General features: G+C 54.3%; 44 protein-coding genes. 32 read left to right on the top strand and 12 right to left on the bottom strand.

The annotated features are described in order from the left end of the window. Positions 1-191 precede the first annotated feature (191 nt). Positions 192-449, top strand: coding sequence for a hypothetical protein (locus ACFPQ4_RS13345; protein WP_378112360.1), 258 nt, complete (start codon positions 192-194; stop codon positions 447-449). Positions 450-533: 84 nt separating this feature from the next. Here ACFPQ4_RS13345 and ACFPQ4_RS13340 read toward each other — a convergent pair whose 3' ends face one another. Genes ACFPQ4_RS13340 through ACFPQ4_RS13330 form a run of 3 tightly spaced genes read right to left on the bottom strand, consistent with a single transcriptional unit; the run spans position 534 to position 2,298 of the window. After that, on the bottom strand, positions 534-1,724 hold the full coding sequence (locus tag ACFPQ4_RS13340; RefSeq protein WP_378112359.1) for a hypothetical protein: 1,191 nt from the start codon (positions 1,722-1,724) through the stop codon (positions 534-536). A gap of 17 nt (positions 1,725-1,741) precedes the next feature. Next, complete coding sequence (locus ACFPQ4_RS13335) at positions 1,742-1,975, bottom strand: hypothetical protein (RefSeq protein ID WP_378112358.1); 234 nt, start codon at positions 1,973-1,975, stop codon at positions 1,742-1,744. Further along, entirely contained in the window at positions 1,972-2,298 is a 327-nt protein-coding gene (locus tag ACFPQ4_RS13330; protein WP_378112357.1) for a YbjQ family protein, read from the bottom strand. Before ACFPQ4_RS13330 ends, ACFPQ4_RS13335 begins: the two co-directional genes overlap by 4 nt. 197 nt (positions 2,299-2,495) lie before the next feature. Between ACFPQ4_RS13330 and ACFPQ4_RS13325 the strand changes: the two genes are divergently transcribed. Next, the gene (locus ACFPQ4_RS13325) at positions 2,496-2,774 is read left to right on the top strand and encodes an SHOCT domain-containing protein (RefSeq protein WP_378112356.1); all 279 of its coding nucleotides are present in this window, start codon (positions 2,496-2,498) and stop codon (positions 2,772-2,774) included. A gap of 76 nt (positions 2,775-2,850) precedes the next feature. On the opposite strand, the gene ACFPQ4_RS13320 is transcribed toward ACFPQ4_RS13325, so the two are convergent. Continuing rightward, a complete protein-coding gene (locus ACFPQ4_RS13320) occupies positions 2,851-3,933 on the bottom strand; it encodes a glycosyl hydrolase family 18 protein (RefSeq protein WP_378112355.1) in 1,083 nt (360 codons plus the stop codon). Positions 3,934-4,146: 213 nt separating this feature from the next. Here ACFPQ4_RS13320 and ACFPQ4_RS13315 point away from each other — a divergent pair, with 213 nt between their 5' ends. From ACFPQ4_RS13315 to ACFPQ4_RS13270, 10 genes are all read left to right on the top strand, one after another. Continuing rightward, on the top strand, positions 4,147-4,242 hold the full coding sequence (locus tag ACFPQ4_RS13315) for a sporulation protein YjcZ (RefSeq protein WP_378112354.1): 96 nt from the start codon (positions 4,147-4,149) through the stop codon (positions 4,240-4,242). A 160-nt stretch (positions 4,243-4,402) separates the two neighbouring features. Beyond that, entirely contained in the window at positions 4,403-6,073 is a 1,671-nt protein-coding gene (locus ACFPQ4_RS13310; RefSeq protein ID WP_378112353.1) for a methyl-accepting chemotaxis protein, read from the top strand. A 585-nt stretch (positions 6,074-6,658) separates the two neighbouring features. Then, a complete protein-coding gene (locus tag ACFPQ4_RS13305) occupies positions 6,659-7,714 on the top strand; it encodes a LacI family DNA-binding transcriptional regulator (protein WP_378112352.1) in 1,056 nt (351 codons plus the stop codon). Then, positions 7,711-8,433, top strand: coding sequence for a ThuA domain-containing protein (locus tag ACFPQ4_RS13300; RefSeq protein WP_378112351.1), 723 nt, complete (start codon positions 7,711-7,713; stop codon positions 8,431-8,433). The genes ACFPQ4_RS13305 and ACFPQ4_RS13300 overlap by 4 nt, the downstream gene beginning before the upstream one ends. A 23-nt stretch (positions 8,434-8,456) precedes the next feature. Continuing rightward, a complete protein-coding gene (locus ACFPQ4_RS13295) occupies positions 8,457-9,557 on the top strand; it encodes a Gfo/Idh/MocA family protein (RefSeq protein WP_378112350.1) in 1,101 nt (366 codons plus the stop codon). Between the two features lie 502 nt (positions 9,558-10,059). Then, on the top strand, positions 10,060-10,959 hold the full coding sequence (locus tag ACFPQ4_RS13290; protein ID WP_378112349.1) for a DMT family transporter: 900 nt from the start codon (positions 10,060-10,062) through the stop codon (positions 10,957-10,959). Positions 10,960-11,651: 692 nt separating this feature from the next. Beyond that, entirely contained in the window at positions 11,652-12,998 is a 1,347-nt protein-coding gene (locus ACFPQ4_RS13285) for a phenylacetate--CoA ligase family protein (protein WP_378112348.1), read from the top strand. 29 nt (positions 12,999-13,027) lie between these two features. Beyond that, the gene (locus ACFPQ4_RS13280; protein WP_378112347.1) at positions 13,028-14,776 is read left to right on the top strand and encodes an AMP-binding protein; all 1,749 of its coding nucleotides are present in this window, start codon (positions 13,028-13,030) and stop codon (positions 14,774-14,776) included. 3 nt (positions 14,777-14,779) lie between these two features. After that, the gene (locus ACFPQ4_RS13275) at positions 14,780-16,321 is read left to right on the top strand and encodes a class I adenylate-forming enzyme family protein (protein WP_378112346.1); all 1,542 of its coding nucleotides are present in this window, start codon (positions 14,780-14,782) and stop codon (positions 16,319-16,321) included. Positions 16,322-16,323: 2 nt separating this feature from the next. Further along, positions 16,324-16,911 carry a 4-hydroxybenzoate synthetase gene (locus tag ACFPQ4_RS13270; RefSeq protein ID WP_378112345.1) on the top strand — a complete coding sequence of 196 codons (588 nt, stop codon included), beginning with the start codon at positions 16,324-16,326 and terminating at the stop codon, positions 16,909-16,911. 60 nt (positions 16,912-16,971) lie between these two features. Here the strand turns inward: ACFPQ4_RS13270 and ACFPQ4_RS13265 are convergent, their stop codons facing one another. Genes ACFPQ4_RS13265 through ACFPQ4_RS13250 form a run of 4 tightly spaced genes read right to left on the bottom strand, consistent with a single transcriptional unit; the run spans position 16,972 to position 18,830 of the window. Beyond that, positions 16,972-17,268 carry a hypothetical protein gene (locus ACFPQ4_RS13265; RefSeq protein WP_378112344.1) on the bottom strand — a complete coding sequence of 99 codons (297 nt, stop codon included), beginning with the start codon at positions 17,266-17,268 and terminating at the stop codon, positions 16,972-16,974. Between the two features lie 30 nt (positions 17,269-17,298). After that, entirely contained in the window at positions 17,299-18,033 is a 735-nt protein-coding gene (locus tag ACFPQ4_RS13260; protein WP_378112343.1) for a tetratricopeptide repeat protein, read from the bottom strand. A 10-nt stretch (positions 18,034-18,043) separates the two neighbouring features. Then, a complete protein-coding gene (locus ACFPQ4_RS13255; protein ID WP_378112342.1) occupies positions 18,044-18,283 on the bottom strand; it encodes a hypothetical protein in 240 nt (79 codons plus the stop codon). Continuing rightward, positions 18,249-18,830 carry a hypothetical protein gene (locus ACFPQ4_RS13250; protein WP_378112341.1) on the bottom strand — a complete coding sequence of 194 codons (582 nt, stop codon included), beginning with the start codon at positions 18,828-18,830 and terminating at the stop codon, positions 18,249-18,251. Before ACFPQ4_RS13250 ends, ACFPQ4_RS13255 begins: the two co-directional genes overlap by 35 nt. Positions 18,831-19,070: 240 nt before the next feature. Between ACFPQ4_RS13250 and ACFPQ4_RS13245 the strand changes: the two genes are divergently transcribed. Then, a complete protein-coding gene (locus ACFPQ4_RS13245) occupies positions 19,071-20,690 on the top strand; it encodes a hypothetical protein (protein WP_378112340.1) in 1,620 nt (539 codons plus the stop codon). 62 nt (positions 20,691-20,752) lie between these two features. On the opposite strand, the gene ACFPQ4_RS13240 is transcribed toward ACFPQ4_RS13245, so the two are convergent. Further along, positions 20,753-21,307 carry a PadR family transcriptional regulator gene (locus tag ACFPQ4_RS13240; RefSeq protein WP_378112339.1) on the bottom strand — a complete coding sequence of 185 codons (555 nt, stop codon included), beginning with the start codon at positions 21,305-21,307 and terminating at the stop codon, positions 20,753-20,755. A 123-nt stretch (positions 21,308-21,430) separates the two neighbouring features. Between ACFPQ4_RS13240 and ACFPQ4_RS13235 the strand changes: the two genes are divergently transcribed. The 6 genes from ACFPQ4_RS13235 to ACFPQ4_RS13210 all read left to right on the top strand — a co-directional run bounded on the left by ACFPQ4_RS13235 (position 21,431) and on the right by ACFPQ4_RS13210 (position 28,085). Beyond that, positions 21,431-22,888, top strand: coding sequence for a DHA2 family efflux MFS transporter permease subunit (locus tag ACFPQ4_RS13235; RefSeq protein WP_378112338.1), 1,458 nt, complete (start codon positions 21,431-21,433; stop codon positions 22,886-22,888). A 102-nt stretch (positions 22,889-22,990) separates the two neighbouring features. Next, positions 22,991-24,220 carry an MFS transporter gene (locus ACFPQ4_RS13230; RefSeq protein WP_378112337.1) on the top strand — a complete coding sequence of 410 codons (1,230 nt, stop codon included), beginning with the start codon at positions 22,991-22,993 and terminating at the stop codon, positions 24,218-24,220. A gap of 156 nt (positions 24,221-24,376) precedes the next feature. Continuing rightward, entirely contained in the window at positions 24,377-26,206 is a 1,830-nt protein-coding gene (locus tag ACFPQ4_RS13225; protein WP_378112336.1) for a glycoside hydrolase family 9 protein, read from the top strand. Positions 26,207-26,315: 109 nt separating this feature from the next. Further along, on the top strand, positions 26,316-26,759 hold the full coding sequence (locus tag ACFPQ4_RS13220) for a chemotaxis protein CheX (RefSeq protein ID WP_378112335.1): 444 nt from the start codon (positions 26,316-26,318) through the stop codon (positions 26,757-26,759). A gap of 15 nt (positions 26,760-26,774) precedes the next feature. Then, positions 26,775-27,134: a response regulator gene (locus tag ACFPQ4_RS13215; RefSeq protein ID WP_378112334.1), complete on the top strand. Its 360-nt coding sequence runs from the start codon at positions 26,775-26,777 to the stop codon at positions 27,132-27,134. 117 nt (positions 27,135-27,251) lie between these two features. Further along, positions 27,252-28,085, top strand: a complete 834-nt coding sequence (locus ACFPQ4_RS13210; RefSeq protein WP_378112333.1) for a hypothetical protein — start codon at positions 27,252-27,254, stop codon at positions 28,083-28,085. A gap of 442 nt (positions 28,086-28,527) precedes the next feature. Here the strand turns inward: ACFPQ4_RS13210 and ACFPQ4_RS13205 are convergent, their stop codons facing one another. Beyond that, positions 28,528-28,848 carry an ArsR/SmtB family transcription factor gene (locus tag ACFPQ4_RS13205; protein WP_378112332.1) on the bottom strand — a complete coding sequence of 107 codons (321 nt, stop codon included), beginning with the start codon at positions 28,846-28,848 and terminating at the stop codon, positions 28,528-28,530. 453 nt (positions 28,849-29,301) lie between these two features. Beyond that, positions 29,302-30,462, bottom strand: a complete 1,161-nt coding sequence (locus ACFPQ4_RS13200) for an ROK family protein (protein ID WP_378112331.1) — start codon at positions 30,460-30,462, stop codon at positions 29,302-29,304. Between the two features lie 152 nt (positions 30,463-30,614). On the opposite strand from ACFPQ4_RS13200, the gene xylA reads away from it, so the two are divergent. The 5 genes from xylA to ACFPQ4_RS13175 all read left to right on the top strand — a co-directional run bounded on the left by xylA (position 30,615) and on the right by ACFPQ4_RS13175 (position 35,820). Next, the gene (gene xylA, locus ACFPQ4_RS13195; RefSeq protein WP_378112330.1) at positions 30,615-31,931 is read left to right on the top strand and encodes a xylose isomerase; all 1,317 of its coding nucleotides are present in this window, start codon (positions 30,615-30,617) and stop codon (positions 31,929-31,931) included. Between the two features lie 95 nt (positions 31,932-32,026). Next, positions 32,027-33,523 (top strand): xylulokinase, encoded by a 1,497-nt coding sequence (gene xylB, locus ACFPQ4_RS13190; RefSeq protein ID WP_378112329.1) that lies wholly within the window; start codon positions 32,027-32,029, stop codon positions 33,521-33,523. 119 nt (positions 33,524-33,642) lie between these two features. Continuing rightward, positions 33,643-34,503 (top strand): SDR family oxidoreductase, encoded by an 861-nt coding sequence (locus tag ACFPQ4_RS13185; protein WP_378112328.1) that lies wholly within the window; start codon positions 33,643-33,645, stop codon positions 34,501-34,503. Then, complete coding sequence (locus ACFPQ4_RS13180) at positions 34,500-35,363, top strand: DUF1835 domain-containing protein (RefSeq protein ID WP_378112327.1); 864 nt, start codon at positions 34,500-34,502, stop codon at positions 35,361-35,363. Before ACFPQ4_RS13185 ends, ACFPQ4_RS13180 begins: the two co-directional genes overlap by 4 nt. A gap of 82 nt (positions 35,364-35,445) precedes the next feature. Beyond that, positions 35,446-35,820 (top strand): hypothetical protein, encoded by a 375-nt coding sequence (locus tag ACFPQ4_RS13175; RefSeq protein ID WP_378112326.1) that lies wholly within the window; start codon positions 35,446-35,448, stop codon positions 35,818-35,820. Positions 35,821-35,886: 66 nt separating this feature from the next. Here ACFPQ4_RS13175 and ACFPQ4_RS13170 read toward each other — a convergent pair whose 3' ends face one another. Beyond that, positions 35,887-37,161, bottom strand: coding sequence for a BaiN/RdsA family NAD(P)/FAD-dependent oxidoreductase (locus ACFPQ4_RS13170; protein WP_378112325.1), 1,275 nt, complete (start codon positions 37,159-37,161; stop codon positions 35,887-35,889). 176 nt (positions 37,162-37,337) lie between these two features. On the opposite strand from ACFPQ4_RS13170, the gene ACFPQ4_RS13165 reads away from it, so the two are divergent. From ACFPQ4_RS13165 to mutY, 8 genes are all read left to right on the top strand, one after another. Next, positions 37,338-38,996, top strand: coding sequence for an ATP-binding protein (locus ACFPQ4_RS13165; RefSeq protein WP_378112324.1), 1,659 nt, complete (start codon positions 37,338-37,340; stop codon positions 38,994-38,996). A gap of 78 nt (positions 38,997-39,074) precedes the next feature. Further along, positions 39,075-39,200, top strand: a complete 126-nt coding sequence (locus ACFPQ4_RS13160) for a spore protein (RefSeq protein WP_378112323.1) — start codon at positions 39,075-39,077, stop codon at positions 39,198-39,200. Between the two features lie 21 nt (positions 39,201-39,221). After that, on the top strand, positions 39,222-39,638 hold the full coding sequence (locus tag ACFPQ4_RS13155; protein WP_378112322.1) for a DUF3905 domain-containing protein: 417 nt from the start codon (positions 39,222-39,224) through the stop codon (positions 39,636-39,638). Positions 39,639-39,794: 156 nt separating this feature from the next. Continuing rightward, complete coding sequence (locus ACFPQ4_RS13150; RefSeq protein WP_378112321.1) at positions 39,795-40,229, top strand: BrxA/BrxB family bacilliredoxin; 435 nt, start codon at positions 39,795-39,797, stop codon at positions 40,227-40,229. 96 nt (positions 40,230-40,325) lie between these two features. Beyond that, positions 40,326-41,141 carry an ammonia-dependent NAD(+) synthetase gene (gene nadE, locus ACFPQ4_RS13145; protein WP_378112320.1) on the top strand — a complete coding sequence of 272 codons (816 nt, stop codon included), beginning with the start codon at positions 40,326-40,328 and terminating at the stop codon, positions 41,139-41,141. Position 41,142: 1 nt separating this feature from the next. Continuing rightward, positions 41,143-41,547: a holo-ACP synthase gene (acpS, locus tag ACFPQ4_RS13140; RefSeq protein WP_378112319.1), complete on the top strand. Its 405-nt coding sequence runs from the start codon at positions 41,143-41,145 to the stop codon at positions 41,545-41,547. A 116-nt stretch (positions 41,548-41,663) separates the two neighbouring features. After that, positions 41,664-42,536, top strand: a complete 873-nt coding sequence (locus tag ACFPQ4_RS13135; protein ID WP_378112318.1) for an AraC family transcriptional regulator — start codon at positions 41,664-41,666, stop codon at positions 42,534-42,536. Further along, positions 42,533-43,633 carry an A/G-specific adenine glycosylase gene (mutY, locus tag ACFPQ4_RS13130; protein ID WP_378112317.1) on the top strand — a complete coding sequence of 367 codons (1,101 nt, stop codon included), beginning with the start codon at positions 42,533-42,535 and terminating at the stop codon, positions 43,631-43,633. Before ACFPQ4_RS13135 ends, mutY begins: the two co-directional genes overlap by 4 nt. The last annotated feature ends 959 nt before the right edge of the window (positions 43,634-44,592 follow it).

The raw sequence follows: 44,592 nt of genomic DNA, 5'->3' as shown, positions 1-44,592 counted from the left end.
TACCAAGGAGTCTTTTTGTTTTTCAAACTCGATATTTCTTCATTATAGGAATGCTGCCCGTTACTTCAATAAATGATTTTAGACTTTTTTTACATTCTATTTAGAAGCGCTTTAGATCCGGCTCCACACCCTCTCAGGGAAAATGAATTTCCCTGAGAGGGTGTGGAGCGAATGGGTGAACATGAGGGGCATTGGTTTCCAGTATTCGGATCGTCTTTTTCTCGCTTCTGATCGTCTTCCTGATCGTACGGATCTTCATGCTCAGGCGGTATGGGCCTTCATGCGGACTCGGACCGTACGCCGGTTACCGGAACGGGTGGATTAAGACGTCAGAGGGAAATTTCTATGCCGAGTTGATTTTGAAAAAACGGCTGGCAAGCGGAGAGATCGGAATCGAGGAGTCTAAGCAGTTACTGGATCTGATCCGGCTAAAGGAACCGAAGAGCTGACAGGAGCGGTTAATTGAAATGAAAGAGAAGAAGCGGCATTCCGCGCGGGAGGGACAGCCGCTTCTTTGACGGATTAACTTGGTGTTACTCCGCGTCCGGTTCTATTCCAATAAATATAGGCAAACTCAAACCCAGTTGGCCTTCAGAAGCTTCTCGCGGAGTGAATGCGATATAAAGAGTGGACTTGCCCACGCTTCTACCTGTTAACGTTAACTGAAACGAAGTCTCCGATCGATAGAGCTGTTCCAAATATGTTTTCATGATGCCAAGCCGGGCCGCCGTCTCCGGATATAGGTCCAGCATGTGCCCGCCCGGGAAGGTGATTTCCGAAAATCGATAGCGATAACCGTTGAACTCAGCCCCCGCTGATACCAATTCGACCGTCTGCGGATCGCCGCTCCATTCTTCCCGAGCATGGAAATCGTGCGAAACGCTGATCAGCTTACCCTGACTAGGTTCGATCAATCGCTCGTCGAGAGCCGGCCCCCACAACAGCACGTCAAGTCCAGTGAAAGCTGCTCCTTGATTGGTAAGTCCGAATTGAATCGTCGACGGGAAGCCGACATCCCCTGCCGCATGGGCGGCCCAACTTGTGAATGATAGCTTGGGCACGTCACTGTGCACTATGTAATCGGATAAGCGGATCTTGCTGCGAAAATGGAGAACTTTCACCTGACCGTCCATTATCGTCTCTTTACTAAATTCCGGTTCAATCTCATAGCCTCGCATCGCCGCTTCGACGGGAATTTTCAGCAATTCAGCCGCAACAGCCAACGCTTCTTCCGCGAACACCGTTTCTTTCTCCCAGATCGCCTTTAGTTCCGTAGGATTCACGCCAGGCGCACAAACTTCGGCCCATTTCGAAGGCAGCCCGTTCCTTTTGCGGGAACTTCCCTCGAACATTTCGTTGAAAATGTCCAAGTCGTTGATGATCGTATCGGCCGTCCTGCCGTTCCGATATAGGCGCAGCAAGAGCAGGTCGCTATCGTGTACGACGGACCCGACGGTAGGGACGCCGGCACGAGCCGAGATGACTGCGCCAAGCCTGTCCATTGCGTCGATATCCTGTTCATCGAGTTTTTGGTCGTAGACGGAAATCCATCGGTCAGAGGAAAGCTGCACAAGGATAGATCTGTCGGCTGACGCGGGGTCATCTGTTTCCTCGTATTCCGACTCTACTAAGCTGTCTCTTAGGGTAAGCGCCAGTTCCTCTAGCAACTTAATTCTATCGTGTTCGGCGGCGAACACTTGGATATTCGAAAGAAACGTACCCAATGAGAGCACTCCTTACGTTATTTGATCTCTTGACGAATATAGATTCTTTCGCCCGTACCCGGGTTGTAATAAACGCGCTGCATTTCCTGCGTAACGGGATCTACGTTAACTTCTTCCGTGCGTACAAACCCTTTGGGAACAACCCCGGACTTCCTTTGTTTGTAGCGCTTATCATAGAAAAGAACAGATACGATTATGAGTACGACAACGATAATGATCTGAACGCCATAGTATCCGACAATCCATTTCATTCTCCGGCTTTTTCAACCACGACGGCAGTGCCGTAGGCTACGATTTCGCCCATCGTTTTGCCGATTTCACCGGAATCGAAGCGAACCATCACAATGGCGTTTGCACCCATGGCCTGAGCGTTTTGTACTAAGCGGTCCATGGATTCTTTCCGGAGATCCTCCAGCAACGAAGTGAACTGCTTGATTTCGCCTCCGACCAATCCTTTGAATGCTGCTTTGATGTCAGCGCCGATTCCGCGGCTCCTAACAATAAGTCCAAAGCACAACCCCTTAACTTCTTTGACTTTGTAGCCCGGAATGTTTTCGGTAGTAACGACGATCATATGTATTCGCACCTTTGCTGATTTTTCCTATATTTTAACACATTTGCTGGATATATAGCCGCGAAGCAAGTACAACACGGCTTTATCGTTCCGCTAATGATTTTAGACTTTTTTTACATTCTAGTTAGAAGCGGTTTAGATCCGGCGGATACAATGAAAGCAGGGAAAATGAATTTCCCTGAGAGGGTGTGGAGCGAATGCATGAGCATGGTGGGCACTGGTTTCCGGTATTCCCGATCGTATTCTTCTCGCTTCTGATCGTCTTCCTGATCGTACGGATCGTCATGTTCAGGCGGTATGGACGCTCTTGCGGATTCGGACCGTACGCCGGTTACCGGAACGGGTGGGCTAAGATGTCAGAGGGGAATTTCGATGCCGAGTTGATTTTGAAAAAACGGCTGGCAAGCGGAGAGATCGGAGTCGAGGAGTATAAGCAGCTATTGGAGCTGATCCGGCTGAAGGATCCGAATCACTGACCAGTGCGGCGGATGGAACGGGAAAAGAAGAAGCGGCATTCTGCATGGGCGGGACAGCCGCTTCTTTGCGGTGTTATCAGAATGAGCTAATGACTTGCCATATCTCGGGTGTCTCTTGGCCGATCCACCAAGCTGCCGCACCTTTTAATTTATATTTGTTGATGATATCCATCCGCAGCTTCACTGAATTTTCATCTTCAAGCCAAATTTGATGCCTCTCGATTCCTTTAATGTACTCCACATAATTTTGTTTTGTTGTGGGATCCCATTTCTTAATTAATCCATAATTAGCGATTATCTTATCGACATCCACTAATCCCAATTCGGTTCCGTAAGCTTTGCCGCTGTTTAGATCAGTAACCCATTCTCTTGTGTAAAAAGGGATGGCCAGCAACACCTTGTTTGCAGGAACATCCTTCAGCAGCAACTGGATGCCCTGCTCGACCCAAGGCAAGGAAGCAACCGAGCCGATATGGCCGCCTCCTCCTAAATCTTCGTTATATCCCATCATAACAATAAAGTCTGCGACTTTGCCCAACCCGCGACGGTCGTAGCAGCCAGACCAATTGGGATCGGGATTTTCCCGGGTCACATCCACAGTAACTTGCATGCCATAGGGCTGGAGCGCAGCTTTAAGCAGCCGAATGAAATTGACGAAATGCGCTTTATTTTTCACGTCCATATTTTCGAAATCAACGTTAACGCCGTCGATCTCATACTTAACCATAATATCGCGTAACTGATTTATCGTTTTTTGGCTCTTGATCGGGTTACTTATAATGAAGTCCGTCATCTTCGTATCAAAGGAGTTGCCAAATAAAGGCCACACTTGCTTACCCGAATTATGCGCCCACTTTACAAATCGGGCGTCAGCCTCAGAAATGACTAAATGCTTGTAGTTGTAGTCTAATTTAAACCATCTTGGGGAAACGACGTTAAGGGTTTTGGAGACGCTGCTTTGTTTGATATAAGTTTCCGTTGTACCGAAAGCGTTCCATCCCATCACAATGCGATTTGTTATTTTGGGTATCAGCTTCGGTTTCGCCGTGGATTCCTGTTTCAGGCGGGATGTGTCCGCAGGCGGACGTTGAGCCGGGGAGCCGCAGGATAAGAGCAAGGCAAAAGTAACAATCGATAATATAATCATCGAGTATTTCATTTTTCATCCACCATATCGTCTTTTTCCAAATAATATGTTGTCCTGGCCCTCCTCTTATGCACAGTCCAATACATTACTGCGATCTTCTCAGATCAATGGGACAAGCGCTAATGAAATTAGACAATTCAATGATGGCAACTTGTACAGTCCGCACTCCTACAACATGGATATAAATATAGAGAATCACTAATAAAAAAACCGGAGGTGTTTGCTATGTCTGGTGAAGTAGGTTACGGAGGTATGGGAGCCGCTGCTTTTGTACTCGTCCTTTTCATCCTGCTCGTTATCATTTTGCGTGCCGGTTATTAAAAAAATAAGGTGAGATTTACTTTTCCTAGTTATAAGCGCGAAGTAGTCATCATTTTAGCGTAATGGGTCACAAACCGAGCAGAGCGTCTAGCGAAGCTTCCCGTACAATGGACACAAGCCGTTCTCGGCTTGAAGTTCGACGTGCGGGAGGCTTTTTAACATGAAAAAACTAACGATCGTCCGCAAGCTACTATTAATGTTGTTCGCGCTTCTGTTGATCAGCGTATTGACGGGATTGGCGATTCTTCGCTCGAACGAACAGGTGAAGAAGCACACGAGCGAAGCGGAAGCGTTCAATCGGACGACCCAGGACTACGAAAGCTTGATGAATTTGTATCAAGAGTTGAATACGATCTCTTACAGGTTCCTGAGCGAAGGGTACGAGAAGAAGCAGGCGGAAGCCTATACGGCCAAGCTGTCGCAAATGTCGGAAGTGACGGGGCGGTTAAAGCTCGTATTCGATCAGGACGAGGACTTGCGCTCTTACTTGTCTTGGTTTGATAAAATCAATCTGGCCTATAAGGACTTATTCGATACGCACTTCGCGGGTGCGTTCTTACCCGAGTCGCTAAACGGCGTCGTCATTCGACAAGTACTAACGTCGCAAATGGGCGATACGCTTCGGGTCGACGGTGAGCTTAAGGAGCTTTTCGCGGCGCAACGTGAGGATAGCGGGAACCAGCTAAGAAGCACGATTTCCGGAAGCTCGCGGGACGTTATTCTGCTCACGGCGTTCATGGTCGTCGTAATGTTGGGGGTAGCGTATTTATTTGGGCGGTCCATCGACCAAGGCGTTAAGTTGTTACTACGGCGCATTCAGGCATATCGCAACGGCGAGCTTGGTTACGTGTCGGCGGCGCGCGGCGACGAGTTCGGTACCGTCGATGCGTATTTGGCTCAGATGGGTGAGCAACTGCGTATCATGCTGGAGTCCAATCGCCAGACGGGAGCCGAAGTCGTCGAATGGACGGGCAACATTCTCGAGAAGTCTACGGAGAACCGGCAAGCCGCTTCCTCCATTCTGTCTTTGTCGGAGCGCTGTCAAGCGCGGATCGAGCTGCAGCATGACGCGACGGCATCGATCTCGGCGGTCATCGAGCAAGCGTCCGCCGGCTCCGAGCATATGCTGCATGCATCCGGCTCGCTCAGGGACTCGGTATGGCGCACGAACGGCTATGCGCAAGAAGGCAAAGCGCTCGTGACGGCTTTATCCGCTTCCTTCGACGAGACGAGCGGCGAGATGCTTCGGCTTGGCGGACAAGTGAAGTCGATGAAGGAACGGATGAAGGACGTGCACCGGTTCATGCTCGGCATTAGCGAGATTGCGTACCAGACGAATCTGTTGTCATTGAACGCTTCAATAGAAGCATCGCGAGCAGGCGTGCATGGCAGCGGGTTCTCGGTTATCGCCCACGAGATTCGCCGATTGGCCGGGCAGACAGAAGGGTTTGCCGGCAACGTTCGGAGCGCGATGCAAGCCATTCAGGCTGATATCGGATCGATGGCCGCCGGCTTTGACGGCTTCGCCAAGCATTTGGACGCGACGAGAGGCCGCTCGGAGCAAGCGGTCGCCTCCTTCGGCGACATCGCACTCGAAAGCGACCGTCTGGCGGCGCAGACGGAGGAATGGACGCAGTCTGTAACGGAAGTCGCAGCCGGGTTGAACGAGATCGTCGCTTCGATCGAGCGACTCGTAGAGTCTTCGTCCGATATCCGGGACAGCATGCAGCAAGTGTCCGGGCTCGCCGCTTCGCAATCGGACGTGTCGGGTTACCTTCAGCAAGCCGTCGATAAATTGGCGCATACGACGAAGTCGCTTCGGGTGGAATAGCGCGATAATATCGAGTAACTGGGGCCTGTAAGGGCCCTTTCTTGTGCCATAGCTCGAAATATACCGGGTTACTGGGCTCGGAAGGGACTTTGTTTGCGTTATAACACGATAATATCGAGTTACTGAGCTTGGATGGGGCTTCGCGGGGGCAATAGCACGATAATATCGAGTTACTGAGGTTGGAGGAGACTTTGCGTACGCAATAGCACGATAATATCGAGTTACTTAGCTTGGATGGGACTTTGTTTGCGCAATAGCACGATAATATCGAGTTACTTAGCTTGGAGGCGGCTTTGCGTACGCAATAGCACGATAAAATCGAGTTACTGCACTTGGATGGGGCTTCGCGGGGGCAATAGCGCGATTATGTCGTGTTACTGAGTTTAGATGGGACTTTTTGCGCGTAATAACACGATAATATCGAGTTACTGAACTTGGATGGACTTCGTGAGCGCAATAGCACGATAATATCGAGTTACTGAGGTTGGAGGCGGCTTCGGGGTTGAGGTATCGTCTTGTTGACGATGTCTCTTTTCCGTGCCATAATGTACACGCGTACATTAATGGAGATGACTTCAGAACAGGATGGCGGTATCCGTGTCCAACCGCAAGAAAGTCGCAGAGCTGGCAGGCGTATCCGAGGCGACCGTCTCCCGCGTATTGAACGGGATCGGACCGATGAAGGAGACGACAAGGCAGCGCGTATTGGCAGCGGCCAAGCAGCTTAATTACGAGCTGAATGCCATTGCCTCGAGCTTCGCCCGCGGAAGAAGCGGGAACCTCGGCGTCGTGTTGCCGCACGTCCCTAAAGTTCATCTGTTCTCTACGTATTATTTTTCCGAGATCCTTAGCGGGATAGGGGAAGAAGTGCGATCCAAAGGCTACGGCTTGCTGCTCTTATTCAGGGATCCGAACGAAGTGTTCGATTACGCGTCGTTGTTCCGCACGCAGCGCATCGATGCCTGCATCGTTCTCGGCGCAAGCGCTATCGCTTCCGAGCGGGAGGGAATCGCGCGAATGGCGGGACAGAGGTTGCCTTTTTGCGTGATGGACCAACGGTTCGATGGGTTGGACGTGAGTGCCGTAGCGACGGATCACGAGCAAGGCAGCTACGAAGCGGTGAAGCATTTGATCGCGCAAGGCTGCCGGCGAATCGGGTTTCTTAACGGCGCGCCGCACTATTCCAACAGCGTCGATCGGATGTCGGGTTACTTAAGGGCGTTACGCGAAGCGGGTATCGAGGTAGACGAGTCGATCATCTACCGGGGCAATTACAGCCGCAAGAGCGGGACGCAGGCGGCGGAAGCCGTGCATGCTGATCTCGGCAAGCTGGACGCGCTTTTCGTGGCGAATGACCGGATGGCGATCGGGCTTATGCAAGGATTGAGAGAGCTCGGCCTCTCGTTCCCGGAACATTTGCCGATCGTCGGCTATGACGATTCGGATGTCGCGAGCATGACGGAGCCTCCGCTTACGACGGTTAAGGTGCCTTTTTACGAAATGGGGCGACTGGCCGCGGAGCGATTGCTGGATCGGCTGTCCGATCCGGACAACGAATCGTTCGCTTTCAACGAGATTTTGCAGACCGAATTAATCGTTAGAAAATCATGCGGCACGCATAGGAGTGGAGAGTCCAGATGACGAAAAAAGCGCTAATCGTATGGGGTGGCTGGGATGGTCACCAACCGAAGCAGGTAGCGGAAATTTTCCGTGGCCAGCTCGTTAAGGAAGGGTTTGAAGTCGAGGTGTCGGATACGCTCGAGGCGTTCGCCGACGGCGAGAAATTGAAAGCGCTCGACCTGATCGTACCGGTATGGACGATGGGCAAAATCGACGGAGCTTGGGTGAACAACGTATCCGCGGCCGTACAGAGCGGCGTCGGCTTGGCGGGTTGCCATGGCGGCATGTGCGACGCGTTCCGCGATAATACGGACTGGCAGTTCATGACCGGCGGCCAATGGATCGCGCATCCGGGTAACGACGGCACGACGTACGACGTCAATATCAAGCATAGCTCCAGCCCGCTAGTCGATGGGATCGCGGACTTTACCGTGAGCACGGAGCAATATTATTTGCATACCGACCCGGCGAACGAAGTACTGGCGACTACGCGTTTCCCGCTCGCTGACGGTCCGCATGCGACGAACAAATCGGTAGATATGCCGGTCATCTGGACGAAGCGCTGGGGACAAGGCCGCGTCTATTATAACTCGCTTGGTCACCAAGCGAACATCATGGAAATTCCGGTTGTTCAAGAACTGATGCGCAGAGGTTTCAACTGGGCTGCGGAAGGCAAGACGCTCGCGAACGCGGACGTGAAGCAAGAAGCTTATACAGGTATGCAAGACAACCAACTTTAAGATTCCGGAGATGAGAAGCGATCATGGATAAAATCAAAGTCGGCATTATAGGCACGGGTAACATTAGCGGCATTTATTTTCAAAATGGACGTAAATTCGATTCGATGGAAGTCGTAGCTTGCGCGGACCTTGACGTAGAGCGCGCGAAAGCGAAAGCGGCTGAGCACGGCATTCGCGGTTGTTCCGTCGAAGAATTGCTCGCCGATCCTGATGTAGAAATGATCATCAACCTTACGATTCCGCTGGCTCACGGCTCGGTTAACTTGCAAGCGCTCGAAGCGGGCAAGCACGTGTACGTGGAGAAGCCTTTCACCGTAACGCGCGAGGAAGGCCAGCAAGTACTGGAGCTGGCGCGTCGCAAAAGGTTGCTCGTCGGCAGTGCGCCGGACACGTTCCTCGGCGGCGGCATTCAGACGTCGATCAAGCTCGTCGAAGACGGCTGGATCGGCACGCCGATCGGCGCGACCGCGTTCATGCTGGGCGGCGGCCACGAGAGCTGGCATCCGTCGCCGGAGTTCTACTACCAGAAGGGCGGCGGCCCGATGTTCGATATGGGGCCGTACTATTTGACGGCGCTCGTCTCGTTGCTCGGTCCGATTGCCAGAGTCACGGGTTCGACGCGCATTACGTTCCCTGAGCGCACGATCACGAGCCAACCGAAATACGGCCAGAAGGTCACGGTAGAGACGCCGACACACGTTGCCGGAATTATGGAGTTCGAGGCGGGACCGATCGCCACGATCCTGACGAGCTTCGACGTGAAGGGTGGTACGATGCTCCCTTGCATCGAGTTGTACGGCAGCCACGGAACGATCCAAGTTCCGGATCCTAACGGCTTCGGCGGCACGATTCGCGTCCGTCGCTCGGGCGCAGGCAACTGGTCCGAGATTCCGCTCACGCACGGCTACGCCGAGAACGCGCGCGGAGTAGGCGCGGCCGACATGGCGCGCGCGATTCAGACCGGACGCAAGCACCGCGCGAACGGCGATCTCGCGTTCCACGTGCTTGAAGCAATGCATGGCTTCCACGACGCTGCCGAGCAAGGCAAGCACTACGTCATGAAGAGCACGTGCGAGCGCCCGGCTTCGATGCCGTTGGGCTTGGCGGATTTCACGCTGGACTAACTGCTTAGGGAATAAGTAGACCGGGGCGACGTCGTCGCTCCGGTTTTTGCGTTATCACGCGGTGTTGCGGCTACGTAATATTGATCGCGCTCGCACGCACACTCTAACGTTGCCTCGCGAGGTTACAGCGCCGAAACTCCGAGAGCGCACGTTCTAACGTTGTCTCACGAGGTTACAGCGCCGAAACTCCGAGAGCGCACACTCTAACGTTGCCTCGCGAGGTTACAGCGCCGAAACTCCGAGAGCGCACGCTCTAACGTTGTCTCGCGAGGTTACAACGCCGAAACTCCGAGAGCGCACGTTCTAACGTTGCCTCGCGAGGTTACAGCGCCGAAACTCCGAGAGCGCACGCTCTAACGTTGTCTCGCGAGGTTACAACGCCGATATTCCGAGAGCGCACGTTCTAACGTTGTCTTTTACCGCTAATTTTATATTGCATTAACTTACAGCCTCCTGCACAATGTTCAAGTGCGTACATAAGCAGAACGGAGTTTAGCCAACCATGAAATCAAACAACTGGATTTACTATATTGCGCTCGTGCTGGTAGCGGCGATCTGGGGTGCAAACTTCGGCGTATCCCGATCGGCGATGGAGACTTTCGACCCCGTGCTCTTTTCGTTCATTCGATTCGGAGGCGCGGTGCCGTTCTTCTTCTTGATTTTGAAGCTCAAGGAGGGAAATGTCGGCGTTTCAAGGCGCGATATGCTCGCGTTGGCGGGAATCGGGTTAGTCGGCGTTACCGGACTCGAGATCGCGGTCATGTATTCGATTAAATACACGACGCTCGCCAACGCATCGCTACTTAACGTGGCGCCTTGGCCGATCTTCGCAGCGTTGTTCGCGCCGCTATTCGTAAAGGAACGGTTCACTCGCAGGCTCGCTATCGGCGGTGCGGTTTCCATGGTCGGCGTATCGTTCGTCATTCTCGGCGGCGAAGAGGGACTCAGCTTGTCCTCGGATAATATGGTAGGCAATATGTTAGCGTTCGGCGTAAGTATTATAGGCGCGTTATTCAATCTGTCTTGCATGCCGCTAATGAAACGGTATTCGCCGCTTAGGGTAAGCACGTGGTTTATCTTTTTCGGCACGTTGTTCATGTTCCCGATTACGCTGGGCTCGTGGGGCAAAGTGGATTGGGGCAGCTTGACCGCGGAGCACTATACGGCGATCGGCTTTAACATTCTGATCTGTACCGTATTCTCATTCGTTGCGTGGAACGGGAGCATGCTGAAGGTGGGCGCCGCGCGCGCGAATTTCTTCCGGTATGTCGTACCGGCAGCTGCGGTGGCGGCCGGCTATTTGTTCTTCGACGAGCAAGTGACGGGTTTGCAGCTCGCCGGAACCGCGTTCATGGCGGCAGGTCTCGTCTGGATCGGGATGGAGCGGCAGAGTAAGGGATAGGCGTCACCTAGGTAAACAAAGAACACAGTGCGAAACCCGCAGGGGACATCTCCCGGCGGGTTTTTGTTGTGCGCTGCAATAGCGCGGAAATTTCGGGTTACTGAAGAGAAACAGGCTCGGCAGCACGCAATAGCGCGGAATTATCGGGTTAAAGAAGATAAACACGCACGACAGCACGCAATAGCGCGGATACACCGAGTTACTGAAGAGAAACAGGCATGACAGCACGCAATAGCGCGGATACACCGAGTTACTGAAGAGAAACAGGCATGACAGCACGCAATAGAGCGGATACACCGAGTTACTGAAAAGAAACAGGCTCGGCAGCACGCAATAGCGCTGAAATATCGGGCTACTTAACTGAATTACCCTGCCAGCACGCAATAGCGCTGAAATTTCGGGTTACTGCGTAGAATTACCCCCGTCCACCCCCGCCGATACCCAACAGCGCGGAATTATCGAATTACCGATGAGAAATAGGCTCGGTGGCATGCAACAGCGCGAACCACTCGAGTCTCAAGCCTGCCTTGTACACTCCGCGAATCGCATCGCAAACCTTGCCGCTCTAAGGCTGTACCCATTTTGTACGCGCCTGCGCGTATTTGGGTAATCGTCGATTGTTACGCACCAAGCGATCCCTTATCATAAATCGCGAACGCGCATTGAATGATGCTTTGACCAGGAGGGTATTCATGAAAACCCAATCTCACAAAATGACCGTCTCTATCGATGAGCATACGTCGCATCTGGAGCCTTTAAGGGCTTTTTACCAAGCATTGGACGCGGAAGGTGTCACGATCGAGAAGCTGCCGAGCGAACGTCGGGAGCACTATCAGCTGCAGGCGATCAATTTGACCCTGGAGCACATCTGGAACCATAACGACTACTATCGCGCCGCGCTCATGGAGGCCGGCATAACTTCGCCGAGTATCGCGTCTCTAGCGCAACTGGACACGATCCCCCTGCTGCGCAAAGACGTCATTCGCGGCGACAAAATGAAGCTGCTCTGCGTGGAACCGAAGCAAATCGGGCAAGTCCATCTGACGAGCGGCACGTCGGGCAAGCCGATCTATACGTCTTATACGCTGGCCGATCAATACGTGTACGATCTCATGCCTAAATATTTGGAGCTGTTTCCCGATTCGGACAGCGACGTCGTAGCGATCGCGCTGCCTTACGAATTCGCGCTGCCTGGGCTCGGTTTCCAGCGTCTGTTTCAATTCGCCTTCGGGACGGCGGTTCTCTCGCTGGGCAAAGGCGGATATATGGCGCCGGTGGACAAGTCGCTAGAGTTGATGAAGGAGTACCAAGCGACGATTTTGACCACGACGCCGTCCTATGCCGCGTTGCTTGCGGAGGAAAGCGAGAAGTACGGCATTAAACCCGGCGTCGATATTAAGCTGCGCCGAATTATCCTGACCGGCGAAGGTTGTTCTTACACGTTCCGTAAAAGGCTGGAGCAATGGTGGAACTGCGAGGTGTCTTTCTTCTACGGTTCTACCGAATGCGGCGTCGTCGCGATCGAATGCAAGGAACACGCGGGTTATCACGTTGCCGAAGGACATGTGTTCATGGAAATCGTCGATCCGGATACCGGCGCTGCCCTGGGATACGACAAGACTGGCGAGATCGTCTTGACCACGCTGCTGCGGGAAGGGATGCCCATGGTGCGTTACCGCAGCGGAGATATCGGCTATATGCAACGATCGAAGTGCGCATGCGGAACTACGATGGATGTCCTTCACCTAAGAGGGCGCATGGAAAATATGATCCGGTTGGAGGGCGACGACTACTCTCCGTTTATGCTGGAGCAATTTTTGCTTGAAGTGCCCGACGTCAGCTTCTGGTATCACTTCATCGTGGAACAAGGCAAGCTGACGATCGAAGTCGAGCCGTTCCGTACCGCCCTGACCGATGAGAAGCTGGCGAAAAAAGTACGGCGCAAAATGGCGGACGCCATAGGCATCGACTGCAAAGTCGTCGTTAGGCGCGACATCCCTCGTACGTTCGGAAAAGCGACTCGCGTCATCATTAGATAATCTCGTATTCGTGTAAAAGGAGAATCGCCATGTCCAACAGCTTAGAAGAGCGGGACCGTAAGCTGCGGAATTTGCTCGCTCGCATCACGAAGTCCCCGTTGTATCAAGAGAAGTTGAACGGCTACGATACGACGGATATCGGGCTTGCGGATATCGGCACGCTTCCGCTGACGACGAAGGAGGATCTGCGCGGTGCGGGGGCGTTCGGCCATCTGGCCGTCGCAAGCCAGGAAGTCGCGCAATATCATGAATCTTTCGGAACGACGGGCGAGCCGTCCGCTTCCTGGTTCACGCAAGAAGACTTGGCGATCGGCGGCAGGCAACTGAAGGAATGCGGCGTCAACCTCGCCTCGGAGGATCTGGTTCTCATCCGTTTTCCGTATGCGATGTCTTTGCCGGCCTTTCTCATGCAACAGGCATGTTGGCAGACAGGCGCGGGCATCGTGCCCGCGAGCAGCCGTACGGCGGTGACCCCCTATCCGCGCGTGCTTGATCTCATGAGGCGCCTTGGCGTGACGGTGCTCGCCGGATTGCCGCGGGAGATGGAGCTGTTAGCCGAAACCTCCAGGCTGCTCGGACAGCAGGCATGCTGGGATTTTCCCGCGCTGCGGGCGATCTGCGTCGCAGGCGAGCTGATGAGCGATAGCCGCAGACGTCATATCGAACAGCTGTGGGGCGTGCCCGTATTCAACATGTACGGCTCAACGGAAACAGGTAATATCGCGGTCATGTGCGAGCATGGCGTGCTTCACGTAACGGAGCGGGACTTCTTGGTCGAGGTGCTTAAGGAAGACCGCGCGACGCCTGCCGACGAAGGATTCAGAGGCTTCGCGGCAATTACGACGCTCTCCCATCATGCATCCCCGCTGTTGCGTTACTTCAATGAAGATATTGTTTCGCTCGCGCCGCACAAATGCCCTTGCGGTCGCTCCGGCTCCGCGCTCACGCATTACGGCCGGAGCAAAGATCGGTTGACCTTCGGGACGACTACGCTGGACGCCAAAGACGTCCAAGATGCCGTCTATTCGCTCGTTCCGGCGCCGGAAGCATGGCGCGTCATCGAACAAGAGAGAGGGTTGCATATGCTGCTCGACTCTCATAGAGCTTCCGAATGGAAGATCGATGCGATTAAAGCGCAACTGGCAAGACAGCTGCGCGTGCCCGTAACCGTGGAAATCGTATCCGAAGGAGTGTTACTCGATCGCGGGGAGCTGATCTTGAACGTGCCATCCAAGAAACCGGTTTATATACAACGTCTGGAACGAGACATCGATCCTGTCCGCGAGCTTCTAGATCGAGGGCGAGACAGTTTTATCCACCATGCATACGGCGAAGCCAAGACGGCATTCGAAGAAGCGGTCGCGATTAACGATCGCAACGCGGAAGCGCACGCTTGGCTGGCGGCGGCCTACGGCCGCTTGATCGAAGCGGGTAACATGCTGGAGAAAATCAAACTGCTCCCGATCTTTGAGAACGAAGTCAAGGCGGCGCTCGATATCGATCCGCTGCTTCCTTTTGCCCGGAGAATGAACGGAGCGAGGCTGCTCAACACGCCGGAGACGCTCGGGGGCAACCCGGCTCTGGCTGCCCTGGAGTTTCAATATTGCGTGGATCACGGGCTAGAGGATGCCGACATCTATGTCTCTCTCGGGCAATGTTATTTGAAGCTTAATGACGAAGAGAAAGCGATGGAGATGTTGCGGGTCGCCTTGCAAAGCGATCCCTCGCATGAGAAGGCGCAACGGTTAATGCAGGATTTGCAAAAGGAAGACGATTAACCGATGAACGACGTTGCGAGGTCGGTTGCGAAGTGGGCCAAAATCGAACCTGGGCGTCTTGCGGTCGTCGACGAAGCTGCGGCGATAACCTATGGAGAGCTGGACGAGCGAGCCAACCGTTGGGTCGCATGGTTAGTTCGGTGCGGCGCGGCACCGGGCGACGGCGTCCTATTATTGCTGCCGAATCGCTTCGAATGGATCGAGCTACTCGTTGCGGTCAATCGGGCGAACGTCCTGCCTTACGTGCTCAGCACGCAGCTCGCGAGCATAGAAGTGGCGCGAATAGCGACCGAGACGAACGCTAAAGTGGTTATAACGGCGCGTTCATTGAACGTTGGCGACCAGATCGGCGACTTGGTGGCGAATATGCCGCTCGCCCAGCTGTTCGTCGAGGATTTCGCCGACGCGGCGCGCAGCATCGAGCCGGTCAAACTTAAATTAACGGATACAAGCAGCAAAATGATCGTGCTCTTTACATCGGGAACGACGGGAAAGCCCAAAGGGGTTATCGTACCTCAATCCGTATTCGACCTTTCGTTGTGCGATACCGACCACATCAGGAACCCGCAGACGCATCTGTTATGCAGGCCTTTGTTCTTCCGTGCCCATCTTGCGGCTGCATGCAGCGCGATCCAAGAGGGCAATACGGTCGCGTTGTCCAGGCACCCGAGCGCGGGTCATTGGTCTGCTTTGATCGAACGATTGAATATTTCTCTCATTAGTTTAGGGCCTGGCGATTTGCTGATATGGTTACAGGAACTGGAGCGGGAAGGCTCCGGTTTTCCTATATCGCTCACGCAAATATTGACCACTGGAGCACCGTTGACGCCTATGATTCGAGCACGGTTGAAGCCGTTGATCCAGGGCGTTCGCGCAACGGATTTTTACGGGACCAGCGAGGCGGGCGGCATAGCGATGATCGACGATAGCGAATGGGAGAGCAAGCAGGGCTCGTGCGGAAAGCCGATGTTCTTCGCCAAAGTAACGATTTTAGATGAACAGGATCGGCCGCTGGAGGCAGGACTGCGCGGTGAAATTTGCGTGGGAACGCACCACCTGTTCACGGAGTACTACCGGGATCCGGAGTCGACTAGCGCGGCATGCGCAGGCGAATACAGGCGTACGGGCGATATAGGGTATTTTGACGAGGAAGGGTATTTGTATGTTACGGGGAGAAAACACGACGTCATCCATTGCGGCGGATATTGCTTGCATCCTCAAGAGGTGGAGAGCGTACTGAGGGAATCGGATGAAGTCGAGGAGGCGGTCGTCGTAGGCAGGGATGGATTCGCGGGTTCGCAGGAACCGATCGCTTTCGTCCTGCTTAGGGACCGCTATCGCCAAGACGAGAACGCGACAGCCGGAACCAAACAGGCGTTGCTGACGCTATGCGAATCGCGATTAGCCGCGTACAAAGTGCCCGCGGACATGATCTTCGTCGCGGAGCTTCCGCGCAATGCGGCGGGCAAAGCGGATAGCCGCGAGTTATTAAGGAGGTTGTCGCAAGAGCAAGGCGCATTGACGCCGAAGGGGGGATGTTCATAGGTATGGTGGACATGAACTCGGGAATAGAGCAATTAATGTTCTATCAATTGCACCGATTGTTGTTCGATATTTTAATGACCACCGATGGTCGTACGACGGATATGTTGGAAACTATGTTAGGCGAGAAAATGACGGTTCATGTGCTGCGGCAACATCAGATCGATGCGGCCGATTTCGACAACGTGGCTGAGCTGTCCGGAAGCCCTTATTATTTGCGGGAGTCGATCTTGATAAGCGATCGGTCGCGCTTCGTCGTGTCGCACAATATCGCTCTCGTATGCTCCCAATACGTGCCTCCCGTCATGTTCGAGGCGCTTTCGGCCAAGCAAGAGGGCATCGGCAAGACGATTAACGATTTGGGGCTGCAGACGTCGCGCAAGCTGTCGGATTGCGGTTGGAGAGCCTTGCCGGAAGTCGTCGATCTATTCGGCAAGCCGATCGAGCTGCGCTTCTCGGCATCGCTAGGGAACGAGCGCACGCCTTACAAACGATATGCCATCTATTTCGAAGGCGAGGCTGGCATCCATCTGCTCGAATATTTCAATCCGGATATCGTAAGGCACCGTTTGCTAAGGGACGGGGGCTGGTAAAAGGAACAAGAAGGCTCACAGCGGAAATCTACGCTGTGAGCCTTCTTGTTAGGGCTTCGGTTATTCGGGATCTTTAGTTTCGGGATCTTTAGTTTTTGCTGCTTTAAGCGCTTGTACGAATTCTAAGCCCGCGGCCATAATTTGTTCGCTGGCGACGGCTGCGCCGCCTTGCAGGGCGGCTTTGAGTTTGTCGGTAATGATAGAAGATTGAGGCAAGAGTTCTTCTGCCGATTCTCTCAAGTTCGAGCTAATGGATTGCGCCCCGCCGATTGCGGCGGTTCTGCATTTCTCGGCAAAGATGATGGCTTCTTCTCTGACAAGGCCGGACAGCGCGGCGAGATCTTCTTTAATAGACATGGCTTCACCTCCTCCCGTAACAAGAAGAAGTTATTTGCGTAGCGCGAAGCCCATCAAGGAAGCGCCGACCAGACCTACTGCGAGGCTGGCAAAGTCACGGGCCTTGAGGGGTTGGTTTCCTTTAGGAGCGCTTGCGGCTTTAACCGTCTGTTGCTTCTCGTTAACTTGATCCAAAAGTCGCGAATCGTTCGTTAGCTTCTGCAGCTTGTTCCAGCATACCTGTGCTTGCTTAGGACGTTCGGTACGTTGATAAGCGTCCCCGAGCTCGTAGATGAGCGTCTCGTATGTCTTTTGCTCAAGGGTGCCGGGTTTTCGCATTTCGCTATGGATGAGCATAACGTAATCCTCTATCGCGGTTTCCGTGCGGTGGAAAAAAGGCTCGGGCAGGCGATAGGAGATTTTGCCGCGAAGCATGCGAAACGTAAGATTGGACGGTTCATCGGTTACCGCTTCGTCTAGCAGTTCTAGCCCTTGCTTGGCCAAGTCCAGTCGATCGAAGGGATTGGACTCATCGCGGGCCATCAAGGCAAGTACGCTGCCGGAATAGGCTTTAACGGTAAGATTTTTCGGATATTGCGAGCGCAACGACTGGAAGAGCGCATGCGCTCTTGCAACCGCATCCTTGCTGCCCGCCACGCCTTCGTTATGCGCCAAGATGGCGGTATTAAGTTTGTCGTCTATCGGGTCCGTATCTAGGTACGGTTTGTTCGGGCGTTCCTTGTTCAGGTGTTCCTTGTTCGGATGTTTCTTTTTGTTATTGGCCACGATGTCCTGATCACTCCTTCTTCGGTGGTTTGCTCGAGCCGGTCGCCTCGATGAGACGCTGTTTTTTGCTATCGGTAGAAGGTTTAACTTCAGTCGTGCTCAACTCGAGAGAGTCATCGGCTGGCTCATTGGTTTTGAACGCGGCTAAAATAATGGCGAGCGCGGACAGCAAGAGCATGAGGAAACCAAGCACGAGACTGACGACAAATAACGCTTTACTTGCTTTTCCGAACCTTTGGTTTTTTTCCATCCTTGCTCGCTCCCTTCCCGCGTTGTATCGCATCGTCCGGAGGCTGCGTAAGCCGCTGCCTGGTCGTTCTTGCTTCGGTTAGTTTCCCTGTGTTCTCGTAAGCGGTCGCCAGTCCCTGAATGACTTGTTTGTATTGAATAGGGGTCAGAAGATCGGGCTGCCTCTGGTGTCTGGCTAGCAAATCGTTGAAGTCGTCGATCGCGGTCTGCGTCCGCCCGAAGAAGTTCTCGGGTAGCCGCAAGCAAACGTTGGCGCGAATGAGCCGAATAACGGCGTTGCCCGGGGCCAACGAGATCGCGCGATCCAGCGAAGCTAAACCTTGTTGCGATTTGTCCGCTTTGTCCAACAATTTGTCCGCGTCGCGCGCCATCAAGGTCAGCGTGCTTCCATAATAGGCTTCAAGCAAAGCATGGTTAGAATCGATCGCTCGAAGCTCGGATAATTGAGCGAATGCGTCCTTAACAGCCGTTCGATCTCCTTGCATGCCTTTGTTATGGCGGCTAATGGCCGCATCCAGACGTACTTTAAAGGCGTTATCTCCTGCCATCGTCTAACCTCCAGACACTAATTACATTTCACGGTATGGCGGTTCGATAGAATTAGTGTTGGGTGCATGTAGTTACGAGATAGACAAGTGTACGCAGTTGTTCAAAAATAGGCGGACCGATAATCGGCGCGATGCGAAAGAAAATATGCATCGGCATATTCCGCATGTGCACCCGTCTACATAAAGATAGTAAAGGAGCGTTTTTACTATGATTTCAGACAGCAATAGGGAGGCAATAGCGTGAGCGAGTTATTAGACGAATCGTCGGATCGTCAGGAGAACGAGGAATCGACAAGCATAGAGGCGACGGAAGCGAACGAAGCGGTGCCGACGCCTGAAGCGACGGAAGCGAAGAAGCGGGGACGCAAGCGCAAGGAGTCACCGGAGGGCGCGGAGCCGGCTCCGGTTACGAGGCAGCAGACGAGAAAGAAAAAGACGGCAGTAGCGGAAGCGACAGCGACGGAAGAGGAACCGGTGGCGGAAGAAGTGCCAGCGGCACAAGAAGAGGAACTGGTGGCGGAAGAAGCGTCAGAAGCGGAGGAAGCACCGGGAACGTCGCAAGTAGAAGAAGCGCCGGCGGCGGAACTATCCGCGCAAGAGAAGGAATTGGAGAGAAGCGAGGCGGAACAGCTTCATTCTTCGGCGGAAGAAGAAGCTAACCAGGCAGCGGCAGCGGAAGTTAGAGCAGTCGAGTTGGCTAGGTCGGAGGAAGAGGCGGCACGCTCGGAAGCGGAAGCGCAGGCCGATCTTAAAGAGGATGAAGGAATATCCGAGGTAGCTGCCATTCACGCCATCTCTGAGTCGTCTTCCGAGTCGGAAAACGACGAACCTATCTCTGAGCTCCCGGATGCAAGCGACGTAATCGAAGACGTAATCGAAGACGATGTCGAAGAGGTTGCTGTCCTCGAGACAGCCGATGTAGTTGACGAAGAAGACAGCGAATGGCTCAATCTGATTCAGCAAGAAGTAAAAAATAAGAACATTGCGCCGATCGAGAGCTCGGAGGAGACGATCCGGGGAACGCCGCTGGAGCATGTGACGATCGTGAAACCTCCGGCTCCGCCGCCCATGCCGAGCAAGCTCCGTCCGAGCGAGAATAATTCGAGCATCGACCAGGCGAAGCGCAGAATCATCGAGGAGACGGAGAGGAGACTACGGCGGACTAAAGAAGAGTCGCCGGAAGAGCGCCGGTCGAGGTCATCTTCCGACGAAGTTCGCAAGACGCGCAAGACGGTCTCGGAAGGCGATGAGCAATCGAAATATCGAATCGAGCCGATATCGACGCGAGGATCGAAGAGAGAAGGGTCTGCGCCGACTACGCCGATCCATCCCGCCCAAGCGCAATCGACGATCTTCATTCCGAAGCCGACTGCCGAACCGGTTGCTACGAAATCGCCCGAGGCGTCCTTCGAACCGATAGCTTCGACGCCTACCGCGGATGTGCCGATCGTCAATACGCAAGAGGTTCCCGCTGCGATTGAGCAGTCAACCCAACATGTTCCGCAACCGGAGGTTACCCATCTGCCCGCATTCCAGCCGCAGTACGCGGGTTCCGTCCCACCTGTTCCGATTCCGCCGGCAACGCCGCCTAAGACAACCGCGAAAACTTCGCCGATCTGGCACAAAGGATTAGCGAAGAAAAGAAGGAAGAGCAGAACGCGCCTCACCAAAACCAAAGCAAGAGCAAAAGCTAAGCCGAAATCGAAACTGAAGCTAATACCAAGAGCGAAGTCGGCAACGAAGGCAGGAGTACCCGTCAAAAAGACAGCCTCCAAAAAACTAGGCGCGAGCACAACGAGGCCCTATGCAGGAAAAACGATTAGAAGCATCCGCTCGGCACGACGTAAGATCGTCAGATGAATCCGTATCAACGAAAAACGCGCGCGGTCACCTAGTAGGGTGACCGCGCGCGCAAGCTTTAGCTATTCAGGTAACGGCAACAAACTCAGCGCCCATTCGGTCCATTCTATATTCGACCGCGTCGTCCGGAGCGCTTTTTCAACCAAAATATAGGAACCGAACCGTATCGATTCGAAAGGCGGAGCCTCTCCGTTCATCGGGAATTCCCCTCGCTCCCGCAATAAAGCAGCCTTGTCTTCATGTTGGCGCAGTCTCTTGCGATAATATTCCAAGCGTGCGGAGAACAGTCGTCTCGCGCCCTCGGGGTCCGTATTGGACAAGCAGTACGCTTTAAGCATAAGCTCGTCTCGGGTAACGGGCTCTGCCGCGGGCTCGGACAGCCAATCGCGAAGCGCCTGTTTGCCTTTGTCGGTCAAGGAATACACTTTCTTATCCGGTTTGTCGCTTTGGGCCACATGTTCGTAGCTGACGTATTCCTCTTTCTCCAGGCTCGCAAGTAGCGGGTAGATTTGGCTATGCTTAGCAGGCCAAAAAGGCTGCAGCCGCAACATCAGATCGTAACCGGAGAAAGACGATTGAGCGAGTATGCTTAACAATCCGTAAGATAAAGTGTTCATTGCCCATCCTCCAGCGCGTGAGTAGTCTTTGACAGATCCACTATCCCATAGTAATATAAAATGCACTCTGATTATATGTAAAAAGAGACATAAGTTCAACCAAAGGGAAGTGGAGTAGAAATCATGAGTAACGAGACCCAACTTAAAGTACGTTTTTGGCCGATAATGGTTGCTATTTTTATCGGCTCTTTTTTATGCATTCTGGCATCGAGCACGATTACTCTTGCGCTGGAAATTCTCGGAGCGCATTTTCACGCGTCGCTTGACTCCGTAACATGGACGATGACCGGCTTCATGCTCGCGATGGGCACGACCGCTCCTGTCGTAGGTTATTTGGGCGAACGGTTCAGCTACAAAAGAGTGTATTTGTTCTCGCTCATCGGGTTTACGTTGGCGTCAGGATTGTGCGCGGTCGCTTGGAACGAAGGCGCTTTGATCGCTTTCCGCGTCATTCAAGGGGTATTCAGCGGCTTGATTTTGCCCGCGACGATGACGATCATCTATCAAGTCATACCGCGCGATAAACAACCGATGGCTATCGCTCTATGGGCGCTGGCTTCGATGATGGCTCCGGCATTCGGACCGACGCTCGCGGGATGGATATTGCAAAATTACGATTGGCAATGGTTGTTCCTCATGAACATTCCGATCGGCCTGATCGCGATCGTATGCGTCGCCCTGTTCATTCCGTACTACCGCCTTAGCATACCGAAGTCGTTCGATTTGGCGGGCTTCATCCTCGTTATTTTCAGCAGTACGTCGCTATTGCTCGCGCTTGGGCAAGGGCATGGATGGGGCTGGGATTCCGGGAGAATTATCGGACTGCTCGCATTCGGCCTCGTATCGCTCGTCCTATTCGTCTGGAGAGAGCTGACGGCGGTTACGCCGCTGTTGAATCTGAGGGTGTTCAAGAACCGCAGGTATACGCTTAACACCATTATCGCGAATATCCTTACGATCAGTCTATACTCCGGTACGATGTTCACGCCCGTATTTCTGCAGCGGGTACAGGACGTATCGGCAATGGACACCGGACTGATCCTGTTGCCCGCGTCCCTTGCCATGGCGTTAGTTATGCCGATCATCGGCAAATTATACAGCAAAGTCGGTCCCCGTCCGCTTATGATCGTAGGGATCGCGATGCTCGCGGTGGGAACGCTTATGTTAAGCTGGCTCAGCATCGATATTTCTCATTCTTACGTCGTGATCTGGATGACCGTCCGCAACCTCGGTATCGCGATGGTCATGATGCCTTCGAGCAATGCGGGCATGGAGCTCGTACCGCGGGAATTGAGCGGGCACGCTTCGGCGATCATGAACTGGACGCGCAACGTATTCGGATCATTCGCGATCGCGATCTTCACGACGATCCTCGCTTCGCGCGGCTTAACGCACGGAACGAATCTCGCCGTAGGCGGAGCGACCGACAAGCACTTCATCGAGATCATGTCGTTCACGATGAGCGTCAACGACGTGTATCTGGTCGCGACCTGCGTCGCGGCGCTAGCTCTCCCGCTCGCCTTGTTCAACCGCAAAATAAAGCCGCTTAGCGACGTTAAACAAAAGGGCGAAGCTGCATAAGCTATACTCGAACCTACCCGGACGAGCGGAGCGTTAATCCGTTCGCCGGGCTTTTACATTCCATAAAGTATTCGCATCGCCGCAACAAGGAGGAAGGGAAACATGGCTTCAATCGCGAAATTCCAGAAAACGTCGGCATCGGTTCAAGCGATCACGGTACTGCCCGTGCTGCTGGCCATTAGCTTGGTACATATGCTGAACGATTCGATGCAGGCGGTCGTGCCTGCGATGTATCCGATATTGGAAAAGTCGTTGAACTTATCCTACGTGCAGGTCGGTTGGATCGGGTTCATGCTGAATATGACTTCATCTGTAATGCAGCCGGTAGTGGGCGCCTATTCGGACCGCCGGCCGTTGCCGATGATGCTGCCGATAGGTATGGGACTCAGCCTAATCGGCATGGTGGGCATCGCCTTGGCGCCTCAATTCTGGTATTTGCTCTTCGCGGTCGTGTTCATCGGATTGGGCTCGGCGATTTTCCATCCGGAAGGCTCGCGCATCGTCTATTTCGCTTCCGGCGGAAGGCGCGGCTTCGCCCAGTCTGTCTATCAAGTCGGGGGCAACGCGGGCAGCTCGCTCGCGCCGCTCATGACGATATTCATCTTCGTTCCGTTCGGACAGTTCGGCGCCATCTGGGGGACCCTGTTCGCGGGAATGGCCATCGCCGTCTTGCTCGGCCTCGTGCCGTGGTATAAGAAGAAGCTGGCGCAATGGGAGCTAGAACGCGAGAAGCGGCTCGCTTCAAAGACGCTGGCGGCGGAACACGCGAACCATCCGCGGATGAAGTTCGCGCTTGGATTGCTTATTTTTCTAGTGTTCGCGCGTTCTTGGTACCACTCGGGCATAAGCAGCTACTATCAGTTCTATCTGGAGCACGACTACGGCTTATCCGTCCGGCAAGCGCAAATTCCGGTGTTCCTGTTCCTGGCGGCCGGCGTGCTCGGTACGTATTTCGGCGGCGTGCTTGCGGACCGATTCGGGCTCAAGAACATGATCGTGTTCTCGATAACGGGAGCGGCTCCGTTCGCGCTGGCGCTGCCGCATCTCCCGCTCATGTTAGTCTACCCAGTAATCGCTTTGCTGGGCTTCATTATCCTGTCGGGCTTCTCCGTCGCGGTCGTGTACGCGCAGTTCCTGATGCCTGCCAAAGTCGGCATGGCATCCGGGTTAACGACGGGCTTGGCGTTCGGGATGGGCGCTATCGGCGCAGTCGCGTTGGGCAAGGCAGCGGACGTGTTCGGCCTATCGTCGGTCATGTTCTATTGCAGCTTCTTGCCGCTCGTCGGGCTAAGCGCCATCTTCTTGCCTTCAGACCGCAAACTCGGTGTTTAAACAATTGCATAGCCTATCGTAATTAGCCAATCGGACATTATCGTCCGATTGGCTTTTTTACTTGGAACGGTGTGCAAAGGAAGGAATTTACAGACAGGGGTCGAAAAGTTACGTTAAGAATTGATAACGTTTTCCTAAAATGGAGGAGGACTCCCTATGATAAGCACATGGACGCGCAAGACGACGGTACTCCTGGTTACGATCGCGACTGCGTTCGCTGCCGCCGGCTGCGATAATAACGGCGAATCGGCTTCAATGGCATCGCCGTCACCGTCTATCGCGACGGAGACGACTACGGCATCAACGCCGATCCCGAGCGCATCTTCCCCGATAGAGGAGATCAACGTTCGCGTAGACCAACTAGGTTATTTGCCGGAAGGGCCGAAGATCGTAGTTGTCTCCTCGGACGAGTCGTTCGGCGAGATGACGCTTCAAATTGTGGACAAGAACAATAACGACAAGCCGGTGTGGGAGGGAACAATGCCTGCCGCTACGATCGATACGTATTCCGGCGAATGGGTATCGCAAGCCGATTTCGGCAAGCTGCAAGCGGAAGGGTCGTATGAAGCAGTTGCCGGCGGCAATCATTCCGATCCGTTCTTCATAAAGCTTGGCGTCTATGATGATCTGCTGTACAAAGTATCGCGGTCTTATACGACGCAACGGGCGAATCAAGCGATCGATGATCCCGTGACGGGGCTCAAGTTGCTCGCCGGACATAAGCAAGACGAACAGGCGAAGCTCTTTTTCGAGGATAAGGGTCAGCCTTCGGTGCTCGACGTCCGAGGCGGCTGGTACGATGCCGGCGACTTCGGCAAATATATGCCGACGGCGGCCATTACGGTCGGTCAAATGCTGCTGGCGTTCGAAGAGAACCCGGCGCCGATCTCGGTGACGAGATTTCTATCCGAAGAGGAGAAAGCATTCTGGCCAACCTCTTCCTCCGCGCCGGACATCCTGACCGAGATCAAATACGAGCTCGACTGGATGCTCCGCATGCAACGCGGCGACGGAGCGGTCTATCACAAAGTAAGCGGCATGGCGTTCCCGTCTTTCATTTTACCCGCGGAGGATATCCAAGATCGCTACGTGTACGGCATGTCGTCGTTCGGCACCGCGATGTTCACCGCCGCGACCGCCATGGGCGCGCGCGTCTATGAGCCATACGATAAGGATTATGCCGCGGAGCTACTCCGGCGTTCGAAGCTGGCGCAGACGTGGCTCGATCGGAATCCGAAAGCTTATTTTCGCAACGATGAAGGACAAAATTCCGGCTCCGGTCCTTACGATAAGTCGTCGGACAGGGAAGAGCGGTTCTGGGCGCTCGCCGAGCTGTATAAGACGACGGGCGACAGCGCCTACGAGGAAGTCATCGGGAAGAAATATTCGGATTTGGCCGAGAAGCCGCCAGGTATCGTAGGTTGGGGCAACGCCCAACTGCTCGGCCAATGGGCGGTCGCAACCGCAGCTAATTCGCCTTCAACTGTCCATGATACGGCGATCAACGCGATCGTTCAGGCAGCTGACGGAATCGTGAATCGGATCGGGGAAGACGGGTATCGCAACTCGCTCACGACGAACGATTACAATTGGGGATCGAACAAGAACGCCCTGGCTTACGGAGAACTGCTTCTTCTCGCGAACAAGCTGAAGCCCAGCGAGGCGTACGTGAACGGCGCGCTCGACCAGCTTCACTACGTGCTCGGCAGGAACGCGATGGGGATGAGCTACGTAACCGGCGTCGGCAGTCGCTATCCTCTAAAACCCCATCACCGGATTTCGATGATGTCCGGCGTCAAGGTTCCCGGCTTGTTGGTCGGCGGACCGAATAAATTCGGCAATGACGAGGCGTTGGCGCAGCTTGTGCAGCAAGGCGTGCCTCCCGCGTTAAGCTATATCGACGACGTATCCAGCTACTCCAGCAACGAATATGCGATCGACTATAACGCCCCTTTATTTTTCGTGCTGACCGCATTTAGCCATTAAGTCGTCGCCTGAGCCGAATTTTACTAACATTTTGCAAACATTTAATCGCGAACTTTTCCAAAAGTTTCACTGCATAATGGGAGTATCACAAGTCAAGAGGGAGACAACGATGAGCCAGAACATTCACGATGTGTTGCTCAGCAGTCTATGCGAATCCATGCGTAACGTCATTCCACGTCCGATCGATCAGTCCGAGGCGGAGGCGGATGCGAATCCCGCGACGGTCAATGAAATGGGCGTATCGATCAGCTTCGCTAATCCGATTAGCGTCAAGATGATCATAGACGGCGAGCGTCAAATGTTCAGCAAGATGAGCGAAGTGTTGTTCGGGATGCCGATGGAAGGCGAAATGCTCGATAGTTGCGTCGGGGAAATCGCCAACATTATCGCCGGAGGAACGACAACGTTATTAAGCAATCACGGTATTGCCGCGGACATTACGCCGCCGTCGCTTTTGACCGAACGCGCGACGATCAACGGCTATGAGAACGGATTGGCGCTCAATATCGAAGAAGTAGGCAATATGCGCATTATGCTGCTTGGCGGCAACTAAAGGAGAGAACGTACAATGGCCAAAATATTAGTCGTAGATGATGCCGCGTTCATGAGAATGATGATTAAAGATATTTTGGTTAAAGGCGGTCATGAAGTCGTAGGGGAAGCGGAAAACGGTAAAATCGCCGTCCAAAAGTACCAAGAGCTTCTGCCGGACCTGGTGACGATGGACATTACGATGCCGGAAATGGAAGGAATCGAGGCCGTCCGCGAAATTCGGAAAACCAACGCGAACGCCAGGATCGTCATGTGTTCCGCGATGGGGCAGCAAGGGATGGTCGTTCAGGCGATTCAAGCGGGAGCCAGAGATTTCGTCGTTAAACCTTTCCAAGGCGATCGCGTGCTAGAAGCGTTGCGCAAAGCGCTCGTATAAGCGGACAACAACTTTCAGGAAACCCTCAGTGCATTTTAAGGTTTACTTCATCCCATTTTCAGGAACGATGGCAATAATGGGTGAAGCAAGACCAATCGAATGTCTGGAGGGATTTACATGAAAAAGACAGCAAGAACGTTAAGCATCACGGCGGCGTTGGCCGTTATGATTCCGCTCACGGCCTATGCGGCTACGACATCAACGACAAGTACATCCGATACGGCGGCCAAGGCGGCTATATCCGCGACTAGTGGAGACTTCAAAGGACACGGCGGCAAGGAAGGCTTCGGCGACAGACGCCAGGTCGTGAGTCAGGAAGTGCTCGATCTGCTGAAGCTGGACAAGGCGGCGTTCTCGGACAAGATTAAAGCAGGTGCGACATTAGCGGAAATCGCCGAACAGCAGGGTGTATCAAGGGAAAGCTTGAAAAAGGCGATGACCGATGCGTTCAACAAACAGCTCGAAGAACGGAAGCAGGAGTACGCCGATAACTTGGACAAGCTGATCGATTCCGATCTGAAAGCGAGCGGGCATAAGTTCGAGAAGTTCGATATGGTCGAGCGCAGCAATATCGATCTGTCATCGGTTGCCACGGCGCTCGGGATTAGCACGGTCGACCTGAAAACTTCGCTTGGCGAAGGGAAGTCGCTAGCCGACATGGCGAAGGAAAAAGGCGTAGACGTGCAAAAGGTTATCGACGCGATCGCTGCTTCGATGACTAGCAACATCAATCAAGCCGTTAAGGACGGAAAGCTGACGCAGGACGAAGCAACGAAGCGTCTCGCGGAAGTACCGACCATTGCTAGCAAGGTCGTGAACGGCGCTATGCCGGACGGCAAGCGTGGCGGCCATCGTGCGCACGGCTTTGGCGGCGACCGTGACAAGGGAGCGCCGGACGCGAGCGAAACACCATCGGCGTCGGCTGCGCCTTCGGCATCGGCACAATCGTAACCATAATAAAAAGCTTGCTCAAGCTTCCGCTTCGCGGAGTGCTCGGGCAAGCTTTTTTTTTGGGTTAGTTAGCGATAAGCACACGTGGTGATTCTAAATCGCTCGGAGTAGCGGGTATCAGCGAAATAAGCACTCGTGGTAATGCTAAATGAGTCTGAGTAGCGGTTATCGGATAAATAAGCACACTTGGTGATGCTAAATCGCTCGTAGTAGTGGGTATCGGCGAAATAAGCACACTTGGTGATGTTAAATGAGTCGGAAAAGCGGGTATCCTCGAATTAAGCACACGTGGTGTTACTAAATCGCTCGTAGTAGTGGGTATCGGCGAAATAAGCACACTTGGTGATGTTAAATGAGTCGGAAAAGCGGGTATCCTCGAATTAACCACATGTGGTGATTCTAATCGCTCGGAGTAGCGGGTATCGGCGAAAGTTACGGCTCGTCAACTGCGCTTCGGCAGCGCGGATAGCGACTGAAGTCGCTCTTTGCGTCCGGGGAGCTGAGAGAGGAAGATGCGCAAATCCGGGAAATCGTCTAAATTAAGCGAGTAATAGACCCATTGTCCGCGTTTCGTTTCTTGCACCAAGCCGGCGCTCTTCAGCCTGCGAAGATGTTGGCTCGCGTTCGGTTGGCTTGTTCCGAGCAGGTCGACCATATCGCCAACGCACAATTCTCTCTCCTGCAGCAAACCGAGAATCGCTAGTCGCGTTCTGTCTCCAAGCAGCTTGAGCAGCTCGGCCATTTCCGCTAGTTGGTCGTTCATGAGATTCGTGCCTCCGTCCGAGTGACTGTTCATGCGAGTTCGGATTCGTACATGTACATATAATTATACATATTCCGACAAGAGGTAGCTATAGCGCAAGATACTCTCGTCGATAGCGGTATGGCATACCGCTATTATCGAACGATGAGCGCTTTTTCGCATAATAACGGTATCGAATACCGCTATTACTCGACAAATCAGGCTTTTAGGCAAAATGGATGAGGAATAACGGTACGGCATAACGCTATCAGGCGAGAATAAGCGAAGCTGTACGAAATAACGGTACGCCATACCGCTATCACGCTAAATGAACCGCATCCGCACGAATAACGGTACGCCATACCGCTATCACGCTAAATGAACCGCATCCGCACGAATAACGGTACGCTATACCGCTATCACGCTAAATGAACCGCATCCGCATTCGCACGCCGTACCGCTATTCGCCTGCCCCTAAGTCGACTTCAGCCGCTGGAAGAAGCCGGATACCGCCATCTCCGCCGCGCCTAGCATGGCGGAACGCTCGCCGAGCTCGGCGAACAGCAGCTGTACTTTGCGCAAGTGGAAGCCGATCGCGCGGTGAACGACGGTTTGGCGAAGCTCGCCTTCTACCCATTCGCGCGCTTGGCTCATCCGGTTGCCGATGATGACCGCGTCCGGATTGAACACGTTGACGATGTTCGCGATCCCGATGCCCAAATATTCGCCGATGCCTTTGAACAAGCCGAGCACGTCTTCGTTGCCTTGTTTCGCCGCGGCAAGCAATTGGTCGAGATCCTCGTAGCCGAGCTTCGCGGCTTGCGCGAGCAACGATTGCTCGGACGCGTACATTTCCCAACAGCCGCGATTGCCGCAGCTGCACGGTTTGCCGTGCGCCTCGACCGACAAGTGCCCCATTTCCCCGGAAAATCCGGATGCGCCCTTATAAAGCTGTTTGTGCAAAATCAAACCCGTACCGATCCCGATCCCGACGCTGACATACACGATATTGGAAATAAGCCGTCCGGCCCCGTATTTCTGCTCGCCGATCGCGCCCGCGTTCGCTTCGTTATCTATCGTAATAGGCAGCCCATAGCGTTCTTGCAACTGCCGTTCGAGAGGGACGTCCCTCCATTTCAAGTTAGGCGCGAACAGCACCGATCCCGTCTCGTCGACTAAACCAGGCACGCCTACGCCGATGCCTACGATGCCGTAAGGACAGCTTGGAGCGGTCGCGATTAAACGATCGATCATCTCGCACAGCTCTTTTACGACGAATTCGGGCTCCGTATGGCGCAACGACGAAGTCAGTTCGGTAACGACTCCGCCTTTCAGATCCATTAGTACGCCTCTTATATAATTGACGCCAAGATCAATGCCGACGGCATGCCCGGCGCTCGCGATGAATTCGAGCATAACCGGCTTGCGTCCGCCGCTCGATTCGCCGTGCCCGGTTTCCTTAACGAGGGAACCGTCAATCAAGTCTTGTACGAGACTCGATACCGTAGCTTTGTTAAGCCCGGTAAGCTCCGAGATTTGAGCACGAGATAGAGGCGCACCTCTTAAAATAGACTCTAGCACGATTGCTGTATTGATTCTTTTGATTAAAGCCTGATCTCCGGTAGGCGTCGTCATCGTATGTGCGGCTCCTCGACAATTAATTACAAACATTATACCATACGATTCAGTCAAAAAAACTTTGTTTATTGAATAGACAAACTAAGATTTGCGTGCTATTCTAATGTCATGAAGCAAATAGTTAACGCTTACAAGGAGGAATTATCGATATGAGTAAGTTCAGCAACGTACCTAAGATCCAATACGAAGGACGCGACTCCAAAAACCCGTTCGCGTTCAAGCACTACAATCCTAGCGAAGTCGTCTTCGGCAAAACGATGGAAGAGCACCTCCGTTTCGCGGTTGCTTATTGGCACACGTTCGCAGCGAGCGGTGCAGATCCGTTCGGCGTAGGCACGGCAGTACGCAGCTGGGATTCCTATGCCCCGCTCGACAAAGCAAAAGCTCGCGTAGAAGCGAACTTCGAACTGCTCGAGAAATTGAACGTTCCTTTCTATGCGTTCCATGATGCAGACATCGCTCCGGAAGGCGCTACGCTCGCGGAAACTAACAAGAACCTCGACGTCATCGTCGCGATGCTGAAAGATTACCAAAAGTCCACGGGCAAGAAATTGCTTTGGAACACGGTTAACCTTTTCACGAATCCTCGTTATGTACACGGCGCAAGCACTACGAACAACGCGGAAGTGTTCGCTTATGCGGCAGCGACGTTGAAAAAGGGTCTTGAAGTAGGTAAAGAACTCGGCGCCGAAAACTATGTTTTCTGGGGCGGCCGTGAAGGCTACGAGTCGTTGCTTAACACGAACATGAAGCTTGAGCTCGACAACTTGGGCCGCTTCCTCCATATGGCTGTAGACTACGCTAAGGAAATCGGCTTCGATGCCCAATTCCTGATCGAGCCTAAGCCGAAAGAGCCTTCCAAGCACCAGTACGACTTCGACGTGGCTACGGCAATGTCGTTCTTGCAAAGCTACGGCTTGAAAGACAAATTCAAGTTCAACATCGAAGCGAACCATGCAACGTTGGCTGGCCACACGTTCGAGCACGAACTGCATGTAGCCCGCATTAACGGCATGCTCGGTTCCATCGACGCGAACCAAGGCGACTTGCTTCTCGGCTGGGACACGGACGAATTCCCTACGGATCTCGTTGCCACGTCGCTCGCTATGTACGAAATTCTCAAAAACGAAGGCGGCATCGGCCGCGGCGGCGTCAACTTCGATGCTAAAGTGCGTCGTTCTTCGTTCGAAGATACAGATCTGTTCTTCGCGCACATTGCAGGTATGGACACTTATGCACGCGGACTTAAAGCGGCTGCCAAGATGATCGAAGAGCGCGTGCTCGACGATATTATCGACAACCGTTACAGCAGCTTCAACGAAGGCATCGGCGCCGAGATCGTCTCCGGCCGCGCGAACCTGAAAACGCTCGAAGCTTACGCGCTGCAAGCTCAACCGATTAAGAACGCGTCCGCTCGTTTGGAGCAATTGAAAGCAAACTTGAACGACGTTATTTTCAGCGTATAACGATCGAACTTATAACCTAGGCGCATGGCCGCCGCATTCCGCCCCCCGGAAGCTCCGGCGGGGCGGTTTGCATATACCGAAGGAGGATCATTCCGATGAAATTCGTCATTGGCGTAGACTTAGGCACGAGCGCGGTAAAGACGCTGCTGATCGGGCAAGACGGCGCGGTCAAAGCGGAAGCGACGCGAGAGTACCCGTTGTTCCATGAGAAATCCGGTTGGAGCGAGCAAGAGCCGGAAGATTGGGTAACCGGAACGATCGGCGCGTTGCAGGAGCTGACCCAGCAGTCCGGCGTTCAGCCGCAAGACATCGAGGGTCTAAGCTTTTCCGGGCAAATGCACGGACTCGTGCTTCTGGATGCCGACAATAAACCGATTCGCCGCGCGATTTTGTGGAACGATACCCGTACGACGGAGCAATGCCGCGAAATCGAGCGCAAGCTCGGAGACAAGCTGCTCTCCGTTACCCGGAATCCGGCGCTTGAAGGCTTTACGTTGCCGAAAATCCTATGGGTTAAGCAACATGAGCCGGCTACCTTCGCTAAAGCGCAACAATTCCTGCTGCCGAAAGACTACTTGCGTCTTCGCCTGACGGGCGCATCGCATATGGATTTGTCCGATGCGGCAGGCACGCTGTTGCTCGACGTTGCGGGCAAGGTATGGAGCGGGGACGTCCTGTCCGCGTTCGAACTGCCGGCATCGCTATGCCCTCCTCTCGTCGAAGCTAGCGGATTCGTCGGCACGCTGTCGCCGGAAGCGGCTGCGGCTACGGGACTTAGCGAAGAGACGAAAGTGTTCGCGGGCGGCGCGGACAATGCATGCGGCGCGATCGGCGCGGGCATTTTATCGCCGGGCGTGACGCTGTGCAGCATCGGAACATCGGGCGTCGTCTTGACGTACGAAGCGGATTCCAGCGCGGATTACGCGGGCAAGGTACACTTCTTCAACCACGGCAAGCCGGACGCGTTCTACGCGATGGGCGTAACGCTGGCGGCGGGCTACTCGCTGAGCTGGTTCCGCAACACGTTCGCCAAGGGCGAGTCGTTCGAAGCGCTGCTGAGCGGCGTAGACGAGATCGCGCCGGGCTCGGGCGGCTTGCTGTTCACGCCTTATCTCGTGGGCGAACGGACCCCTCATCCGGACGCGACTATTCGCGGCAGCTTCATCGGCATGGACGGCAGCCATACGCTTACGCATTTTGCGCGCGCGGTCATGGAAGGCATCACGTTCTCGCTTAACGAATCGATCGATCTGTTCCGCTCGGCCGGCAAGACGGTCGATACGATCATCTCGATCGGCGGCGGCGCCAAAAATCCGGTCTGGCTCCAAATGCAAGCAGACGTGTTCCAAGCGAACGTCGTTGCTCTCGAGAACGAGCAAGGTCCTGGACTAGGCGCGGCAATGCTAGCGGCTGTAGGTTGCGGCTGGTTCGCAAACTTGGACGCTTGCGGCGAAGTGTTCGTGAAACGCTCCCGCACGTTTACGCCGAATAAGGCGGCTAGCGACGCGTACGCGAAGCTGTTCCGAATTTACCAAGAAGTTTATCATAAGACCAAGTCGCTAAATGAGTCTCTGAGCGCTTTCAGAAACTGACCGATTAGTTTATTATAGGAATATGGAAATTGGGTGCCTCCCTTTTCCGAACTAGCCCCCGCTATTCCCGGCCGGTAACCGGGAGGGGGCTTTTTATTATATTCGGGAGGTGTGCGGCATTGTCTGAACCTATGGAACGCGTGGCCTTGATTACGGGAGCGGGGAGCGGATTCGGTCTTCTGACGGCATTGCTCCTGGCGGAACAAGGTTGGGTCGTATACGCGGGATTGCGAGAATTAAGCCGAGACGGGGCGTTGTTGGCGGAAGCGCGGGCGCGTGGAGTACAGTCGCGCGTTCGCACGATCCTCTTGGACGTTACGGTTCCCGAGCAAATCGCGGAAGCGATCGAGACGATTCGTCTCGCATCCGGCAGGCTGGATGCGCTCGTTAACAATGCGGGCTACGCCGCGGGAGGCTTCGTCGAGGAAGTGCCGATCGAGCGGTGGCGCGAGCAATTCGAGACGAACGTCTTCGGGCTGATCGCGATGACGCAAGCGGCGCTACCGATCATGAGAGAGCAACGGTCGGGCCGGATCGTGCTCGTCAGCAGCGTTAGCGGCAGGATCGGATTTCCGGCGCTTGCGCCATACGTCGCCTCGAAGCACGCGATAGAAGGCTTCGGTGAATCGTTAAGGCTGGAAGTAGCCGGTTTCGGTATCGACGTGAGCCTGATTGAAGCTGGTCCATATCGTACTTCGATCTGGCGCAAAAGTATGGATACGTTTAGGGAGCCTGTCCCGGATTCTCCCTACTACGGGCAATACGAACAATTGAAGCCAATGCTTGAGAAATCCGCCGCGAACGGCGGGGATCCGAGCATCGTCGCACGAACGATTTGGCGCGCGATTGTCGATCCGAAACCTAAGCTGCGATATCAGCCGACCCGTAGCGAGAAGCTTACGATCGGAGCTAAGCGATGGCTTCCGTGGAGCGTCATCGAGCGCATAGCGCTTAAAGCCATGGGGGTGAAGAAGCCGTGACCCGAATTTCGACTATGGATATTCTACATATCGTTAACGGAGACATCGTAGGCGAGCAGTTACGATCTAATAAGCTCGAGGGTCGCGTGCTCGTCTGGCGAGAAATGTACACGGCGGGTCCGCTAGAGATTGAACTTGAGGACAGGGCGAGCTGGCTTGAGGCACGCTTCGGCATACCGAAGCACGAATATATCGCAAGCGCCGAGCGGCAAACGGAACAATACAAGCAAGCGTTGCAAGACGGCAACAGGATAGCGATTTGGATCGATCCGGATCTGTTCGATCAAACGATATTGATGAAGCTCTGTCATCTTTCGATGGCGTGTAAGTCGAATGCCCAGGACCGCATAGAGCTTATCTCGCTTCCCGCGGGGCCGTATTCGGTCAAACAGCTTCTGCAAGCATGGGAACAAGCGCGCCACCAGTTGCAGCCGGATGCGATTGCGGAACTTGCGGACGCATGGGGAGCGTATGCTTCGAACGATCGCCCGGCGATCGACCGTTGGCTTCAGACGCATCGTCGGAAACATGCCGAAGTGGCGTCCGCGCTCGAATTCCACCTCATGCGCGAGCCTGGTCATGACGGTCTTGGGATTGTCGAGCGGCTAACTTTACGCGCGCTCGCGGACAAGGAATCGGAGATGTCGAAATACAAGCTCTTCCAGTTAGTGTCTCCGCAATGTCCGCTATTCGGCATGGGCGACCTACAATATTGGGGCATACTCGATGGCTTGGCGTCTTGCGAACCTCCGATGATTTGGATCGATTCGACGACCGTTGGCTTGACGAAGGAAGGCCGGGAAGCGTTGTCCGGCAGCCGGACCGCTCCACGTGAAGCGAACGAAATGACGCGCGGGTAACGAAGGGCGCATAGAATTCGTGGCAGGTTGGGAATCCTATCCGGGAATGTACACCCGATAATAGGAACGGAGAGATCAGCCGATGAGTCACGCCGCATTGTTGTTCCAATTTCCCGACGCGCAGCAAGCTCGTCTAGCGGGCGACACCCTTGAAGAACTCGGCTACGAGCCTCAGCTTCACGAGGGTGGTCGCTTGCATATTCACGTACATAACGAGGATCTGACCTCGGCGCTCGAGGTCGTGCAGTGTTATGCGGGACAGCTCATGGAGCACGCTCCTGCGGAAGCGGTTGTCATTACCGACGTCGCTTACAGCATGGACGCGATTCCGATTCCCGCGCACACCGTGAACGAAGACTGGGAGGATCATTACCGGGGGCTCGGCAACGCGAACCGTACGGATGAACCGGAATTCACGCCGGACGACGGCTCCTACGATCATTTTGACGCAAGATGAAAGCTTGGCCGCATAAGGAGGGCTGTCCCCAAGTCATCGAAAGATGATCAAGGACAGCCCTGTTTTTTATTCCCCGGTCCCCATAGCCTGCTCCGCCGCATTGCGCCCCGCCGTATAACCGGTCGAGAACGCCGCCGTAATGTTGTATCCGCCGGTATAGCCGTGAATGTCCAATATTTCTCCGCAGAAATACAGACCGTTCATCAGCTTAGATTGCATCGTCCTCGGATCGATTTCCTTCAGATTGACGCCCCCGCCAGTCACGAAAGCTTCCTCGATGGACAGCGTTCCGTTAACCTGGACCGGGAAAGCTTTGACGAAACGCGCTAATTCGTTCCACGCTTGCTTCGGCAAGTTGTCGTAAGTGAGGTCTTCCTTAAGCTCCGCCAGCTCGAATAGAAAAGGAAGCATGCGCTCGGGCAAATACCCTTTTAGCACGTTTTTGATCGCCTTCTTAGGCTCGTTCTTCGAGAGGTCCAACGTCTCGTCGTAAACCTCTTCCGCGCTTAGCCGTGGCAAGAGATCGATCGTTGCGAGTACCGCACCGCCTCCTGCTTGCTTCATCTGCTTCACGACGAATTGGCTGCAGCGAAGCGCGATCGGTCCCGATAGCCCGAAGTGGGTGAAGATCATGTCGCCTTCGTGCGTAATGATTTTCTTCCCCTTCGCGTTCCAGACCGACAAGCCGACGTCCCGCAAAGACAAGCCTTGAAGCGCCCGGCTGCGGATGAACGGTTCCTTCGACGTCAGCGGCACCTCGGTCGGGAACAACTCCGTAATCGTATGTCCGGCGCTCTCCGCCCAAGCGTATCCGTCGCCCGTGGATCCCGTATGGGGAACGGATTTGCCTCCAACGGCTACGATTACGGCTCGTCCGCGAACGACTTCTCCCGTCTTCAACCGGACGCCCGCCGTTCGGCCGTCTTCGTACAACACTTCCTCGACCGGACTATTCTCTTTGATCTTCACGCCTTGCGAGCGCACTTTGTTAACGAGCGCGTCGACGACCGTCTTCGCTTTATCGGACACGGGAAACATTCTGCCGTTATCCTCTTCTTTAAGCTCGATTCCCATCTCTTCGAAGAAGGCCACGATATCGCGGTTGCCGAAAGTAGCGAGCGCGCTATATAAAAATCGGCCGTTGCCGGGGATGTGTTTAATAATCTCGTCGAGCTCCTTGGCGTTGGTCACGTTGCACCGTCCGCCGCCGGAAATGCCAAGCTTGCGCCCGAGCTTGTCGCCCTTGTCGAGCAGCAATACTTTCGCTCCGGCTTCGCTTGCCGAAACGCCGGCCATTAGCCCCGAAGAGCCCGCGCCGACTATAATTACGTCATATTCCATCGTTCATGCCACCTATTATCTATATGCTAGTACAAGTATACCCGAATTCGAAACCGATGTTTATTGTAACTGTAGGAAAATTGTGTTTAACTATTGGTATAAATTGTCCAAATGTCGCTATTTTTTGATAATATTTTCCCTATCCAAAAACTTTGTCAGACGGGAGGCCGGCGGTTGTGTGGAAGGATACGTTGCTTCAAACCTTAATCGCGCTGCTCCCCGTGTTCGCTTTCATGATTTGGTACGACAGGCCTGAGCGTAGCCGATACGCAAGTGTCTTCATGGGCATCTGTTGCGGCATAACGATGCTGCTGACGGTGCAATACGCCGCGATCAACGACTTTGGTCAATCGTTTGATTATCGCGTCGTGATGCTGCTTGTCGGTTCGCTCTACGGGGGCGTTCCGGCGGCCATGCTTTTAACGGTGCTTTACGTTGCGACGCGCATTCCTCAATATCATGATTTATGGCAATACATACTTTTGGCTTTGTTCTTGCTTGTGTTATTACCGCTCCTGTTCACGCGCGTAGCGACCTTCCAACAACGCGGATACTCGGATCGGATCAAACAAGTGACATGGCTTATCATAACCGTATTGGCTTTCTACTTCGTGGGTCACACGATTATCTTGATCGAGAATCACATCAATGATTTGCGTTCGGAGATTACGTTCGTTCTCTTATACGGCATCGGCTTTTTGTTCGTAACTTACGCTTCAGTGCATCTAGCTGAAACCACCTACGAGAGAGTCCGCATGCAATCCCAACTCCGCGTCGTCTCGCAAAAATACTTGAACGAAATGCGCAAGCTGCAGCAACTGATCGACAACACGCCGCTCGTCGTGGCGTTCTTCGATGGACAGGGCAGATTGACGCACGTCAACGAGGAAGCATTGAAGCATGCGCACCCGCTTAAGAGAAAAGACGTCATCGGACAAAGCATGCCTAGTTTATTCTGGCGGGACGATATGCCGTTCGAAGTGTCTCCGATCGATCGCGTAATGAGAGGCGAAGAGAAGGTAACGGAAATAGCCCGCTTCAAAGGGCGTACATTCTTCACAGTGACATGCACAGTGCTGGAGGCGCCATCCGTGCAGCTGGAAGGCATTCTGTTCGTCGGTCAAGACATTACGGAGCTTCAGCGCCTGAAAGACGAAGTAGACCGCATGGAACGTCTAAGCCTCGTAGGGCAAATGGCGGCAAGCATAACGCATGAAATCCGTAACCCGATGGCCGTCATCCGCGGGTTCATTCAATTGCTTAACGAACGGAGCGCGGTGGATCAGCAATCGTATTTCCGCATCGTGTTGGATGAGCTCGATCGCGCCAATGCTATTATTAACGACTTTTTGTCGCTTGCTCAGAACCGGATCGTTCAGAAGGAATCAGGTAACTTGCATGATCTGCTGAACGACGTCATACCGCTCATCTGGGCGGATGCGAATATGAGAGGCCAAGTGTTCGAGGCGAAGCTGTGCGACAATATGGATATGCTGGAGCTCAACAGCAAAGAGATTAAACAGCTCATTCTTAACCTTGCCCGTAACGGAATGGAAGCAATGAACGATAAAGGCGTGCTCCGGATCGAGACGCTGAATTTCGAGGATACGATCCAACTGCGGGTAATCGATTCCGGCGTGGGAATCTCCAAGGAAAAGCAGGAGAGGCTGTTCGAGCCGTTTTACACGACGAAGGCGAACGGCACAGGGTTGGGGCTTCCGCTATGTCTGAGCATCGTCGAACGTCATAACGGCAAAATCCACGTCGAATCGGTGCTGGGCCAGGGTACGACGATCATCGTATCTTTCTGCAAACCGGGCCGTAATTGTTGGTAAAATTCGCGTGCGACGCGGATAAACGGTTACGAAAGGGATACACTACGGGGGATACATCCAGACAAGGAGGATGCTTCCATGACTGAGTCCCAGAATCGTCAATCGTCCGCGAGCAAAACCGCCAATTCATCCAAGAAAGACCGTTCGCCGACATCTCCCGGGTACGACAAAAGACTGGACGGACCGAATCGTCCGTCGACGTAACGGTTAGACGCCGCGGGTGCCATGAGTAACGATACCCATCCATCCTACGCGAACGTAAAGCCGACCCACGATCATGACGAATCTAAGCTGGATCCGTTTGAAATCGAATTTCGGGCGGAATACCGCGACAACCGGGGTCCGCGGGAGCCGTTCGTCAACGAACATGGTGTCGTGATCGGGGATCACGATTATGTATCTTCGCAATCGCCGCTTGAACAATGGAGCCGCGAGACGGACCCTTCGGTCATGGCGGGAGAGCAATGGGTGCATCCGTACAAGGATATCGGCTTTCGAACGAGGGAGAATCGGGACCTGTTCGAGAAGGGGATCGCTCCAGCGTCGTCCTTGTTCATGCATCCGGTCCACGCGACCTCCTCTTCGGTGGAGTTCGACGACGATGAATATTTTCCTGTACCCGAAGTGTTGGATGAGCCGTGAGGCGCTAGCGGTAAGATGGCCGAGCCGTGGGGAGACCCCGCGAGTCTCGGCTTTCCGCGTTCGCGGGATGCTTTTGACGAAGCTTGCGGTCGCGCGTATAATTAAAGGAATAGCGGGCGTTGATCCGCGAATCCCATAGGGAAAGAGGCGATTGTAGTGTCGATGTCCTTCGAACGCTATATGATGGATATGATTCAACCGATGCGCGACGATTTGACGCGTCTTGGCATTCAAGAATTAAGAACTCCGGAAGAAGTGGAGAGCACGCTTCCTACCGCGGAGGGTACTTCCTTGGTCGTTATCAACTCCGTATGCGGCTGCGCGGCCGGTCAATGCCGTCCGGGCGTTGCCGAAGCGCTTCAGCATGAAGTATTGCCGGATCACACTTTCACGGTGTTCGCCGGTCAAGACAAGGAAGCGACCGCGAAAGCTCGCGAATATTTCCTGCCTTATCCGCCGTCTTCGCCGTCTATAGCTCTTCTTAAAGACGGACAACTCGTGCACTTCATCGAGAGACATCAGATCGAGAACCGTAGCGCGGGAGACATTGCCGCGGACTTGACGGATGCGTTCGATCGATTCTGCCGTTAATCGACCTCGTATCCCGGGACGCGGCCAGACTGGCGGCGTTCGCGGGATATTTTTATTTATCGGAACGAGTTCAGTGGGCTGAGGGGGAACCAGAATATGAGTCTTAGCGTACAGCATCAAATAATCGCCAAGCTTGGCGTAAAGCCGACGATCGAAGTCGATGAAGAGATCGCCAGTCGCGTCGATTTCTTGAAGAGCTACGTGAAGCAAGCGGGCGCGACGGGATTGTTGATCGCGATCAGCGGCGGCATCGACAGCGCGGTTGCTACCGGCTTATGCAAGAAAGCGACGGACGAGTTGTCGGCGGAAACCGGCAAGGAATACATAACGTTAGGCGTATTCCAGCCTTACGGCGAGCAAGAAGACATTCAACATAGCTACGCCGTCGCCGAAGCGTTCGGCTTGACCCACAAGGCGGAGACGAACATCGAGCAAGCGGTCGACGAGATCGCGCTAGAGACGGAATACGCGTTCAAATCGCTAGGCATCCATAGACATATTAGCCGCGGCGGCAAAGGCAACGTGAAGGCGCGCACGCGCATGGTCGTTCAATATGCGCTCGCGTTCGATATGAACTTGCTTGTCGTGGGAACGGACCATGCCTCCGAAGCGTTAACGGGCTTTTTCACGAAATGGGGAGACGGCGCGGTCGACGTGACGCCTCTGAGCACGCTGAACAAACGTCAAATCCGCCAAATCGCGCGCGCGCTCGGCGTACCCGCCGAAGTCATCGATAAGGCACCGACAGCCGGATTATGGGAAGGTCAGACGGACGAGGCGGAGCTTGGGGTAACGTACGAGGATAATAGCGATTACCTGGAAGGCAAAGCAATCGATCCGCAAGCCAGAGAGAAGCTAGAGCAGCGGTATGCGCGCACGGAGCATAAACGCCAGCCGATTCCGGGCATCTGACATGAAATCCGCTATTGTCGGAATCGGGCTGGACGTCGTCGAGATGGAAAGAATAGCGGGCGTTCTCGCCAGCCCGGCAGGCGATAGATTCGTCGCGAGAGTGTTGACGGCTAACGAACGAGACGTCTTTCAGAGGTTGACTGCCAAGAAACGTACCCAATACGTGGCAGGCAGATTCGCGCTGAAGGAAGCGGTCGTGAAGGCGCTCGGATGCGGTATCGGCTCGATTGTCGGATTTCAGGATATCGAGGCGATGCCTGACGAGCTAGGGAAGCCGGTATGCTTCATATCTGCCGAGGCTCTTGAACGGCTTGGAAGGAAGGGGCAACCGCTAAGGCTGCACGTAGCGATAACGCACGAGCGGTCGATTGCCGCCGCCACCGCATTAATAGAGAACGATCAATAACGGCCCGCCGCGTCGTGGGCTGTTTTATTTTGTAAATTTACGCTAGTGGGCAGGTCACGTATAATGGAATGTATGCGGCTTAGGACCATCATGCCATTCAGACGGGGAGCGCAAATGTGACAACAACTTATTTATCGATCCTGATGAAGCATTTCGAGCAAATGCAGATCGAAGTGGCCGCGGCGGGAGAGACGTCGATAGATAGCGAATCCGTTCTGGCCAAGGAAGCCCTATACGACTGCCATCGGTTTCTTTTCGTTAAGAAAGGCGAAGGACAACTGTTGTTGCAAGACAAATCGTTGCCTCTCGTTAAAGGAACGTTGTGCATAATGCTATCGGGAACCGCTCATCGGATCGTGCCTACGCCCGGATCTACGATAACGTTGCAATGGTGCCATTTTCGCGCGAGCTACGAGGACCGGGACTTATACCGCAGCTTGAATTTGACGCAGACTACGCGGATCGTGAACGACGAGGAAGTCGCAACGCTGTTCGAACGAATATTCCAGCAGCTCGCGCATGAACGGCTTACGTCGAGACTGCGCTTGAAAGCGACGATGCTGGAGTTGATCAGCGTCTATCTGGAGCATCTATCGATCGCGGCGAACGAAGAAGAAGCTCCGTCGCACGACTTGCAGAAGCTTGAAGCTATTATTCAATATATCGACAACCATCTCGCGGACAACATCACAGTGGACGAGCTCGCCAAGCAAGTGTACCTGCACCCGAATTATTTCATAATGTTCTTCAAAGGGATAATGGGCCACTCTCCCATTCAGTACGTGAATTACAGGAGGATGGAGACGGCCAAAGTGTTGCTGCTGCAGCCGGAGTGCAACGTTTCCGCGGTAGCCAGCAAAGTCGGGATGCAAATCTATTATTTCTCGCGCATGTTCAAATCGCATACGGGACTGACGCCCAGCCGCTTCCGCAAGCAAGGGACGATCAGCGCCATAGCCGCATCGGAAGAAGGAGAACGGGTTACGTGAGTTCGGAAAAACGATTTTTCAGCATGGAATTGTTGCGTTGGTATAAGCGGGAACGGCGCGACTTGCCTTGGCGGAGAACGAAAGACCCGTATCATATTTGGGTTTCGGAAATCATGCTGCAGCAGACGCGCGTCGATACGGTCATCCCGTATTTCAATCGATTCGTGGGACGATTTCCGACGTTGCGGGATTTGGCGGCCGCGCCGGAAGAGGACGTACTCAAGCATTGGGAAGGGCTCGGCTATTATTCTAGGGCGCGCAACCTGCAGACGGCGGTTAAAGAAGTTGTAGCTACTTACGATGCTCAGGTGCCGTCAGAGAAAAAGGCGGTTTCCGGGCTGAAGGGCGTCGGTCCGTATACGGCGGGCGCGATTCTGAGCATTGCCTACAACAAGCCGGAGCCGGCGGTCGACGGTAACGTCATGCGCGTGCTGTCGCGGTATTTCCTTCTGGAGGACGATATCGCTAAGCCGGCTACGAGGGTCGGCATGGAGAGCTTGGCTCAATCGCTTATTCCGGAAGGAGAAGCCGGCGATTTTAACCAAGCGCTTATGGAGCTTGGGGCTATGGTATGTACGCCTAAGAGCCCGGTATGCGGCGAGTGTTCGGTAGCTTTGCATTGCATGGCGAGGCAAGCGGGACGGGAGCGGGAGCTTCCGGTCAAGAGCAAGGCGAAGCCGCCCAAGCCGGTGTTCCGGCTAGCCGCGCTAATCGAGGGTACGGGCGCGCATGCCGGCAAAGTACTTGTCAGGCAGCGTCCCGGCAGTGGTTTGCTGGCGAGCATGTGGGAGCTTCCTCATGCGGAGGCGCCGAGCGCGGACGTGTGGGGAGAGGTTAAGGTCGGGGGCAAATGGTTGGCCGAGACGATTGCTTCAGAAGAGGGCGTAAGGATTCGGCCGACGGGGCATCTGGGGGATACGCAGCATATTTTCACGCACCTTGTCTGGCAGATTAGAGTGATCGGGGCGGCCTTGTCCGAGGAGGCAACGGTGCCGGAGCATTATCGCTGGGTAGGCCCGGATGAGTTAGAAAGCTACGTCTGGCCGAACGTGTTCCGCAAGCTGTTAACCGAATATTTTATCGCGCGTAACGATTGAGTGAAGCCTCGTCGCACCGGAGTAATCCGGCTGCGGCGAGGTTTTTTGGTAGGGAGATGCGAGGCTGCGGCGTCTAAGTGGCGTGCACGCTCGCTGTAACCTCTCCAAACGAGGTTGCAGCGCCGAACCTGGGCGCCAGCTCGCTGTAACCTCTCCAAACGAGGTTGCAGCGCCGAACCCCCGCGCCAGCTCGCTGTAACCTCGCCAAACGAGGCTACAGCGCCGAACCCCCGCGCCAGCTCGCTGTAACCTCGCCGAACGAGGCTACAGCGTCGAACCCCCGCGCCAGCTCGCTGTAACCTCGCCAAACGAGGCTACAGCGCCGAACCCGAGCGCCAGCTCGCTGTAACCTCGCCAAACGAGGCTACAGCGTCGAACCCCCGCGCCAGCTCGCTGTAACCTCGCCAAACGAGGCTACAGCGTCGAACCCCCGCGCCAGCTCGCTGTAACCTCGCCAAACGAGGCTACAGCGCCGAACCTGGGCGCAAACTCGCTGTAACCTCGCCAAACGAGGCTACAGCATCGAACCCGAGCGCCAGCTCGCTGTAACCTCGCCGAACGAGGCTACAGCGCCGAACCTGGGCGCAAACTCGCTGTAACCTCGCCAAACGAGGCTACAGCATCGAACCTGAGCGCCAGCTCGCTGTAACCTCGCCGAACGAGGCTACAGCACCGAACCCCCGCGCCATCTAGCTGTAACCTCGCCAAACGAGGCTACAGCGTCGAACCCCCGCGCCATCTACCTGTAACCTCGCCAAACGAGGCTACAGCGCGGCAACAGGTGAGCGGAGTAAGTGTAACCGTGGAAATCGAGGTTGCAGCGAGGCAACGCCGTTGCGCTTTCATTTCTCGATTTCGCCCCAAAATCGCCTATTTCACTCTATGTTCCCTCCAATTTACATGCTCCCCACACACTTTGCTAACAGATGTCTCATATTCGCCGAATCGTTGTGGAAAAA

It is taken from the genome of Cohnella yongneupensis (assembly GCF_042655785.1).
GTDB classification, from domain to species: Bacteria; Bacillota; Bacilli; order Paenibacillales; family Paenibacillaceae; genus Cohnella; species Cohnella yongneupensis.
This window is presented reverse-complemented; position numbering and strand designations above follow the sequence as displayed.

What these genes read in the sequence shown, in the direction of transcription:
- ACFPQ4_RS13335 (WP_378112358.1), bottom strand. Translation starts at nt 1,975, where the DNA reads ATGAAATGGATTGTCGGATACTATGGCGTTCAGATCATTATCGTTGTC.
- ACFPQ4_RS13330 (WP_378112357.1), bottom strand. Translation starts at nt 2,298, where the DNA reads ATGATCGTCGTTACTACCGAAAACATTCCGGGCTACAAAGTCAAAGAA.
- ACFPQ4_RS13325 (WP_378112356.1), top strand. Translation starts at nt 2,496, where the DNA reads ATGCATGAGCATGGTGGGCACTGGTTTCCGGTATTCCCGATCGTATTC.
- ACFPQ4_RS13320 (WP_378112355.1), bottom strand. Translation starts at nt 3,933, where the DNA reads ATGAAATACTCGATGATTATATTATCGATTGTTACTTTTGCCTTGCTC.
- ACFPQ4_RS13315 (WP_378112354.1), top strand. Translation starts at nt 4,147, where the DNA reads ATGTCTGGTGAAGTAGGTTACGGAGGTATGGGAGCCGCTGCTTTTGTA.
- ACFPQ4_RS13310 (WP_378112353.1), top strand. Translation starts at nt 4,403, where the DNA reads ATGAAAAAACTAACGATCGTCCGCAAGCTACTATTAATGTTGTTCGCG.
- ACFPQ4_RS13305 (WP_378112352.1), top strand. Translation starts at nt 6,659, where the DNA reads ATGGCGGTATCCGTGTCCAACCGCAAGAAAGTCGCAGAGCTGGCAGGC.
- ACFPQ4_RS13300 (WP_378112351.1), top strand. Translation starts at nt 7,711, where the DNA reads ATGACGAAAAAAGCGCTAATCGTATGGGGTGGCTGGGATGGTCACCAA.
- ACFPQ4_RS13295 (WP_378112350.1), top strand. Translation starts at nt 8,457, where the DNA reads ATGGATAAAATCAAAGTCGGCATTATAGGCACGGGTAACATTAGCGGC.
- ACFPQ4_RS13290 (WP_378112349.1), top strand. Translation starts at nt 10,060, where the DNA reads ATGAAATCAAACAACTGGATTTACTATATTGCGCTCGTGCTGGTAGCG.
- ACFPQ4_RS13285 (WP_378112348.1), top strand. Translation starts at nt 11,652, where the DNA reads ATGAAAACCCAATCTCACAAAATGACCGTCTCTATCGATGAGCATACG.
- ACFPQ4_RS13280 (WP_378112347.1), top strand. Translation starts at nt 13,028, where the DNA reads ATGTCCAACAGCTTAGAAGAGCGGGACCGTAAGCTGCGGAATTTGCTC.
- ACFPQ4_RS13275 (WP_378112346.1), top strand. Translation starts at nt 14,780, where the DNA reads ATGAACGACGTTGCGAGGTCGGTTGCGAAGTGGGCCAAAATCGAACCT.
- ACFPQ4_RS13270 (WP_378112345.1), top strand. Translation starts at nt 16,324, where the DNA reads ATGGTGGACATGAACTCGGGAATAGAGCAATTAATGTTCTATCAATTG.
- ACFPQ4_RS13265 (WP_378112344.1), bottom strand. Translation starts at nt 17,268, where the DNA reads ATGTCTATTAAAGAAGATCTCGCCGCGCTGTCCGGCCTTGTCAGAGAA.
- ACFPQ4_RS13255 (WP_378112342.1), bottom strand. Translation starts at nt 18,283, where the DNA reads ATGGAAAAAAACCAAAGGTTCGGAAAAGCAAGTAAAGCGTTATTTGTC.
- ACFPQ4_RS13250 (WP_378112341.1), bottom strand. Translation starts at nt 18,830, where the DNA reads ATGGCAGGAGATAACGCCTTTAAAGTACGTCTGGATGCGGCCATTAGC.
- ACFPQ4_RS13240 (WP_378112339.1), bottom strand. Translation starts at nt 21,307, where the DNA reads ATGAACACTTTATCTTACGGATTGTTAAGCATACTCGCTCAATCGTCT.
- ACFPQ4_RS13235 (WP_378112338.1), top strand. Translation starts at nt 21,431, where the DNA reads ATGAGTAACGAGACCCAACTTAAAGTACGTTTTTGGCCGATAATGGTT.
- ACFPQ4_RS13230 (WP_378112337.1), top strand. Translation starts at nt 22,991, where the DNA reads ATGGCTTCAATCGCGAAATTCCAGAAAACGTCGGCATCGGTTCAAGCG.
- ACFPQ4_RS13225 (WP_378112336.1), top strand. Translation starts at nt 24,377, where the DNA reads ATGATAAGCACATGGACGCGCAAGACGACGGTACTCCTGGTTACGATC.
- ACFPQ4_RS13220 (WP_378112335.1), top strand. Translation starts at nt 26,316, where the DNA reads ATGAGCCAGAACATTCACGATGTGTTGCTCAGCAGTCTATGCGAATCC.
- ACFPQ4_RS13215 (WP_378112334.1), top strand. Translation starts at nt 26,775, where the DNA reads ATGGCCAAAATATTAGTCGTAGATGATGCCGCGTTCATGAGAATGATG.
- ACFPQ4_RS13210 (WP_378112333.1), top strand. Translation starts at nt 27,252, where the DNA reads ATGAAAAAGACAGCAAGAACGTTAAGCATCACGGCGGCGTTGGCCGTT.
- ACFPQ4_RS13205 (WP_378112332.1), bottom strand. Translation starts at nt 28,848, where the DNA reads ATGAACGACCAACTAGCGGAAATGGCCGAGCTGCTCAAGCTGCTTGGA.
- ACFPQ4_RS13200 (WP_378112331.1), bottom strand. Translation starts at nt 30,462, where the DNA reads ATGACGACGCCTACCGGAGATCAGGCTTTAATCAAAAGAATCAATACA.
- xylA (WP_378112330.1), top strand. Translation starts at nt 30,615, where the DNA reads ATGAGTAAGTTCAGCAACGTACCTAAGATCCAATACGAAGGACGCGAC.
- xylB (WP_378112329.1), top strand. Translation starts at nt 32,027, where the DNA reads ATGAAATTCGTCATTGGCGTAGACTTAGGCACGAGCGCGGTAAAGACG.
- ACFPQ4_RS13175 (WP_378112326.1), top strand. Translation starts at nt 35,446, where the DNA reads ATGAGTCACGCCGCATTGTTGTTCCAATTTCCCGACGCGCAGCAAGCT.
- ACFPQ4_RS13170 (WP_378112325.1), bottom strand. Translation starts at nt 37,161, where the DNA reads ATGGAATATGACGTAATTATAGTCGGCGCGGGCTCTTCGGGGCTAATG.
- ACFPQ4_RS13160 (WP_378112323.1), top strand. Translation starts at nt 39,075, where the DNA reads ATGACTGAGTCCCAGAATCGTCAATCGTCCGCGAGCAAAACCGCCAAT.
- ACFPQ4_RS13155 (WP_378112322.1), top strand. Translation starts at nt 39,222, where the DNA reads ATGAGTAACGATACCCATCCATCCTACGCGAACGTAAAGCCGACCCAC.
- nadE (WP_378112320.1), top strand. Translation starts at nt 40,326, where the DNA reads ATGAGTCTTAGCGTACAGCATCAAATAATCGCCAAGCTTGGCGTAAAG.
- acpS (WP_378112319.1), top strand. Translation starts at nt 41,143, where the DNA reads ATGAAATCCGCTATTGTCGGAATCGGGCTGGACGTCGTCGAGATGGAA.